Annotated in this window: 42 protein-coding genes (1 of these 42 running past the window's edge); 19 read left to right on the top strand and 23 right to left on the bottom strand. The window is 71.4% G+C overall.

Annotation, left to right across the window (positions count from 1 at the left end):
- The 5 genes from AUL35_RS05795 to AUL35_RS05775 all read right to left on the bottom strand — a co-directional run.
- On the bottom strand, nucleotides 1-685 hold a 685-nt coding region (locus AUL35_RS05795; protein WP_062012953.1), incomplete at its 3' end, for an ABC transporter ATP-binding protein.
- A complete protein-coding gene (locus AUL35_RS05790; protein WP_062012951.1) occupies nucleotides 682-1,674 on the bottom strand; it encodes a branched-chain amino acid ABC transporter permease in 993 nt (330 codons plus the stop codon). The genes AUL35_RS05795 and AUL35_RS05790, both read right to left, overlap by 4 nt.
- Complete coding sequence (locus AUL35_RS05785; protein ID WP_062012949.1) at nucleotides 1,671-2,534, bottom strand: branched-chain amino acid ABC transporter permease; 864 nt, start codon at nucleotides 2,532-2,534, stop codon at nucleotides 1,671-1,673. Before AUL35_RS05785 ends, AUL35_RS05790 begins: the two co-directional genes overlap by 4 nt.
- A 28-nt stretch (nucleotides 2,535-2,562) precedes the next feature.
- The gene (locus AUL35_RS05780; protein WP_374754478.1) at nucleotides 2,563-3,735 is read right to left on the bottom strand and encodes an ABC transporter substrate-binding protein; all 1,173 of its coding nucleotides are present in this window, start codon (nucleotides 3,733-3,735) and stop codon (nucleotides 2,563-2,565) included.
- Between the two features lie 142 nt (nucleotides 3,736-3,877).
- Nucleotides 3,878-4,816 carry a helix-turn-helix domain-containing protein gene (locus AUL35_RS05775; protein ID WP_192847048.1) on the bottom strand — a complete coding sequence of 313 codons (939 nt, stop codon included), beginning with the start codon at nucleotides 4,814-4,816 and terminating at the stop codon, nucleotides 3,878-3,880.
- Nucleotides 4,817-4,925: 109 nt separating this feature from the next.
- On the opposite strand from AUL35_RS05775, the gene pobA reads away from it, so the two are divergent.
- Nucleotides 4,926-6,098 carry a 4-hydroxybenzoate 3-monooxygenase gene (gene pobA / locus AUL35_RS05770; protein WP_062012945.1) on the top strand — a complete coding sequence of 391 codons (1,173 nt, stop codon included), beginning with the start codon at nucleotides 4,926-4,928 and terminating at the stop codon, nucleotides 6,096-6,098.
- Nucleotides 6,099-6,178: 80 nt separating this feature from the next.
- On the top strand, nucleotides 6,179-7,627 hold the full coding sequence (locus AUL35_RS05765; protein WP_062012943.1) for an aldehyde dehydrogenase: 1,449 nt from the start codon (nucleotides 6,179-6,181) through the stop codon (nucleotides 7,625-7,627).
- Nucleotides 7,628-7,637: 10 nt separating this feature from the next.
- Here the strand turns inward: AUL35_RS05765 and AUL35_RS05760 are convergent, their stop codons facing one another.
- From AUL35_RS05760 to AUL35_RS22015, 3 genes are all read right to left on the bottom strand, one after another.
- On the bottom strand, nucleotides 7,638-9,200 hold the full coding sequence (locus AUL35_RS05760; protein ID WP_156417854.1) for a hypothetical protein: 1,563 nt from the start codon (nucleotides 9,198-9,200) through the stop codon (nucleotides 7,638-7,640).
- Nucleotides 9,201-9,323: 123 nt separating this feature from the next.
- Nucleotides 9,324-10,373, bottom strand: coding sequence for a multiple monosaccharide ABC transporter substrate-binding protein (chvE, locus tag AUL35_RS05755; protein WP_244493672.1), 1,050 nt, complete (start codon nucleotides 10,371-10,373; stop codon nucleotides 9,324-9,326).
- Between the two features lie 134 nt (nucleotides 10,374-10,507).
- Nucleotides 10,508-10,672 (bottom strand): hypothetical protein, encoded by a 165-nt coding sequence (locus AUL35_RS22015; RefSeq protein WP_156417853.1) that lies wholly within the window; start codon nucleotides 10,670-10,672, stop codon nucleotides 10,508-10,510.
- Between the two features lie 170 nt (nucleotides 10,673-10,842).
- Here AUL35_RS22015 and AUL35_RS05750 point away from each other — a divergent pair, with 170 nt between their 5' ends.
- The 7 genes from AUL35_RS05750 to AUL35_RS05720 all read left to right on the top strand — a co-directional run bounded on the left by AUL35_RS05750 (nucleotide 10,843) and on the right by AUL35_RS05720 (nucleotide 17,781).
- Nucleotides 10,843-12,282: an Nramp family divalent metal transporter gene (locus tag AUL35_RS05750; protein ID WP_062012937.1), complete on the top strand. Its 1,440-nt coding sequence runs from the start codon at nucleotides 10,843-10,845 to the stop codon at nucleotides 12,280-12,282.
- A 196-nt stretch (nucleotides 12,283-12,478) separates the two neighbouring features.
- Entirely contained in the window at nucleotides 12,479-14,203 is a 1,725-nt protein-coding gene (poxB, locus tag AUL35_RS05745; RefSeq protein ID WP_062012935.1) for a ubiquinone-dependent pyruvate dehydrogenase, read from the top strand.
- Entirely contained in the window at nucleotides 14,190-14,783 is a 594-nt protein-coding gene (locus tag AUL35_RS05740; protein WP_062012933.1) for an AAA family ATPase, read from the top strand. Before poxB ends, AUL35_RS05740 begins: the two co-directional genes overlap by 14 nt.
- 131 nt (nucleotides 14,784-14,914) lie before the next feature.
- Nucleotides 14,915-15,502 (top strand): HupE/UreJ family protein, encoded by a 588-nt coding sequence (locus tag AUL35_RS05735; RefSeq protein WP_062012931.1) that lies wholly within the window; start codon nucleotides 14,915-14,917, stop codon nucleotides 15,500-15,502.
- 88 nt (nucleotides 15,503-15,590) lie between these two features.
- Nucleotides 15,591-15,833, top strand: coding sequence for a hypothetical protein (locus tag AUL35_RS05730; RefSeq protein ID WP_062012929.1), 243 nt, complete (start codon nucleotides 15,591-15,593; stop codon nucleotides 15,831-15,833).
- 79 nt (nucleotides 15,834-15,912) lie between these two features.
- A complete protein-coding gene (locus tag AUL35_RS05725) occupies nucleotides 15,913-16,398 on the top strand; it encodes a hypothetical protein (protein ID WP_062012927.1) in 486 nt (161 codons plus the stop codon).
- Nucleotides 16,399-16,554: 156 nt separating this feature from the next.
- Nucleotides 16,555-17,781: an EAL domain-containing protein gene (locus AUL35_RS05720; protein ID WP_062012921.1), complete on the top strand. Its 1,227-nt coding sequence runs from the start codon at nucleotides 16,555-16,557 to the stop codon at nucleotides 17,779-17,781.
- Nucleotides 17,782-17,855: 74 nt separating this feature from the next.
- Here AUL35_RS05720 and AUL35_RS05715 read toward each other — a convergent pair whose 3' ends face one another.
- Nucleotides 17,856-19,004, bottom strand: a complete 1,149-nt coding sequence (locus tag AUL35_RS05715) for an L-dopachrome tautomerase-related protein (RefSeq protein WP_062012919.1) — start codon at nucleotides 19,002-19,004, stop codon at nucleotides 17,856-17,858.
- A gap of 188 nt (nucleotides 19,005-19,192) precedes the next feature.
- On the opposite strand from AUL35_RS05715, the gene AUL35_RS05710 reads away from it, so the two are divergent.
- Both AUL35_RS05710 and galE read left to right on the top strand, forming a co-directional pair.
- Nucleotides 19,193-20,083 carry a S9 family peptidase gene (locus AUL35_RS05710; protein WP_062012917.1) on the top strand — a complete coding sequence of 297 codons (891 nt, stop codon included), beginning with the start codon at nucleotides 19,193-19,195 and terminating at the stop codon, nucleotides 20,081-20,083.
- 79 nt (nucleotides 20,084-20,162) lie between these two features.
- Nucleotides 20,163-21,152 carry a UDP-glucose 4-epimerase GalE gene (gene galE / locus AUL35_RS05705; RefSeq protein ID WP_062012915.1) on the top strand — a complete coding sequence of 330 codons (990 nt, stop codon included), beginning with the start codon at nucleotides 20,163-20,165 and terminating at the stop codon, nucleotides 21,150-21,152.
- Here the strand turns inward: galE and AUL35_RS05700 are convergent.
- The 6 genes from AUL35_RS05700 to AUL35_RS05675 form a co-directional block, all read right to left on the bottom strand.
- Nucleotides 21,149-22,009 (bottom strand): DUF6030 family protein, encoded by an 861-nt coding sequence (locus AUL35_RS05700; protein ID WP_062012913.1) that lies wholly within the window; start codon nucleotides 22,007-22,009, stop codon nucleotides 21,149-21,151. The genes galE and AUL35_RS05700 overlap by 4 nt on opposite strands.
- Before the next feature lie 16 nt (nucleotides 22,010-22,025).
- On the bottom strand, nucleotides 22,026-22,685 hold the full coding sequence (gene trmD, locus AUL35_RS05695) for a tRNA (guanosine(37)-N1)-methyltransferase TrmD (protein WP_062012911.1): 660 nt from the start codon (nucleotides 22,683-22,685) through the stop codon (nucleotides 22,026-22,028).
- Nucleotides 22,686-22,726: 41 nt separating this feature from the next.
- Complete coding sequence (locus AUL35_RS05690) at nucleotides 22,727-23,029, bottom strand: putative quinol monooxygenase (protein WP_062012908.1); 303 nt, start codon at nucleotides 23,027-23,029, stop codon at nucleotides 22,727-22,729.
- Between the two features lie 76 nt (nucleotides 23,030-23,105).
- Nucleotides 23,106-23,657: a ribosome maturation factor RimM gene (rimM, locus tag AUL35_RS05685; protein ID WP_062012906.1), complete on the bottom strand. Its 552-nt coding sequence runs from the start codon at nucleotides 23,655-23,657 to the stop codon at nucleotides 23,106-23,108.
- Between the two features lie 67 nt (nucleotides 23,658-23,724).
- The gene (locus AUL35_RS05680) at nucleotides 23,725-24,720 is read right to left on the bottom strand and encodes a TIGR03885 family FMN-dependent LLM class oxidoreductase (protein ID WP_062012904.1); all 996 of its coding nucleotides are present in this window, start codon (nucleotides 24,718-24,720) and stop codon (nucleotides 23,725-23,727) included.
- Between the two features lie 114 nt (nucleotides 24,721-24,834).
- Nucleotides 24,835-25,716 carry an aldo/keto reductase family oxidoreductase gene (locus AUL35_RS05675; RefSeq protein ID WP_062012902.1) on the bottom strand — a complete coding sequence of 294 codons (882 nt, stop codon included), beginning with the start codon at nucleotides 25,714-25,716 and terminating at the stop codon, nucleotides 24,835-24,837.
- 103 nt (nucleotides 25,717-25,819) lie between these two features.
- Here AUL35_RS05675 and AUL35_RS05670 point away from each other — a divergent pair, with 103 nt between their 5' ends.
- Nucleotides 25,820-26,728, top strand: a complete 909-nt coding sequence (locus AUL35_RS05670; RefSeq protein WP_062012900.1) for a LysR family transcriptional regulator — start codon at nucleotides 25,820-25,822, stop codon at nucleotides 26,726-26,728.
- Between the two features lie 61 nt (nucleotides 26,729-26,789).
- Here the strand turns inward: AUL35_RS05670 and rpsP are convergent, their stop codons facing one another.
- Nucleotides 26,790-27,173 (bottom strand): 30S ribosomal protein S16, encoded by a 384-nt coding sequence (rpsP, locus tag AUL35_RS05665; protein ID WP_062012898.1) that lies wholly within the window; start codon nucleotides 27,171-27,173, stop codon nucleotides 26,790-26,792.
- A gap of 84 nt (nucleotides 27,174-27,257) precedes the next feature.
- The gene (gene ffh, locus AUL35_RS05660; protein WP_062012896.1) at nucleotides 27,258-28,832 is read right to left on the bottom strand and encodes a signal recognition particle protein; all 1,575 of its coding nucleotides are present in this window, start codon (nucleotides 28,830-28,832) and stop codon (nucleotides 27,258-27,260) included.
- A gap of 323 nt (nucleotides 28,833-29,155) precedes the next feature.
- On the opposite strand from ffh, the gene AUL35_RS05655 reads away from it, so the two are divergent.
- The 4 genes from AUL35_RS05655 to AUL35_RS05640 all read left to right on the top strand — a co-directional run bounded on the left by AUL35_RS05655 (nucleotide 29,156) and on the right by AUL35_RS05640 (nucleotide 34,727).
- Nucleotides 29,156-29,371 carry a hypothetical protein gene (locus AUL35_RS05655; RefSeq protein WP_062012894.1) on the top strand — a complete coding sequence of 72 codons (216 nt, stop codon included), beginning with the start codon at nucleotides 29,156-29,158 and terminating at the stop codon, nucleotides 29,369-29,371.
- Nucleotides 29,372-29,470: 99 nt separating this feature from the next.
- Complete coding sequence (locus AUL35_RS05650) at nucleotides 29,471-30,094, top strand: TetR/AcrR family transcriptional regulator (RefSeq protein ID WP_062012892.1); 624 nt, start codon at nucleotides 29,471-29,473, stop codon at nucleotides 30,092-30,094.
- Nucleotides 30,091-31,284 carry an efflux RND transporter periplasmic adaptor subunit gene (locus AUL35_RS05645; RefSeq protein ID WP_062012890.1) on the top strand — a complete coding sequence of 398 codons (1,194 nt, stop codon included), beginning with the start codon at nucleotides 30,091-30,093 and terminating at the stop codon, nucleotides 31,282-31,284. Before AUL35_RS05650 ends, AUL35_RS05645 begins: the two co-directional genes overlap by 4 nt.
- On the top strand, nucleotides 31,281-34,727 hold the full coding sequence (locus tag AUL35_RS05640) for an efflux RND transporter permease subunit (protein ID WP_062012888.1): 3,447 nt from the start codon (nucleotides 31,281-31,283) through the stop codon (nucleotides 34,725-34,727). The genes AUL35_RS05645 and AUL35_RS05640 overlap by 4 nt, the downstream gene beginning before the upstream one ends.
- Before the next feature lie 7 nt (nucleotides 34,728-34,734).
- Here the strand turns inward: AUL35_RS05640 and AUL35_RS05635 are convergent, their stop codons facing one another.
- Nucleotides 34,735-35,682 (bottom strand): ROK family protein, encoded by a 948-nt coding sequence (locus AUL35_RS05635; RefSeq protein ID WP_244493671.1) that lies wholly within the window; start codon nucleotides 35,680-35,682, stop codon nucleotides 34,735-34,737.
- A 49-nt stretch (nucleotides 35,683-35,731) separates the two neighbouring features.
- Here AUL35_RS05635 and AUL35_RS05630 point away from each other — a divergent pair, with 49 nt between their 5' ends.
- Nucleotides 35,732-36,454, top strand: a complete 723-nt coding sequence (locus tag AUL35_RS05630) for a copper homeostasis protein CutC (protein WP_062012884.1) — start codon at nucleotides 35,732-35,734, stop codon at nucleotides 36,452-36,454.
- Here AUL35_RS05630 and AUL35_RS05625 read toward each other — a convergent pair.
- From AUL35_RS05625 to AUL35_RS05610, 4 genes are all read right to left on the bottom strand, one after another.
- The gene (locus tag AUL35_RS05625) at nucleotides 36,451-37,935 is read right to left on the bottom strand and encodes an MDR family MFS transporter (protein ID WP_062012882.1); all 1,485 of its coding nucleotides are present in this window, start codon (nucleotides 37,933-37,935) and stop codon (nucleotides 36,451-36,453) included. The genes AUL35_RS05630 and AUL35_RS05625 overlap by 4 nt on opposite strands.
- A 151-nt stretch (nucleotides 37,936-38,086) precedes the next feature.
- Complete coding sequence (locus AUL35_RS05620) at nucleotides 38,087-38,290, bottom strand: hypothetical protein (protein WP_062012880.1); 204 nt, start codon at nucleotides 38,288-38,290, stop codon at nucleotides 38,087-38,089.
- Nucleotides 38,291-38,402: 112 nt separating this feature from the next.
- Nucleotides 38,403-39,029: an alpha/beta hydrolase gene (locus AUL35_RS05615; protein WP_062012878.1), complete on the bottom strand. Its 627-nt coding sequence runs from the start codon at nucleotides 39,027-39,029 to the stop codon at nucleotides 38,403-38,405.
- A gap of 64 nt (nucleotides 39,030-39,093) precedes the next feature.
- Nucleotides 39,094-40,044 (bottom strand): ring-cleaving dioxygenase, encoded by a 951-nt coding sequence (locus AUL35_RS05610; protein WP_062012876.1) that lies wholly within the window; start codon nucleotides 40,042-40,044, stop codon nucleotides 39,094-39,096.
- Between the two features lie 141 nt (nucleotides 40,045-40,185).
- Here AUL35_RS05610 and AUL35_RS05605 point away from each other — a divergent pair, with 141 nt between their 5' ends.
- On the top strand, nucleotides 40,186-41,088 hold the full coding sequence (locus AUL35_RS05605) for a LysR family transcriptional regulator (RefSeq protein ID WP_062012874.1): 903 nt from the start codon (nucleotides 40,186-40,188) through the stop codon (nucleotides 41,086-41,088).
- 65 nt (nucleotides 41,089-41,153) lie between these two features.
- Here the strand turns inward: AUL35_RS05605 and AUL35_RS05600 are convergent, their stop codons facing one another.
- Nucleotides 41,154-42,497 carry a dicarboxylate/amino acid:cation symporter gene (locus tag AUL35_RS05600; protein WP_062012871.1) on the bottom strand — a complete coding sequence of 448 codons (1,344 nt, stop codon included), beginning with the start codon at nucleotides 42,495-42,497 and terminating at the stop codon, nucleotides 41,154-41,156.
- A 226-nt stretch (nucleotides 42,498-42,723) separates the two neighbouring features.
- Between AUL35_RS05600 and AUL35_RS05595 the strand changes: the two genes are divergently transcribed.
- Nucleotides 42,724-43,861, top strand: the 5' portion of a protein-coding gene (locus AUL35_RS05595; protein ID WP_082666136.1) for an ATP-binding protein. Its footprint extends 710 nt past the window's final position; 1,138 of the gene's 1,848 nt are visible here — the first part of the coding sequence; its start codon is at nucleotides 42,724-42,726; its stop codon lies beyond the right edge, outside the window.

The raw sequence follows: 43,861 nt of genomic DNA, 5'->3' as shown, positions 1-43,861 counted from the left end.
GTCCGGAGAAGATCACCCGTCCCGCCGCGAGCACGACGACCTCGCGGGCGAAGCGGAACACGAGGTCCATGTCGTGGTCGATCATCAGGACGGCGAGGTCGGCCGGCAGCTCCGCCAGCGCCTCCTCGATCAGGCGCGTCTCGCCCTGGGGCACGCCGGCGGCGGGCTCGTCGAGAAGCAGAACGCGCGGGCGCAGCGCCAGGGCGATCGCGAGCTCGACGAGACGCTGCTGCCCGTAGGCGATCTCGGCCACCGGGCGGCGGCCGATCTCGGCCAAGCGCAGGCCGGCGAGCAGCGCATCGATCTCCGTTGTCAGCGCGGAGTCGCGCTCGTAGTGGCCGAACATGCGACCCGAGCGGTTCTCGCGCTGCAGGATCGCGAGCGCCAGATGGTCGCGCGGGCTGAGATCGGGAAAGAGCCGCGTCACCTGGAAGGAGCGCACGAGGCCGGCGCGGACGCGCTCCACGGTCGGGGCGCGCGTCACGTCGCGCCCGCCCAGCGTCACGGTTCCCGCGTCGGGCCGGAGCTGCCCTGTCACGAGGTTGATCAAGGTGGTCTTGCCGGCCCCGTTCGGCCCGATCAGCGCCGTGCGCGCGCCCGGCTCCAAGGCAAGGTCGACGCCGTCCGTGACGGCAAGGCCACCGAAGCGCTTGCGCAGCCCCCGGATGTCGAGGAGCGGGCTCATGAGCGCCGCCCCCGCGCGACCAGCGATCCATAGAGCCCTTTCGGGGCGAAAAGCACGACCGCGATCAGGAGCGCGCCCACGAGGGTCAGCCAGTGGAACGGGTTGGCGGCCGAGACGACGTGCTCGAACCACAGGAAGACGAAGGTGCCGACCAGCGCACCCCAGATCGTGCCGACGCCGCCCAGCGCCAGCATGACCAGCGCCTCGGCCGAGCTCGTGAACGACAGGGAGTCGAGCCCGACGACCCGCGTCGAGACGGCGGCGATCGCTCCGCCCAGACCCGCCACGAGGCCCGAGATGCCGTAGAGGCGCAGGAGCACGGGATAGACGGGCGAGCCCATGGCCTTGACGCGCACCGGGTCCTGCCGGATCCCCCGCACGAGGAGACCGAAGGGCGAACGCACGAGACGGCGCAAGATGAAGACCGTCAGGACCAGGACGGCAAGCGCGAGCCAGAAGCCCGTGCGCCCGAAGAGGTCGAAGCGGTAGAGGCCGAAGAGCGGGCTCGGGCGGATGCCCGAGAGCCCGTCCGAGCCTCCGGTCCAGCCGCTCGCCTTGTTGGCGATCTCGACGGAAAGCTGCACCACGGCGATCGAGAGCACGAGTTGCGGCAGGCCGTGCGCGCGCAGGATCACCGCGCCCGAGACGAGACCGGCCAGCCCGCCCGCGACGGCCCCGACGAGAAGCAGGAGAAGCGGGTCGGCGAGACCGAAATGCACCGCCGCGATGCCCGCCCCGTAGGCGCCCGCTCCGAACAGCGCGGCATGGCCGAGCGTCGCCACCCCGCCGTAGCCCGTCACGAGGTCGAGCGAGAGCGCCAGGAGCGCCAGCGCCATCAGGCCGGTCAGGAACGACAGGCTGGTCGGAAACAGCCAATAGCAGGCCAGCCCCACGAGAAGCACGGCAAGTGTGCCCGCGCAGTCGGCGAGGAGGCCGGTTCGGGTTCCCGCATGACGGGCGGCGCGCAGGCGCGGCAGCGTCAGGCTCATGCCGAGCGCCCCATGAGGCCGCGCGGAAAGACGAGGATCACCCCGATCACGGCGAGATAGAAAAAGAACTCGCCGAAGTCCGGCATGAGATAGCGGCCGGTCGTGTCCACCGCGCCCAGGAGCAGGCTCGCCAGAAGCGCGCCGGGGATCGAGCCCGCTCCGCCGACGCAGACCACGACCAGGAACGTCACCATGTAGCGCAGGGCATAATACGGCTCGATCGGCAGGAGCTCGGCGCCGATCACGCCGCCCAGCGCGGCAAGGCCCGTGGCGAGCGCGAAGCTCACCGCATAGACGCGCTCGGTGCGCACGCCGAGGGCTGCGGCCATCGCGGCGTTGTCGACGCTGGCGCGCAGGCGCACGCCGAAGTTCGTCCGTTCCACCACGAGCCAGAGCGCAGCCGCGATCGCGAGGCCGGAGAGTATCGCGAAGATGCGGTGGGCCGAGACGGTGCGAAAGCCGAGGTCCACGGGCGCGCGAAGGGCGTCGGGAAGCGGGATCGTCTTCAGCGTCGGCCCGAGCAGCCAGTTGGCGACGCCGATGACCAGAAACGTGATGCCGATCGTCATCAGGACCTGCGTCAGCTCCGGTCGTCCGTAGATCGGGCGGTAGAGAAACCGCTCCAGCGGCAGGGCGAGCGCCACGGTGAAGAGAACGGCGCCCGCGAGCATCAGCGGAAAGGGCACGCCCATCGCCGTTCCGAGCCACGAGGCGGCATAGCCGCCGACCATGGCGAAGGCCCCGTGGGCAAGGTTCACGACCCGCATCAGCCCCATGGTCAGGGACAGGCCGATCGAGATCACGAAGAGCACCATGCCATAGGCCAGCGCATCGACCGCGATCGACAGGACGAGCTGCATATCCCCTCCCTGCGGGCTCCCGACGCCCTTACTTCTTCCAGCCGAGATCGGGCGTGTCGGGGAAGCTCTGGATCTCGCGGTTCACGAAGCCGTCGCCGGCCTTCGCCACCTCGCGAAGGTAGATGGTCTGGGTGGGCGAACGCGTCTCCGGGTCGATCGTGACGGGGCCGCGCGGGCTCTCGAAGCGTATTCCCTTCACCGCCTCGACGGCCGCCGCCGCGTCCTGCTCGCCGCCCGTCGCCTCGATCATCTTGGCGATGACACGCATGCCGTCGAAGGCGCCGACCGCCGGGAAAGTCAGGAGCTTGGGGTCGCCGATCGCCTTTCCGGCCGCCTCGACGAACGCCTTGTTCTCGGGGCCGTCGTGGGCGACCGAGTAGTGGAAGGTCGTGAGGAACCCTTCCACGCTCGTGCCCAGCGCCGGCAGGTCGGACTCCTGCGTCAGGTCGCCGGTGGACAGGAAGGTGACGCCCGCACCCTTCAGGCCGTTGTCGTTGTAGGCGCGGGCGAAGGCGAGCGTCGGCGGCCCCGAGGGCAGGAACGCGAAGAGCGCGTCGGCGCCGCTGGCGCGGATGCGCTGCATGATCGGCGAGAAGTCGTTGGTGGCGAGCGGCATGCGGATCTTCTCGACGATCTGTCCGCCCTTGGCCTCGAAGGCGGCCGAGAAGGCGCCCTCCGCGTCGGCGCCCGGCCCGTAGTCGCTGACCACGGTGACGACACGCTTCAGGCCACGCTCTGCCGCGACCGTCGCCATGGGCGCCGAGGTCTGCGGCAGCGTGAACGAGGTCCGCACGATCAGCGGCGACTGCTTGGTGATGGCCGAGGTCGCGGCGTTGAAGATGACGAGCGGGGTGTTGGCCTCTTCGAGGAGCGGGGCGATGGCCAGCGCGTCGGGCGTGAAATAGATGCCCGCGAGGTACTGGACGCCGTCCGAGACGACGAGTTCCTGGGCCAGCGTCCGCGCGCGCGCGGGATCCGCCGCCGGCAGGTCGCGGTAGACGACCTCGATCTCGTCATCGCCCACGGTCTTGCCGTTGAGCGCCATCCAGGCGTCGATTCCGGCCTGGAAGTTGCGGCCCTGGTTGGCGAAGGGGCCCGAGAATGGGCCGATCACGCCGACCTTGATCGTGTCGGCGAGCGCGCCCGTGGCGAGAAGCGCGAGGGCGGATGCGGCCAGGAGGCCGAGCGGCAGACGTGTCACGAAACGGTATCCTCCCAGAAACCACCGATGGCGTCCCGAATCGGCCCCCTTGCGTCCGCCTCGCGCCATCCTCGACTGTCAGGTAACCGCCGGCCAGCCGCGCCGTCTAATCACCTTCGCCGGCTCTAGCATAACCCTCGGGTCATGGGTGAGCGCCGAACGAGCCGTCGGCGAGCTGGCGGAAGGCGAGCGGCGCCGTGCCGACGCGGGCCCGGAAGAAGCGGCTGAAATAGGCCGCGTCCCGAAAGCCGAGCCGATAGGCGATTTGCGCGACCGGCAACGCGGTATAGGCGAGGAGGCGCTTGGCCTCGACCAGACGCCGGTCATGGATGAGGAGTCCGGGCGAGCGACCGGTGACGCGCCGGCAGGCCCGCGTCAGATGCGGCGCCGAGACGCCGACCTCGCGCGCGTAGCGGCTCAAGGGCCGCGTCTCGGCATAGCTCGCCTCGACGCGGGCGAGGAAGCGGCGCACGATCGGCACCAGCGGCTCGTCGCCGCCTCCCTCCCCCGCTTCCGACCGGCGCGCGACCCAGAGCGCGAGAAGGGCGGCGCGCGCCGAGAGGGCGGCCTCTCGCCCTGCCGCGAGGTCGCCGTAGTCGCGCAGGAGCGTGCCGGCGAGGAAGCGCGCCTCATCCCAGTCGCCCTCCGGCAGCGCGCCGCCCAGCGTCAGGAAGCCGCCGAGCCGCCCGAGAACGGCCGGGGCGAGAGAGAGCCCGCCCTCCAGGATCACGCTCGGCACGCTCACCACGATCCCGACCGTAGCCGGCGTGAAGTCGTAGGCATGGACCACGAGCGGCGGGACCCAGGCCAGCGCGGGCGCGGCAAGCTCGACGCGCTGCCCCTCGGCGCTGGCGCTCGCACGCCCTTCGAGGACGAGCAGCGCCTGATAAAGGTGCGAGTGGCGATGGGGCGCGATGCGCCAGTCGAGCCCGGACGAGCGGCTGGAGATCGTTTCCGCATGGACGCCCGCCGCGAGCCTCTGCCCCTCGGCCTCGCCGTAGAGCGCATAGACCGGAATCGGCAGGCGGGAGGGCGAAGCAGGGTTCATGGCGGGAGGCGGGCCGAGGATCGAATCGTCCAAGTCTTTGCGCGGAAGCGCGTGTACGACAAGGGCGGCCACGCCGCTAGAATCCGCCTTCGGAAGGGCGGCGCGGGAGATCGCCGCTCCGGCTTCGGGAGAGCGGTCGCCCTTGCGCAGACAGGTCGTCATCATCGGCAGCGGACCGGCCGGTCTGCTTCTCGGCCAGCTCCTGGGACGGGCCGGCATCGACACGCTGATCCTGGAGCGTTCCACGCGCGAACACGTCCTGTCGCGCATCCGGGCCGGCGTTCTGGAGCGCGGGACGGTGGCGCTTCTGGAGAAGGCGGGGGTCGCCGAACGACTCCACCGCGAGGGGCTCGTGCATTCCGGCGTCGAGCTCGCCTTCGACGGCGATCGCCTGCGCCTCGACCTCGCCGCCCTGACGGGCGGGGCCGGCGTCTCCGTCTACGGACAGACCGAGGTGACGCGCGACCTGATGGAAGCGCGCGAGGCGGCGGGAAGACCCACCGTCTTCGAGGCCGGGGATGTCGAGATCCGCGACATCGAGACCGCGTGCCCGTCCGTCTCCTTCACGGTGCATGGCGAACGACGGACCGTCGCCTGCGACTTCGTGGCCGCCTGCGACGGATTCCACGGCATCGGGCGCCGCTCGGTGCCTGAGGGCGCGCTGCGGACCTTCGAACGCGTCTATCCCTTCGGCTGGCTGGGACTCCTCACCGATGCGCCGCCGGTCACCGACGAGCTCGTCTACGCCAACCATCCGCGCGGCTTCGCGCTCCTGTCGATGCGCTCGCCCACGCGCTCGCGCTACTATGTTCAGGTCCCGCTGGAGACGCGCGCCGAGGACTGGAGCGACGAGCGCTTCTTCGACGAGCTGCGCCTTCGCCTGCCTGCCGGGATGGCGAGCCGTCTGCGGACCACGCCCTCCATCGAGAAGAGCGTGGCGCCGTTGCGCTCCTTCGTCGCCGAGCCGATGCGCTTCGGCTCGCTGTTCCTGGCGGGCGACGCCGCCCATATCGTGCCGCCCACCGGCGCCAAGGGACTGAACCTTGCGGCCGGCGACGTCCACTACCTTTCGTCCGGCCTGATCGAGCACTACCGAGAAGGAAGCGACGCCGGGCTCGATCGCTATTCGGAGCGTGCGCTCGGCCGCGTCTGGAAGGCGGAGCGCTTCTCCTGGTGGATGACGTCGATGCTCCACCGCTTCCCCGGCACCGACGCCTTTGCAGAGCGCATGCAGCGCGCGGAGTTCGACCATGTGGCCAGCGTGCGAAGCGCGGCGGCGAACGTGGCGGAGAACTACGTCGGCCTGCCGTTCTGACGAAGCGGGGCGATGGGCGGCTTTTCAGGGCGGCCGCCGCCGGGCAAAGCTCGGCGCCTGATCCGAACGGGAGGAACGGCATGGATATCGGCCTGATCATCGCGGGACGCGACGAGGCGGCAGCGGGCGGGGAAACGTTCGAGCGCGTGGACCCCGTGACGGGCGTGGTCGCGACGCGCGCGCCCTCCGCCCGCAAGGCCGATGTCGACAGGGCCGTCGAGGCGGCGGCCGCGGCCTTCCCGGCCTGGTCGCGCACCGGCCCGACCGAGCGGCGCACGATCCTGAACCGCGCCGCCGACATTCTGGAAGCCAAGACCGCGCGGTTCATCGAGGTCGCGCGCGCCGAGACGGGCGCGACCGGACCCTGGATCGGCTTCAACGTCATGCTGGGGGCCCGCATCCTGCGCGAGGCGGCCGCCATGACGACGCAGATCAAGGGCGAGGTCGTGCCCTCCGACAAGCCGGGGACGCTGAGCCTGGCGTTCCGCGAGCCGATCGGCGTCCTTGTCGGCATGGCGCCGTGGAACGCGCCGGTGATCCTCGCCGTGCGGGCGATCGCCATGCCGCTCGCCTGCGGCAACGCGGTGGTGCTCAAGGCCTCGGAGACCTGTCCCCATACGCACCGCATGATCGTCGAGACGCTGCACGAGGCGGGCCTGCCGGCGGGCGTCCTCAACCTCGTGACCCATTCCGCAGCCGATGCGCCCGAGGTCGTCGAGGCGCTGGTGGCGCACCCCCGCGTCAAGCGCGTCAACTTCACCGGATCGACGCGCGTCGGCCGCATCATCGCGATGGAGGCGGCCAAGCACCTGAAGCCCGTGCTGCTCGAGCTCGGCGGCAAGGCGCCGCTGGTCGTGCTCGACGACGCCGACCTCGAGGCGGCCGTGAACGCGGCCTCGTTCGGCGCCTTCCTCAACCAGGGCCAGATCTGCATGTCGACCGAGCGCGTCATCGTCGACGAGCGCGTGGCCGACCGCTTCGTCGAGCTCTTCGCCGCCAAGGCAGCCTCGCTGCCGCACGGCGACCCGCGCGAGCCCGTGGTACTCGGATCGGTGGTCTCGCACCGGGCGGCCGAGACGGTGGCTGAACTCGTGGAAGACGCCGTGCGGGCGGGCGGGCGCGTCGTGGCGGGCGGCAGCGCCGCCGCGACCACGATCATGCCGGCGACCGTGGTGGACGGCGTCACGCCGCAGATGCGCCTCTTTCGCGAGGAGAGCTTCGGTCCCGTGGTCTGCGTGGTGCGCGCGCGGGACGCCGACCACGCGGTGGAGCTGGCCAACGACACCGAATACGGCCTGTCGGCCGCCGTGTTCGGTCGCGACGTCTCGCGCGCGATGGAGGTCGCCCGGCGGATCGAGAGCGGCATCTGCCACATCAACGGCCCGACGGTGGGCGACGAGGCGCAGATGCCCTTCGGCGGCACCAAGGCGTCGGGCTACGGGCGCTTCGGGGGCACGGCCGCCATCGCCGAGTTCACCGAGCTGCGCTGGATCACGGTCGAGGACCCCGGCCAGCACTATCCGTTCTGACGGGCAGCGCTCAAAGGTCCGTGGCGCCGGCGGGCGCGTCCCCCGCGGGGTCGTCGTCGCCGGGAGGCGGCGCGACCGGGTCGGGGCCCTTCAGCATCGTACCGTTCACGCTCACCGAGCCGTCCGCCCCCGCTTCCACGATCCATTCGAGGCGCCCGTCGTCGCGCGGACGCCCGATCCCCTTGGCGAACTGCAGCATGCCCACCGTCTGGAAGAGGTCGGGCTGCGCGGCGGCCGCGCCCTGCAGGGTCGCGATCGCCCTGTCGAGGCCGCCCACATCCAACGCGATCCGGGCTTCGGGCTTGGCGTCCTTGACGGTGAGCGCGCCGCTGAAGGCGATGTCGTAGTCCCGGGCGCGGATCGAACCCGGCTTCAGGACGCTGCGCAGGTTTTCGAGATCGAAGGCGGCCGTGACGCGCGCCTGCGCGTCCGGCGACAGGGGTGGATCCTGCCGGAAGTCGACCTCGCGCAGCGCGATGTCGGCGGGCGCGGCGAGGTCGATGCCCGACATCGCGAAGCCGAGCTTCATCTCCTGCGGCAGAAGCGTCGCGGTCCAGGCCGGAAGAAGCGGGCTCGCGACGTCGATCCCGGACAGCGTCACGTCGAGGTCGAAGCCGGCATCGCCCTCGACGCCGGAAAAGCGCAGATCCTGCCGTGCTTCACCCACCGTGAGAATGCCGTAGGGGGAGGACAGGCGAAGGGCGTCGGCCGAGGCGGAAGCGGACAGGTTCGCCCAGACGGGCAGCACCTCGCGCAACGCGCTCTTGAGCTCGGCTCCGAACGGGCCGGCCAGCGCGAGGTGCGGATCCGCCTCGAGCGCCTCGGCGTTGCGAAGAACCAGCGCGTAGAGGTCGCGGATCGCGGGCGAGCGCACGCCCTCGATCTGTCCCTCTCCCTGTACGCCGGCCGCGTTCACCTCGAGGCCGATCGACTGGAACGGCGTTCCCGCGGCTTCGGGGACCTGGATCGTCGTGGTCTGCTTCAGACCTTCGTAGCGCTGCCGGAACTCGATATCCGCGCCGCCCGCCGCGTTCGGGCGGGCGCTCGTGGTGAAGGCGGTGGAATCGATCGTGGCGACCGAGCGGGACACGGCGTCGTTCTGCTCGTTGCGCGTGCCCGAGGCACGCAGCTCCCCTTCCAGGAAGGCGGCGAGCGAGGGCGAGAACACGCCCCGGAAGCTCTGGCTGTCCTGCCGGTAGAGAAAGGTCTGCGTCCGGCCCTGGGCGGCGGGGGCGGTCTCGATGTCGATCGCGTCGCTGCCCGCGACATCCCAGTTTCCGTCGGAACGCTCCGCGAGCACGAAACGCAGCGGGCGGAAGCGTACCGGCGAGCCGAGAAGATCGGTCAGGACCGGCGCGGGATCGATCGTCAGGCGCTGGCCGGCCGGATCGGTCTCGAGGCGCAGGAGGCCGCGCTCGAAGGGAACGGCGGTGAGATAGGCTTCCAGCGTTCGGCGCAGCGCCGCCACGCCCTCCGGCGGCTTGGCCGCGTCGGATCCCGCCGACGCGATGGGCGCCGGCGCCTGCGCCAGGGCGGGGGGCGCTGCGAGAAGCCCCAGAGCGAATGCCGACACGACACGACGCCGAACCATCGCGAAACTCCCGGTTGTCCTGAGCTCCGCCTTATACGGGAACGCGCGGCCCGACCCAAGCCCGTCCCGGCGGCAGGCGGTGCCGCCGGGACGCGATCGCTGCGCTCAGTTCAGCTGGCTCGGCGAGTAGTAGCCCGAGTCGATGACCACCTTCTGGAGGTTGTCCTTGGTCACCAGAACCGGCGTGAGGAGCTGCGAGGGCACGACCTTCGCGCCGTTGTCATAGGTCTTGGTGTCGTTGACGGGCGGCTCGCGGCCGTTGCCGATCGCGTCGATCATGTCGACCGTCGTCTTGGCGAGCTCGCGCGTGTCCTTGAAGACCGTCGAGGTCTGCTGGCCGGCGAGGATCGCCTTCACGGACGGCAGGTCCGCGTCCTGGCCCGAGATCACCGGCATCGGCTTGTCGCCCGAGCCGTAGCCGACCGCGGTCAGAGCCGAGATGATGCCGATGGCGAGGCTGTCGTTGGGCGAGAGGATCGCATCGACCTTCTTGTCGCCGTAGTAGGAGGACAGGAGGTTGTCCATGCGGGCCTGCGCCACCGCCGGGTCCCAGCGCAATGTGCCGATGCGCTCCATGCCCTTCTCGCCCGAGACGAGTACGAGCTTGCCCGAGTCGATGTAGGGCTGCAGCACGCTCATCGCGCCGTTGTAGAAGAAGGTCGCGTTGTTGTCGTCGGGCGAGCCGCCGAACAGCTCGATGTTGAAGGGACCCTTGCCGTCCTTGAGGCCGAGCTTGGTCTCGATCGAGCTGCCCTGCAGCACGCCGACCTTATAGTTGTCGAAGGTCGTGTAGTAGTCGACGTTCGGCGAGTTGCGGATCAGGCGATCGTAGGCGATCACCTTGATGCCCTTGTCGTGGGCCTGCTGGAGGACGTCCGTCAGCGTCGTGCCGTCGATCGAGGCGATGACGAGGACCTTGACGCCCGCCGACACCATGTTCTCGGCCTGGGAGAGCTGGGTCGGGATGTCGTCCTCGGCATACTGCAGGTCGGTGCGGTAGCCGCGCTCCTGCAGCGACTTCACCATGTTGTCGCCGTCCTGGATCCAGCGCTGCGACGACTTGGTGGGCATGAGCACGCCCACGGTGCCCTTGTCCTGGGCCTGGGCCTGCGACCCGGCCAGCATGAGGCCGAGGGCGGCGCCCGCGAGCAGCATGTGTCTGCGATTCATGTGATCCTCCCCGGCCCCCAACGGCCTACGGGTGAGATACGTACCTCAGGTTTCGCGGTTTGGACAAGGGGCGCCATCCCGGCGTGCACCGCCCCAACTCAGACGTGTTTCGGTCCGTATCATGGCTTGCCGAGCACCTTGCGGCGTGCGGCCGCCTTGCGGGTGTCGCGCTCGATGCGCGCGGTCTTGTCGCGCTCGGCCTGGAGGCGCGCGGCGCGCAGCCGCTCGGTCTTCTCGCGCGCGGTCTCGCCCGCCTGGCCTGCCGTGTCCCGCTTGTCGGTCATCGCCCCCTCGCTCCTTTGCCACGTGACCGAAGGCATCGCGCAAGGTCCGTGCCTTCGCAAGACCCTCCGCTCGCGCTCTTTTGACAGGCGGGATCGCCCGGGTCTTAAGGCCCGCTGATTGACGGGCCCCCTTGTCGCGCCACCTTCGGCGCAGACAGACAGGGGGACGAATGACCATCGACGCAAGCCCAAGGGGAGGCTCGGCCGCCGACCTCTTCCCCGCTCACATGTACGGCCGGCCCGAGGTGCGCGAACTGCCGCCGGCGCCCCTCGACACTCGCCGTCTGATCGGCCCGGGCATCGTGGCGGCGGGCGTCGGCCTCTCGTCGGGCGAGTTCATCCTCTACCCCTATATCGCGAGCCAGGTCGGGCTGGTCTTCGTCTGGGCGGCGCTGGTGGGCGTCGTCACGCAGTTCTTCCTCAATATGGAGATCGAGCGCTACACGCTCGCCACCGGCGAGACCGTGCTCACCGGCTTCAGCCGCTTCTGGCGCCACTGGGGCCTCGTCTTCGCGGTCCTCACCTATTTCGCCAACCTCTGGCCCGGCTGGGCGACCTCGTCGGCCACGCTCCTGTCCTACATCGTCGGCGGCGAGCCGCGCTGGATCGCCATCGGAATGCTGGTCGCCATCGGCCTCATCCTGACGCTCGCGCCCGTGGTCTACGTGATGCTGGAGCGGCTGCAGATGGTGAAGGTGGCCGCCGTCGGCCTTCTGATCCTGATCGCCGCCGTCTTCGTGATCACCGCCGAGGACTGGGCGGCGCTGCCGCAGATCGCGACCGGCGCGACGATCCCCGTCGACCTCGGCTTCGCGCTGCTTCTCGGCGCGCTGGCGTTCGCGGGCGCGGGCGGCGGGCAGAACCTGTGCCAGTCCAACTGGATCCGCGACAAGGGCTTCGGGATGGGCTCCTATGTGCCCCGGATCACCAGCCCGATCACCGGCGCGCCCGAGGCCATGCCCTCGACGGGCTACGTCTTCGAGCCGACGCCCGGCAACATGGAGCGCTGGCGGCGCTGGTGGCGCTTCGCCAACTGGGAGCAGGCGCTCACCTTCGTCCTGATCACCTTCGTCACCATCACCTTCACCTCGCTTCTGGCCTACTCCACCGTGTTCGGCGAGGAAGGGCTCGCCAACTCGGTCGCCTTCGTCCAGCGCGAGGGGCAGGTGCTGGGCGAGCGGGTCGGCCCGTGGTTCGGCGCCCTGTTCTGGTTCATCGGCGCTTTTTCCCTGTTCGGCGCGGCAACCGGCATCGTCGACTACACGAGCCGCCTCGCGGCCGACGTGCTGCGCACCTCCTACCTTCGCAACAGCAACGAGAGCCGCCTTTATTTCGGCCTCGTCTGGGGCCTCGTGGCGGTGGGCATCCTGGTGCTCCTCGGCGGCCTGACCCAGCCGCTCGTCCTTCTCGTGATCTCGGCCTGCACGGGCGGGCTCATGATGTTCCTGTATTCGGGCCTCCTGATCCGCCTCAACCGCCGCCTCCTCGTGCCCGCGATCCGGCCCGGCGGCTTCCGGGTGGCGACGCTGGTCTGGGCCTTCCTCCTGTTCGGCATCCTGTCGGTCCTGACGATCGGGCAGCAGCTGCCGAAGCTCTGGGGCGCCGGCTAGGGCGTCGGCGGCGCTCCCGGCGATCGAAGGCCGCAGCCACGCTGCGGCCTTCTTCGTTTCGCGCCGGGCGCATGGCTGCCCTTCGCGAGAGGGCAATGGAAAGCGCGGCGCCCCGCGCCACCCTTCGGGCCGTCGCGCGTTGCGGCACGAGACGTGCGGGGCGCGGGCGCCCCGCCCAGCCATCGAGGAGCCGGCCATGGCCATGACGATCGCAGACCTTCTGGTGGAAACGCTCGGCTCGGCCGGGGTGAAGCGCATCTGGGGGGTCACCGGCGACAGCCTCAACGCCATCAACGACAGCCTGCGGCGCCACGGCGGCATCGAGTGGATGCACGTTCGCCACGAGGAGGCCGGTGCGTTCGCCGCCGGCGCGGAAGCCGCGATGACGGGCGAGCTCGCCGTCTGCGCGGGCTCCTGCGGTCCCGGTAACGTCCACCTCATCAACGGCCTCTTCGACTGCCACCGCTCGCGCGTGCCGGTGCTCGCCATCGCCGCCCACATCCCCTCCTCCGAGATCGGCCTCACCTACTTCCAGGAGACCCATCCGACCGAGACCTTCCGCGAGTGCAGCCACTTCGTGGAGCTCGTCACCAACCCCGAGCAGATGCCCGAGGTCCTGACGCGCGCGATGCGGGCGGCCGTGGTCCAGCGGGGCGTCGCGGTGATCGTCCTGCCGGGCGATGTCGCGCTGAAGGAAGCGCCGAAGGGCGCCAAGGCCGCCTGGCCGAAGGTCTCGCCCCCCCGCCTCGTGCCGGCGCCCGGCGACATCGACCGCCTCGCCGCGCTCCTCAACGGTTCGGAGCGGGTGACGCTTCTGTGCGGGGCGGGCGTCGAGGGTGCCCACCGCGAGGTCGTGGCGCTCGCCGACGCGCTCCAGGCGCCGATCGTCCACGCCTATCGCGGCAAGGAGTGGATCGAATGGGACAACCCGTTCGACGTCGGCATGACCGGGCTCATCGGCTTCTCGTCGGGCTACCACGCGATGATGGAGTGCGACACGCTCCTCATGCTCGGCACCGACTTCCCCTATCGCAACTTCTATCCCGCCGACGCGCAGATCGCCCAGGTCGATCGCGACCCGCAGGCGCTCGGCCGTCGCGCCCCCATCGACATCGGCATCGTCGCCGACGTGCGCGAGGCGGCCGAAGCCCTCCTGCCGCGCATCGCGCCGGGGCGCGGCAGCCGATTTCTCGACAAGGCGCGCGAGCACTACCGCCGGGCGCGCGAGGGCCTCGACGACCTCGCCGCCGCGCGCGGTCCCGGCGAGCCGCTCCACCCCCAGTACGTCACGAAGCTCGTCGACGAGATGGCGGCCGGCGACGCGGTCTTCACGGCCGATGTCGGCACGCCCGCCGTCTGGGCGGCGCGCTACATACACACCAACGGGCGGCGCCGCCTCGTCGGCTCGTTCAACCACGGCTCCATGGCCAACGCGATGCCGCAGGCGCTCGGCATCCAGGCCGCCCTGCCGGGCCGGCAGGTCGTCTCGCTGTCGGGCGACGGCGGCTTCGCCATGCTGATGGGCGACCTTCTCACCACGCGCCAGCACGACCTGCCGATCAAGATCGTCGTCTTCAACAACGGCTCGCTCGGCTTCGTGGAGATGGAGATGAAGGCGGCGGGCTACGTCGACACCAACGTCGCGCTCACCAATCCCGACTTCGCCGCGCTGGCGCGCAGCGCCGGCCTCCTCGGCCTCAAGGTCACCCAGTCCGACGAGCTGCGCCCCGCGCTGGAGGAGGCCTTCCGCCATCCCGGCCCGGCGCTGGTCGACGTCCACGTCGCGCGCCAGGAGCTCAGCCTGCCGCCCAAGATCAAGGCCGAGCAGATGAAGGGCTTCAGCCTCTACATGCTGCGCGCGGTGATGAGCGGGCGCGGCGACGAGGTCCTGGAACTCGCCCGCACCAATGTGCTTCGGTAGCAGCGATCCGCGCGGGCGCTCCAGCCGCCACGTCGTCCTGTCGGGCTGTTCGGGCGGGGGCAAGTCGACGCTCCTGTCCGAGCTTCGGGCGCGCGGCCTGGCGACCGTTCCCGAACCGGGGCGCCGCGTGGTCGAGGAGGCCCTGCGGGGCGACGGCGCCGCCCTGCCCTGGCGCGACATGACGGCGTTTGCGCGCCGCGCCCTCGCGCTGGCGCGGGCGGACCGCGCGGCCCTGGCCGACGCGCGCGACCTCGTCTTCTTCGACCGAGGCCTCGTGGACGCGGCCGCAGCGCTTCGCCATGCGGCCGGCGTGCCCCTTGCCGACACGCTCCGCCGGGACGCGCCTTATCACGAGCGCGTCTTTCTCGCCCCGCCCTGGCCCGACATCTACCGGGGCGACGCGGAGCGTCGGCACGGCTTCCGGGAGGCCGCGGCGGAATACGAGCGGCTCGTCCTCGCCTATCGCGAGCTCGGCTACCGGGCGATCGTGCTGCCGAAGGCAACGGTATGCGAGCGGGCCGACTTCGTGCTCGCCGCGCTGGCGGCCGAAGGCGGGACGGCTTCCCGGCCCGCCGATTGAAGCGCTGCGACATCGCGAGGGGGATTGCGTGTTGTTGCGCCGGGGCAATCCGTGCACAACGGGTCCCAGGCGGAGCGCGCGTCGCTCCCGGCCCGTGATCTTCGAAGTCCCTACAGGAGCCTCCTTATCCCATGCGCAGAGCCCTTCTCGCCCTGTCGGCCACGTTCGTTCCTACGCTCGCCTTCGCCCATACCGGCGTCGGCGAGACCGGCGGCTTCCTCCACGGCTTCGCCCATCCGATCGGCGGCACGGACCACGTCCTCGCCATGGTGGCGGTGGGGGCGCTGGCCGCGGTGGTCGGCGGACGGGCTCTCTGGCTCGTGCCGCTCGCCTTCCTCGGCATGATGGTGGTGGGCTTCGGCCTGGGCGCGGGTCAGGTCGAGCTTCCGGCGGTGGAACTCCTGATCGCCCTGTCGAGCGTCGTGATCGGCGCGGCGGCCGCTTTCGGCCGCTCGATGCCGCTGGGTCTGGCCGCCGGCCTTGCGGGAGGCTTCGCGCTGTTCCACGGCCATGCGCACGGCGCCGAGATGCCGCTCGGCGAAAGCGGCGTCCTCTACGCCTCGGGCTTCGTCGCCGCGACCGCGCTTCTCCACGGCCTGGGTCTTGCCGGCACGCTCGGCCTCGCACAGCTCGCCGGCCGCCACGGTGCCCTGGCGGGCCGCGTGACGGGCGCGGCCTTCGCGGTCGGCGGCCTCGGCGTCCTCGCCGGCTGGCTGTAGGGCCCGGCTCGTCGGCCCTGCCCTTTGCGGGGGTTGGGAACCCCCGCTCGCCGTCCGGCGTCTTCCTTTCGAACCCAAGGAGGACGCCATGACCCCATCGCGCGACACCACCAACCCCATCCTCCCCAAACCGGTCGGCGAGGACGGCCTTATCCCGGACAACGGGGACAAGGCGCCGGCCCAGCGCCCGCAGCACGACCGGGACGACGACGTCTCGGCCGAGCAGGGGCGCGTCATGAGCGAGGACGAGCGCCTGGACGAGGCGCTCGAGGAGACCTTCCCGACCTCCGATCCGATCGCGCCGAGCCGCATCGACGGCCCCAGGAATTAGCGCGCGACCTTTCCTCGCCGGCGGCCCGTGGACGTCTCCGCGGGCCGCTCTATCCTCCCGTTAAACCGGGAGGATTTCCATGAGGCGCTGGATCTTGTTGGCACTGACGGCGACCGCGCTTTCGGGCTGCGTCACCGAGGATCCCGGCTACTACGATAGTCGCCCCTACCGGCCCGGTCCCGTGATCGTCGAGGACTACCGGTCCTACGACCGCTATCCCGGCCCCCCGGTCTATCGCGACTACCCGGATTATCGCCGCTACGACCGCCCCTATCGCCGCCCGCGCGCCGAGCGTTACGACCGCTACGACAATCCCGCGCTCTACGACCGCCGCGATCCGCGCCGCTACGACGACCGCCGTCCGTTCGACCGCCCCGTCGCCGTGCGCCCCCAGCCGGGTCGCCCGCCCGTGGTGGCCAACGTCCCGCTGCGGCCCGCGCCGACGGAGGACGTTCGAACCGACCTTCCCGACCAGCCGCGCTATCGCCAGTTGCGCGAACGCCAGGCGCTGGAACAGCAGGGCGCCGGGCCGCGGCCCTATATCCCGCCCGTGCCGGTCGATTGACGCGTCCGTAGCCAAGGCGACTGTTTACAATCATGGATTGCATATCGCCTCCCTTGCGTTGGTGGTCTGAGCCGGCGGCCCTCGTATAGGTTCTGACCTCGCGAGCCGAGCGCTGTCTCGGCCGCGTCGTCATGCTCGTCCGATGCGGGGAATGTCTTGGAACTGGTCCGCCTGCTCGACCCGTTTTCGCGCGGCGACGGCTTTCACCTTTCTCCCGATATCGGCAGGGTCCTGCGTGCGGTCCGCACCCACCTGAGGATGGACGTGTCCTTCATCTCGCGCTTCGAGGGGAGCGAGCGGGTGATCGGACACGTCGACGCCGGCGAGCCCACGCCGGTCGCGCCCGGAGACCGGCGCCACGAGAGCGAGACCTATTGCGGGCACATCGTGAGCGGCCGCCTGCCCGAGCTCATCCGCGACACGGCCGAGGTGGCCGAGACCGCGCGCCTCTCCGCCACCCGCGAACTCGACATCGGCGCCCATGTCGGCGTCCCGCTTCTTCTTTCGGACGGCAGCGTCTACGGCACGTTCTGCTGCTTCCGCCATGCGCCCGACCCGACGCTCGGCGAGCGCGACCTCGACACGATGCGCGCCTTCGCCGACATCATCTCCCACCGCATCGAGCAGGAGGAGGCGGAACGGCGCGAGAGCGAGGCGAAGCGCCGCCGCGTCGAGGCGGTTCTGGCCGCCGGTGGCCCGGCCATCGTCTACCAGCCGATCGTCATGCTGGACGATCTTCGCGTGGTGGGCGTCGAGGCCCTGTCGCGGTTCGCGCAGGAGCCGCGCCGCACCCCGGACCGCTGGTTCACCGAGGCCGCCGAGGTCGGGCTCGGCACGGCGCTGGAACTCGCCGCGATCCGCAACGCCATCGAGGGGTTTCGCCCCTTCTGGCGCGAGTGGCCCTTTCAGCTGAGCATCAACTGCAGCGCCAAGGTCGTGATCGAAGGGGGGCTCGAGGCGATCCTGCGCGAGGCGCCGGGCGAGCGCATCGTCCTGGAACTGACCGAGCACGACGAGGTGGACGACTACTGGCTCCTGAACGAGGCGCTCGACCCCTTGCGCGCGCTGGGCGTGCGCGTCGCGGTGGACGACGCGGGCTCGGGCTATGCCAGCATGCGCCACATCCTCACCACGCGGCCCCACATCATCAAGCTCGACATCAGCCTCACCAAGGAGATCGACCGCGACCCCATGCGCCGCGCGCTGATCGGGGCGCTGATCACCTTCGCGAGCGGCTTCGACGGCCGCCTCGTGGCGGAAGGGGTGGAAACTGAGCGCGAGCTCCAGACCCTGCGCGAACTCAAGGTCCAGGCCGCGCAGGGCTACCATATCGGCCGCCCGATGACGGCCGAGGACTTCCGCCTCTTTCTAGCAGAGCGCTAGCGCCATCGTCCCGGCGCCTCGTCCGAGGCGGGAGCGGGCTCGCGCCGGCTGGAAAGGCCTGGCGCTTCGCTCAGCTACCTCGAGGCGGCCCGCTCGATGCGCCAGAGCTCGGTGGGAAGGCTCGCCGGGGCGGCCGGCTTGAAGAAGCTCATGTCCTGAATGTGCGAGGTCGTCACGTAGAGCGTGCCGTCCGGCCCTTCCGACATCGTGTCGGGCCAGCGCAGGCGCGGGTCCTGGACGAGGATCTCGGGCCGCGACCCCGCGCCCACCTCCACGTCGCGGACCTTCACCGCGTCGTCCTGCGGGGCGGTGACGTACATGCGCCCGCTCTCGCGGCCGATCCACAGGCCATCGGCCACCCCGTTCTCGCCAAAGGCCTCGACCGCTCCCGACACGTCCTTGCCGGCGAAGCCGTCGCCGAGCAGCGTCTTCGTGGCGATGCGATGGAGCTTCGTGCCCTTGATCGCCTGCCAGTAGAGGTACTGCCCGTCCTTGGACAGGGCGATGCCGTCGGCGGAGAACTCGACGCCGCGTCCGTCGGGCCGGCGCAGGGGCTTTCCGTCGGCCTCCACCACGAGGCCCTTCTCCACCTGCGTCGAGGGATCGCCGTCGAGAACGCGCGTCGCCTTGCCGCTTTCGAGGTCCACCACGAGCAGCGCGCCCTTGGCGCCCGAGTCCGTGATGAAGGCATGGCGCCCGTCGGCGGTGAAGCGCACGTCGTTGAGATAGGAGCCCTGCGGGGCGGCCGTCTCGTCGAAGCGGATCGTCTTGACGACCTTGTTGGTGGCAAGGTCGATGCCGACGAGCTTCGCCCCGCCCGGCACGAGCAAGGCCTGGGCCGGCGCGGCCGCATCGAGCACCCAGAGCCGGTCCTGCCCGTCCGCCACCACGCTCTGGACGCAGACGAAATGCTCGCCCGCCGACAGCTCGTCCTTGCGCGCGTTGCGCCAGCTGTTCCACGCGTCGTCCGGATAGGCCTTGATCGAGCCGTCCTTTCCGACCTCGGCGACCGAGACCGGGGAATCCTCGGTCCAGCGGGGAAAGTTCACGAAGATGCGGTTGCCCGACGAGACCGTGACGCCCGTCACCTGATGGGGGAAGTCCGCGACCTTCACGACCGAGGCCGGGGGCTTGGCGTCCGCTCCGTCCTGGGCGAGCGCCCAGCCGCTCGAGGCGAGAAGGGCGGCGCCCGCGAGAAGGGCGGCGAGGCGGCGGTCGGACATGGGGAGCCTGCTCGTTGAAGGTTGTCGCGCGACCAACATCGCGGACGACCCGTTGGTTTCCGCGCCGGCGCGGCGCGGGGGCGCCGAAATCGTAGGCGACCAAATGTCCGCCGTGCCGCGCCCGCCACGAAACCGCCGCGAGCCGAGCGCGCGATGGGGTGCCGTCATGTCCGGGAAGGGTTTTTCCGATGCTCCTCAGCCGCCGCGCCGCCCTGGCCGGTCTTGCGCTCGCGCCGCTCCTGCCCCGCATGGCGCTCGCCCAGACGCCCGCCCCGCTTCCCGAGCCCCCCGATCTCGGCGGCGACTATCGCGCGGCTCGGGCGGCCTTCCGCACGAACCTCCTGCGCCGCGGACCGGCACCCGACGAGGGCGACCCGTTGAGCGCGCCCGAGGGTGCGCAGGCCCTCACCTACCGTTCGGCGGGGCGCGAGCTCGTCGCTTGGGCGAGCCCGGCGGGCGACCCGGCGAGCCCTCGTCCCGCCGTTCTCGTGCTTCACGGCGGCAACGCCATCTGGCACGGCCACTGGGCCGACCTCGCCGCCCCCTTCGTCGCGGCGGGCTACCATGCCCTGATGCCCACCATGCGCGGCGAGAACGGCCAGCCGGGCGACTTCTCGGCCTTCTACGACGAGACCGACGACGTCCTGGCGGCGGCGGACGCGCTGCGGGCCCGGCCGGGCGTCGATCCGGCGCGCGTGTTCGTGAGCGGCCACTCGGTCGGAGGCACGCTGACGCTGCTCTCGGCGCTTGCCGGCGACTTCCGGGGCGCCGCAGCCCTGTCGCCCTCGCCCGACACGCGCCTCTTCTTCCAGCGCTTCGCCGAGGACATTCCCTTCGACGCGTCCGATCCGAGGGAGGTCGAGATGCGCTCGGCCGTGTGCTTCGCCTCGGGCTTCCGCTGCCCCGTGCTCATGTCCCATGGCGACCGCGAGGCGCGCTCCAGCCGGTCGATCGACCTGACGGTGGCCCGCGCCCGCGCCGCCGGCACCCGGGCCGAACACCGCGTCGTCGAGGGCGATCACATGGGCTCGATCCCCGGCAGCGTCGCCGAAGGGCTCCGCTTCTTCACCTCGCTCTGAGCCCCGGCGGCTTGCACCCCGGTCCTTTTGCGGTGCACAAGTCGCGCGCAGGGGCGACAAGGGCTATCGGAGCGACGGCATGACGGTTCTGGTGACGGGCGGCGCGGGCTATATCGGCAGTCACATGGTCTGGGAGCTCCTCGACGCCGGCGAGGAGGTCGTCGTCCTCGACCGCCTGTCGTCGGGCTTCGAGTGGGCGGTGGCGCCGGAGGCCAGACTCGTCGTGGGGGACGTCGGCGACGGCGAGCTGACGTCGCGCGTCATCGCCGAGCACGGCGTCACCGAGATCATCCACTTCGCCGGTTCGATCGTCGTGCCGGAGTCGGTCTCCGACCCCCTCGGCTACTACCTCAACAACACGGTCGCCTCGCGCTCCCTGATCGAGAGCGCGGTGAAGGGCGGCGTGAAACACTTCATCTTCTCGTCCACCGCCGCCGTCTACGGCTCGCCCAAGACGATGCCCGTGACCGAGGACCAGACGCCTGCGCCCGAGTCGCCCTACGGCACGTCGAAGTGGATGACAGAGCTGATGCTGCGCGACACCGCAGCCGCCCATCCGCTCACCTTCGCGGTTCTTCGCTACTTCAACGTGGCGGGCGCCGACCCCAAGGGCCGCGCCGGCCAGTCCACCAAGGGCGCGACCCATCTCATCAAGGTCGCCAGCGAGACCGCGCTCGGCAAGCGCCCCTATCTCGAGGTGTTCGGCACCGACTACGACACGCCGGACGGCACGTGCGTGCGCGACTACATCCATGTCAGCGACCTCGCCAAGGCCCATGCCAAGGCGCTCGGCTACCTCCGGGCGGGCGGCAGCTCGATCGTCGCCAATTGCGGCTACGGCCACGGCTACTCGGTGCTGGAGGTGCTCGACACGGTGCGCCGCGTGGTGGGCACCGACTTCGAGGTGCGGCGCTCGGGCCGGCGCGCGGGCGATGCCACCGCGATCGTGGCCGATGCGACCGCCGCCCGCACGCGCTTCGGCTGGGAGCCGGAGCACGACGATCTGGAGGAGATCGTCGGCCACGCGCTCGCCTGGGAACGGAGCCTGGCTACGCGCAACGCGCGCTAGTTCGGCGGCGGCTTGCCGCTGCCGAAGAGGTCGGCAAGGCTCGGCGGCGCCCGGCGCGTCGCCTCGGATGGGGCGAAGCGGTCCGCCGGCCCCGGCGCGTCGGGCATGGCGAGGCTGAGATTGAAGCGTGCGACCTTTCCGGGTTCGCGCCAGAAGCGCAGCTTCGTGCCCGCCAGATCCAGCGCGATGTCGCGCCGCGCGGCGACGGCATCCGAAACCTCGGGCGGCAAGGTCCAGCGCAGGCGGTCGAACAGCGTCCGCAACAGGTCGCCGGCCGCCCGCGCGGCGTCCTCGGCCTTGGTGGGATCCAGGACGTTGAGCCGCAGCCGCACCTCGCGCAGATCGCCCTTCGCCGAGCCGCGCAGGATCAGGAAGGCGCCGCCTTCCGCCTTGCTGGAACCGAAGGCGCGCTCGCCGATGCATTCCTCGCGGTTCGGGTCGATCTCGCCCGCCGCCCAGCCGCTCATCGCCCAGCCCTCCTCGGCGATCGCCGAGCAGAGTTCCCGGGGCGGCACGCCGTCGGGATATCGCACGAGCGAGGGTGCCGTCGCGCCGAGCGGACGCGTCCAGGAACGTGACGGCGTGGCGGTCGCGACCGGCTCGGGCGGAGGCGGGGCGACCGGCAGGAGCACGGGCGCGGCGACCTGCGCGGGACGCGGGACGCTCGCCTCCTCGTCGCCGCGCGGCTGCACGATAACGAGCAGTCCGACGACGGCGCCGCCGAGAACGACGAGCGGCACGAGGCCGCGCAGACCCATGCTCAGGGCGGCCCGCAGGCCGGGGTCGCGCGGATAGGCCATCAGCGGAAGCGGAACGGGAAGCGCATCGAGCGACGAAGCATCGCCAATCGTGTCCAAAGCATGAAGTCGCGGCTCAACGTCGGCGCGAGGCGCGCTCCCAAAGGTCGGGCCGGCGCTCGCGCGTCAGGCGCTCGGCTTCGGCGCGTCGCCAGCGCTCCACCGCGCCATGGTCACCCGAGGTGAGAACGGGCGGGATCGCCAGCCCCTCCCAGACCGCCGGACGCGTGTAGTGGGGATGTTCCAGAAGGTCGCTCTCGAAGCTCTCGGTCTCGCCCGACGATGCGTTGCCCATGACGCCCGGCAGGAGGCGCACCACCGCGTCGAGGAGCACGAGCGCCGCGATCTCGCCGCCCGACAGGACGACGTCGCCGATCGACACCTCGCGAAGGGACCGGCGCTCGATGACGCGCTCGTCCACCCCCTCGAAGCGGCCGCAGACCAGCACCACGCCCGGCCCCGCGCTCAGCTCGCGAACGAGGGGCTGGCGCAGCGGCTCGCCGCGCGGGCTGAGGAGGATGCGCGGGCGCTCGTCGCCCGGCGGGCTCGCGTGGTCGATGGCGCGCGCGAGCACATCGGCGCGCAGAACCATGCCGGGCGACCCGCCGGCGGGCGTGTCGTCCACGAGGCGGTGGCGGCCCTCGCCGAACTCTCGGATCGGAACCGTCTCCAGCGACCAGGCGCCGCGCTCGAGCGCGCGGCCCGCGAGCGACGCGCCCATGGGTCCCGGGAACATGTCGGGGTAGAGCGTCAGGACCGACGCGCGAAAGGCCGTGCTCAGCTGAACGGCTCCTCGGAGGCGACCTCGACGAGCTTCAGGCGCTGCTCGACGACGGTGACGCCCTTCAGCGTCTCGCGCCAGCGGGCGATGTGCGCCGTCTGGCCGTGGGCGGCCAGCGTCTCGCGGCTGTCCCACTCCTCGTAGATGCGCACGAGCCCGGGCTCGGTCAGGTCCTCGGCGAAGGCGTAGATGTGGCAGCCCTCCTCGGCGCGCGTGGCGGCGATCGTGGCGCGCGCGGCCTCGCGCACCGTGTCGAGATCGGCGGGCGACAGGCGCAGGATGCCCGAGACGATGATCATGAAGGACGCTCCGGATGCAGAGGAAATCAGCCTTCGGGGTTAGGCGAGGCCGCGCGCGCTGTCCAGCGGCGCTTCGTCAGTCCTCGTCGCCCTCGCGCGCCTCCACGGCGTCGCGCAGGCCGGCCGCCACCGGCTCGACCAGGACGAAGCCGAGGTCGAGGTCGACCTCCGGCACGGCGGCCTCGGTGAAGGGGATCATGACGCTGGGTTTCTCGCCGTCGCCGATCTCCAGGATGTCGCCGCCGCCGAAGTCGTGGAAGGCGAGGATCTCGCCGATCACCTCGCCGGTGGTCAGGCGCACGTCGAGGCCCACGAGGTCGGCCTGGTAGAACTCGTCCTCGCCCTCCTCCGGCAGGACCGAGCGGTCCACGAAGAGTTCGCGCCCGTTGAGAAGCTCGGCGGCGTTGCGGTCTGCGACCTCGCGGAAGCGCACAACCACGACGTTCTTCTGCGCGCGCGCCGAGACCACGGTGAAGCGGTTCCCCTTGGCATCGGTCAGCGGCCCATAGGCGCCGACATCCTCCGGGTCGGCCGTGAAGGATCGCACGCGCACTTCGCCGCGCACGCCGTGCGCCCCGCCGACGGTGGCGAGAAGCACGGGATCCTGGAGCGGGGAAGCGTTGGTCACGGCGGCGACAGACCTTGGCAGGAAGGGAAGGACGGTTCGGCCTTGTGCGGCGTCCCGCCCCCGCTCGTCAACCGACCGCCGCCAGCCTTTCGCGCGGGCGGGCCTCGCCGAGCTGCGGCAGGACATGCCGACCGAACGCCTCGATGAAGCGCTCCTGCTCGCGGCCGACCTGATGCACGATGATCTCCGCGAACCCCATCGCGGCCAGATCCTGAAGCCAGGCCGCCTGCCGCCCGAGATCGGAGGAAACGCGCACGCAGGCGCCGACGTCGTCGGCCCGCACGAAGCGCGAGGCGGTGTCGAACTCCTTGGGCGAGCGCAGGTCCCAGTTGACGTCGCCCTCCAGCATGTTGGCGGCCCACTGGTCGTGAGCGTCGGCCAGCGCCGCCGCCTCGTCGCGGTTCCAGCAGACCTTGGTCTGGAGAAAGACCGGCTTGCCCTCCCCGCCGCCCTCGCGGAAGGCCTCCACCACCGGACGCAGCTTCTCGGGCTCGATGCCGACCGTCACCAGGCCGTCGGCCCAGGCGGCGACCCGCCGCGCCGTGTCGGCCGTCACCGCGCCGCCGACGAGGAGCGGCGCGCGCTCGGGGCGCGACCAGAGCTTCGCCTCCACCACCGTGACGAGGCCGCGATGGGTCACCGTCTCCCCCGCAAACAGCGCGCGAATCACGCCGGCGCATTCGGCGAGACGCTGCGTGCGCGTCGCCTTGTCGGGCCAGGGCAGGCCGGTGATGCCCTCGTTGAGGAGCTGGCCCGAGCCGAGCGCCAGCCAGAGACGCTCGGGAAACATCTCGGACAGCGTCGCGGCCGACTGCGCCAGCACCGCCGGATGATGGCGGTAGCCCGGTGCGGTGATGATGCCGAAGGGCAGATCGGTCGAGGCCAGCGCCGCGCCGAGCCAGGACCAGGCATGGCCGCTCTGGCCCTGGCGCTCGCTCCAGGGCTGGAAGTGCTCCGACGACATGGCGCAGTCGAATCCCGCCGCCTCGGCCTGCCGGACGTAGCCGAGCAGCGCGGACGGGGCGAACTGCTCGTGGGAGACGTGGTAGCCGAAACGGGTCATGCCGGGTCCTTGGGTGCGCTGATGGGGCGCCGCCGAAAGACCAGAGGCGGCTATGGGTTCCCCCGATGCGTCGACCTGCGGCCATACGCGCGGGGGACGCCCCCCGCCTCCCCTCTAGTGCGCGGCGCCGCGCGGTGCGATCGCATCGAGCCGGGCGACCGCCTCGGGCGGCAGCTGCAGAGCGCCCGCCGCGAGGTTCTCGCGAAGATGCGCCACCGACGACGTGCCGGGGATGAGCAGGATGTTGGGCGCGCGCTGGAGAAGCCAGGCGAGCGCGACCTGCATGGGCGTCGCATGGAGCGAGGCCGCGACCGCGTTCAGTTCCCCCGACTGGAGCGGCGAGAAGCCGCCGAGCGGGAAGAAGGGCACATAGGCGATGCCGTCCCGCGCCAGATCGTCGATCAGCGCGTCGTCGCCTCGATGGACGAGGTTGTACTGGTTCTGCACACAGGCGATCGGCACGATCTCGCGCGCCTGGGCAACCTGCGCGGCCGAGACGTTGCTGACGCCGACATGGCGCACCAATCCCTCGCGCTTCAGGTCGGCCATGACCCGCATCTCGCGCTCGACCGAGCTGTCGTCCGGGTTATGGCCGTCGCCGAAGAAGCGCATGTTGACGACCTCCAGCGCGTCGAGGCCTAGGTTGCGCAGGTTGTCCTCCACCGCCCGGCGCAGCTCGCTCTCCGAGGTGGCCGGAAGCCAGGAGGCGTCCTCGCCGCGCTTTGCCCCGATCTTGGTGACGATCACGAGATCGCCGCCGTAGGGCGACAGCGCCTCGCGGATCAGTTGGTTGGTGACGTGCGGCCCGTAGAAATCGCTCGTGTCGATGTGGTCGACGCCGGCCTCGACCGCCGCGCGCAGGACAGCGAGCGCCGCCTCGCGGTCCTTGGGCGGCCCGAAGACACCGGGACCGGCGAGCTGCATGGCGCCGTAGCCCAGACGGCGGACCGGGCGGTCAGCGAGCGGAAAGGTGTCGTTCGAAACGGTGGTAGACATGGGAGCGTCGCGTCCTTGGCTTGCGGTGTGGGCAACAGATACGCGAGAGATGCGCGTTCGATTAGCCGGCCCGATCCGCACGGGCCGTGCGCGGAGACGCACAATGCCGGGCGAACTCGCCGATCTCGACATCTTCGTGGCCGTGGCCCGCGCCAAGGGGTTTCGCGAGGCCGCGCGCCTTCGTGGATCGAGCGCATCCGCTCTCAGCGAGGCTGTGCGCCGGCTGGAAAGCTCCCTGGGCGTGCGCCTTCTCCATCGCACGACGCGCAGCGTCGCGCCGACCGAGGCGGGCGCGCGGCTCCTGGCGCAGCTGGAGCCCGCGCTGCGCGAGGTCGGCGCGGCGCTGGACGGCGTCCATGCGCTGCGCGACCGGCCGGCGGGCACGCTTCGCCTCAACGTACCGGTGGTGGCGGCGCGCATCGTCCTGCCCCGGATCGTGGCACCCTTTCTCCAGCGCTATCCCGAGATCCGGCTCGAGATCACCGCCGAGGACACGTTCGTGGACCTTCCGGCCGCCGGTTGCGACGCGGGCATCCGCTACGGCGAGCGGCTCGACGGGGACATGATCGCCGTGCCGATCGGCCCGCGCCAGCAGCGCACGGCGACGGGGGCCGCGCCCGGCTACCTCGCGCGGTGCGGGACCCCGCGACACCCGCGCGACCTCCTCGACCACGCCTGCCTGACGGGGCGCTTCCGCAGCGGCGTGCTGGCGCCCTGGGAATTCACCAAGGACGGCGAGACGATCGCCATCGAGCCGCGCGGTCCGCTCGTGGTCAGCACCGGCACCGCCATGGACCTCGCGATCGCGTCCGCCGTCGCGGGGCTCGGCGTCGTGCATCTCTTCGAGGCGTGGCTCGAGCCGCTGTTCGACCGGGGCGAGCTCGTGCCGATCCTCGAAGACTGGTGGGACGAGTTCCCCGGCCCCTTCCTCTACTATCCCGGACGACGGCTGGTGCCGGCGCCCTTGCGCGCCTTTCTCGACTTCGTGCGCGAGACGAGCGACCGGACCTGAAACGCAAAGGGGCCGGGCGCCCATCGGCACCCGGCCCCGACCGTCTGAAAGACGGTTCGACTTACTCGGCGTCGGCGCCGGCCGCTGCCTTCTCGGCCGCCGCGCGGGCGTCCTCCTCGCGCTGCTTGCGCTCGGCCTCGCGCTCCTGGGCCTTCTTGCCCGGCAGGCCCTTGGTCGGGTTCTGCTTGGCGTCGCGCTTGGCGAGGCCCGCCTGGTCGAGGAAGCGCAGGACGCGGTCGGTCGGCTGCGCGCCCTGGGCGAGCCAGTGCGTGATGCGCTCGTTCTTGAGCGTCACGCGCTCGGCGTCCTTGGGCAGCATCGGGTTCCAGGCGCCAACCGTCTCGACGAAGCGGCCGTCGCGGGGCGAGCGGGCGTCGGCGACGACGATGTGGTAGTAGGGGCGCTTCTTGGAGCCGGCACGGGCAAGGCGCATCTTCAGGGGCATCTTAGGTCTTCCTTCTCGTGTTGTTGTCCCGGCACCTTCTGGGCGTGCCGTGGGTCTTGAAGTGCGGGGCCTCTAGGCCCCCGGTTATTTCTTCTTGCCCGACAGGCCGGGAAGTCCTGGAAAGCCGCCGCCGGGAAGGCCGGGCAATCCCTTGGCAAGGCCCGGGGGCAAGCCGGGGGGAAGCCCGCCGCCGCCGAGGCCGCCGAGACCGCCCTTGCCCATGGCCTTGGCCATCTCTTCCAGCTGCTTGGGGTCCATCTTGGAGAGGTCGGGCATGCCGCCCATGCCCCCGCCGGGCAGGCCCATCTTGGCGCCGAGCCCCCCCATCAGCTTGCCCATGAGGCCGGCGCCCTTGCCGCCCTTGCCGCCCATGGCCTTCATCATGTCGGCCATCTGGCGATGCATCTTGAGGAGCTTGTTGATGTCGGCGGAATCGGTGCCGGAGCCCGCCGCGATGCGCTTCTTGCGCGAGTGCTTGAGCGCGTCGGGGTTGGAGCGCTCCCACTTGGTCATCGACGAGATGATCGCGAGCTGGCGGCCGAGCAGCTTGTCGTCGAGACCGGCCGCCGAGATCTGGTCCTTCATCTTGGCCATGCCGGGCATCATGCCCATCAGGCCGCCCATGCCGCCCATGCGCTGCATCTGGCGCAGCTGGTCGGCGAGGTCGTCGAGGTCGAACTTCCCCGACTGCATCTTCTTGGCCATCGCCGCCGCCTTTTCGGCGTCGATGGTCTCGGCGGCGCGCTCCACGAGGCTGACGATGTCGCCCATGCCGAGGATGCGGTCGGCGATGCGGCTGGGATGGAACTCCTCCAGCGCGTCCATCTTCTCGCCGACGCCCAGAAGCTTGATCGGCTTGCCGGTGACCGCGCGCATCGAGAGCGCGGCGCCCCCGCGCCCGTCGCCGTCGACGCGGGTGAGGACGATGCCGGTGATGCCGACGCGCTCGTCGAAGGAGCGGGCGAGGTTCACCGCGTCCTGGCCGGTCAGCGAGTCGGCGACGAGCAGGATCTCGTGCGGGGCCGAGCGCTGCTTGATCTCGGCCATCTCGGCCATCAGCGGCTCGTCGATATGCGTGCGGCCGGCGGTGTCGAGGATCAGGACGTCGTAGCCGCCGAGCTTGGCGGCCTGGGCGGCGCGGCTCGCGATCTCGACCGGGCCCTGCCCCGCGATGATCGGCAGCGTCTGGACGCCGGTCTGCTCGCCCAGCACCCGCAGCTGCTCCTGCGCGGCCGGGCGTCGCGTGTCGAGCGAGGCCATGAGGACGCGCTTCTTCTGGCGCTCCGTCAGCCGCTTGGCGAGCTTGCCGGTGGTGGTCGTCTTGCCCGAGCCCTGGAGGCCGACCATCATGATGGTCACGGGCGCGGGCGCGTTGAGGTCGACCGCCACCCCTTCCGAGCCGAGCGTCTCGACCAGCTCGTCGTGGACGATCTTGACGACCATCTGGCCGGGCTTGATCGATTTCACGATCTGCGCGCCGACCGCCTTCTCGCGCACGCGGTCCGTGAAGGAGCGCACGACCTCCAGCGCGACGTCCGCCTCCAGGAGTGCCCGGCGGACCTCGCGCAGCGCCGAGGCGACGTCGGCGTCCGACAGCGCGCCGCGGCCCGTGAGGCCGTTCAGGATGGACCCGAGGCGGTCCTGAAGGGATTCGAACATCGGCTTCCTTTCCATTCTCGAAGCACATCCGAGAATGGTGGCGGGTCGCGGCCATTCCAAGCACGAACCAACGGATCATCGCATCCGCGGGCGAAACTCGCTGGCGGATGGGGACCTCCACGCGGCTTCCGGAGGAAGGGACGTGGTCGGTGGCTCGCGGACGGAACGGACGCAAGAATGCGGGCATGAAGACGAGATTGTGGAAAAAGTCAACCGCGCCCCGCATGACATTCCGGAAAGGTGGGGTTTCTTAAGGTCGGCGCGCTACATCCGATGACATGGCCCACCGGCCGTGTCCGCAACCGCCTCCCGGCTCCCGATCAATGACCGTCATCACCTTCCCACCCGAGCGCCGCAGCGCCCGCGCCGACCGCGAGGCGCGGACGGCTCCGGCTGCGCGCGGCACCGGGCGAAGCGAGGGCGCCTGGTGCGACGAGCGGGCACGCCTGCGCCTTCTGGCCGCTCTCCAGCGCTCGCTGGTGGAGGGGCTGCTTCGCGAAAGCCCGGCGGCGGGTTCGGTCCTGAGCGCGCTGCGCTGATCCTCCCATCCCGCTTGCCGATCAACACATCGCACAGCTTGCGCAATCTTGCCGTCGTGGTATGAGAACGATCGTTCGCTCTCACGTCAGGCTTCGCCCTTGTCCTCGCTGCCCGTCACTCCCGAAGCGGACGCCCCTCACGGGACGGAATCGAAGCGCCAGCAGATTCTGAACGCGGCGCGCGTCTGCTTCAGCCGCTGGGGCTTCCATGGCGCGTCCATGGGCCAGATCTGCGCCGAGGCGCGCATGAGCCCCGGCGCCCTCTACCGCTACTTTCCGTCCAAGGACGCGATCATCGAGGCGATCGCCAACGACGAGCGCGTCGGCGCTCAGGCCTGCATGGCCGAACTCGAGGGCGAAGGTCCCCTGGCGGACCGGATCGTGCGCACCTGCATCAGCTACCTGGAGGCGGCCTGCGACCCGGAGACCGGCGGCCTGATGGTCGAGATCTGCTCGGAGTCGCTGCGCAACACCGCCGTCGGCCAGCGCTTCGCCGAGATCGAGGCGACGGTACGCCGGGCGATCCGCACGGCGCTCGAGGCCGGCATCGAAGCCGGCGAGGTCGATCGCGCGATCGATCTCGACAAGGTCGTCACCATCCTCTTCGGCATCGGCGACGGCCTCCTGATGCGCCTCCAGATGGACCGGCACGTCCGGCCCGCCGAACTCCAGCCGTATCTTCTCCGCATCATGAACGTTCTTCTCAAGGAGCCCGCGCGATGACGCCCGCCTCCCTTCGCAGCCGCGCCGTGCTGCTCGCGCTCTTTCTGTCCGCCGCCGCACCCGCGCTCGCGGAGGCGCCGGCGGCCCCTCCCCCGCCGGATGCGCCCAGCATCTCGGTCGTGAAGGCGCGCACCGGCGAACTCGTCGCGCGCACCGTGGTCACCGGCACGCTGACGCCGCGCGAGACCGTGACGGTCGGTGCCGACGTGGACGGCCTGCGCATCGAGGAACTCTTCGCCGACGAAGGAGACCGCGTCGAGCAGGGCCAGGTCCTCGCGCGGCTCGCCACCGACATCGTGGACGTCGACATCGCCCAGGCCGAGGCCAAGCTCGCCCGCGCGGAAGCCGCGATCACGCAGTCGCGGGCACTCGTCGACGAGGCGCAGTCCGCCGACACGGAGGCCTCGGCCTCGCTCGCCCGCACCCGCGCCCTGTCGGGCAAGGGCATCGTCGGACAGGACGTGCTCGACACGCGCGTCTCGGCCGCGGCGTCGGCCGCCGCCCGCCTCGCGTCCGCCCGCCAGGGCGTCGCGCTCGCCGAGGCCGACCGCGCCAGCGCCGAGGCCGATCGGCGCCTTCTCCTGCTGCGCCGCTCCAAGGCCGAGATCAAGGCGCCGACCGACGGGCTGGTGCTCCAGCGACAGGCGAGACTCGGCGCGGTCGTGTCGAGCGCGGGTGGCGCCCTGTTCGAACTGGCGCGCGGGGGCGAGATCGAGCTCGACGCGGCCGTCAGCGAGACCGCGCTCGGCCGCCTCCAGCCGGGCCAGCCCGCCACCGTATCGCTCGGCGGCTCAGCCGAGGTTTCGGGCCGCGTGCGCCTCGTCTCGCCGCGCGTCGACCGCGCGACGCGCCTCGGCTCCGTGCGCGTCACGCTCGACGCCTCGCCGCTGCTGCGCTCGGGCGCCTTCGCCCGGGCCTCGATCGAGACCGCGCGCGCCCAAGGCCTCGTCGTGCCGCGCAGCGCCGTGGTGACGAGCGGCTCGCGCGACACGATCCAGGTCGTGCGCGAGGGCCGGATCGAAACGCGCGAGGTGAAGCTCGGCGTCCAGTCGGGCGGCGACGTCGAGGTGACCGAGGGCCTTGCTCCCGGCGACGAGGTGGTCGCCACCGCCGGCACCTTCGTGCGCGACGGCGACGCCGTGCGCCCGATCCCGGCCGATCCAACGCAGACCGCGGAGGCCGCGCGATGAACTTCAACATCTCGGGCTGGGCGATCCGCAACCCGGTTCCCTCGATCCTCCTGTTCGTCGTCCTGGTGGTGCTGGGGCTCGTCTCCTTCGCGAGCCTGCCCATCACGCGCTTTCCCAACATCGACGTGCCGATCATCTCGGTCACCGTCACCGAGAGCGGCGCGGCCCCGGCCGAGCTGGAGACGCAGGTCACCAAGCGCGTCGAGGACGCGGTGGCCGGCGTCTCGGGCCTCAAGCACGTGACCTCCACGATCACCGACGGCCAGTCGGTGACGGCGGCCGAGTTCCGCCTCGAGATCAACACCGACCGCGCGCTCAACGACGTCAAGGACGCGATCGCCAAGATCCGCGCCGACCTGCCGCGCACGATCGACGAGCCGATCGTCCAGCGCATCGAGGTCGAGAACCAGTCGATCGTCACCTATGCGGCGAGCGCGCCGGCCATGACGCCCGAGCAGCTCTCCTGGTATGTCGATGACACGGTGATCCGGGCGCTTCAGGGCCTGCGCGGCGTCGGCCGCGTCGAGCGCATGGGCGGCGTCGACCGCGAGATCCAGGTGCGCCTCGCCCCCGACCGCCTCGCCGCGCTCGGCATCACGGCGGCCACCGTCAACGCGCAGCTCCGCCTCACCAACGTCGACCGCTCGGGCGGGCGCGGCGAGTTCGGCGGCCAGGAGCAGGCGATCCGCACGCTGTCCTCGGCCGGAACCGTCCGCGCGCTCGCCGAAACGCGAATCGCCCTGCCGGGCGGCCGCCAGGTGCGTCTCGACGAGCTCGGCACCGTCGAGGACACGGTGGAGGAGCCGCGCTCGTTCGCCCGTCTCGACGGCCAGCCCGTGGTCGCCGTCTCGGTCTACCGCGCCAAGGGCTTCAGCGACACGAGCGTCGCCGACCTCGTGTCGGCGCGCGTCGACGAGCTCGTCAAGGCGCGGCCCGACGTGCGCCTGTCGCGCATCGACGACAGCGTGACCTACACCTACGGCAACTACGAGTCGGCCATGGAGACGCTCGCCGAGGGCGCCTTCCTGGCGGTCGTGGTCGTGCTTCTCTTCCTGCGCGACTGGCGCGCGACGGCGGTGGCCGCGATCACGCTGCCGCTCGCCGCCATCCCGGCCTTCTGGGCCATGTCGATGCTCGGCTTCTCGCTGAACCTCGTCTCGCTTCTCGCCATCACCCTCGTCACCGGCATCCTGGTGGACGACGCGATCGTCGAGATCGAGAACATCGAGCGCCACATGGGCATGGGCAAGCCGCCCTACCGCGCCTCGGTCGAGGCGGCCGACGAGATCGGCCTCGCCGTGATCGCGATCACCATGACGATCATCGCGGTCTTCGCGCCGGTCTCCTTCATGGGCGGCATTCCCGGCCAGTACTTCAAGCAGTTCGGCCTGACGGTCGCGGTGGCGGTGTTCTTCTCGCTGCTCGTGGCGCGCCTCATCACGCCGATGCTGGCGGCCTACTTCTTCCGGCCGCACCGCCACCACGGCCCGGGCTTCCGGCGCTTGGCCTGGCGCTACCTCCTCGTGCTCGGACCGCTCGCCGGCCTCGCCTGCGGCGCGCTCTTCGCGCTCGCCCTCCTGCCGGGCTCGCCCGGGGCGCCGGGCCCCTTGCGCGAGCTGGCCTCGCGCCTGCCGCCGGTGGACCTCCAAACCGCGGCCGAATGGTCGCGCGCCGTTCTCGTCGGCGCCGGCGTCCTCGTCGTGCTGCTGGCCTATCTCAACAAGCCGCACGCGGCCGAGCGGCGCGACGGTCCGCTGATGCGCGCCTACACGCGCTTCCTGGCGGGCACCGTGCGCTTCCGCTGGCTGACGCTGGCGGCGGGCGTCGGGCTCTTCGTGCTGTCGCTCCAGGCGATCCCGCTTCTGCCGACCGGCTTCATCCCGAAGGAGGACGCCTCGCGCATCGTGGCGTCGGTGGAACTGCCACCGGGCTCGACGCTGGAGACGACGCGCCGCATCACCGACGAGGCCGCGCGCAGCATCCGCGAGTTGCCCGAGGTCCGCTCGGTCCTGGTGATCGGCGGCTCCTCGCCCACGGGCACGCTGGAGGTGCGACGCGCAGCCCTTACCATCAACCTGACGCGCAAGTTCGATCGCGAGCGCTCGCAGCAGGACCTGGAGCCGGTGATCACCGCCAGGCTCGCGGCGATCCCGGACCTGCGCTCCTACTTCGTCAACGACCGCGGCGAGCGCGACCTGTCGGTCGGGCTTCTCGGCCAGGACGGCGACAAGGTGTCGGACGCCGCCTCGCGCCTCGAGTCCGAGATGCGGCGCGACGCGATCTTCTCGAATCCGACCGCCATGGCCTCGTTCGCCCGGCCCGAGATCCGCATCGTGCCGCGTCTCGACGAGGCGGCCGACCTCGGCATCGCGCCGGACGCCATCTCCGAGACGGTGCGCGTGGCGACCATCGGCGACGTCGGGGCGAACCTCGCCAAGTTCAACGTCGGCACGCGTCAGGTCCCGATCCGCGTGCAGATCGAGGAGAACGCGCGGCGGGATCTCGCCAGCGTTCGCGACCTCCGCGTGTCGACGGCCACCGGCGGTTCCGTGCCGCTGGAGACCGTGGCCGCCATCGACTTCGGCCAGGGGCCCTCGACGATCGAGCGCTACGACCGCGAGCGCCTCGTGAAGGTCGGCACCGCCATGGCGCCGGGCCACGAGATCGGCGAGGGCACGGCGCGCATCATGGCGGGCGAGACGGTGCGCGACCTGCCCGCCGGCGTGCGCATCCAGCCGGTCGGCGACGCCGAGATCCAGGGCGAGATCTTCACCGGCTTCGCCATGGCGATGGGCGCGGGCATCATGATGGTGCTGGTGGTGCTGATCCTCCTGTTCGGCTCGGTCTTCCTGCCGATCACCATCCTCGCCTCGCTGCCGCTCTCGGTCGGCGGCGTGGTGGGCGCGCTGCTCCTCACCCAGAACGCGGTCTCCATGCCGGTCGTGATCGGCATCCTGATGCTGATGGGCATCGTCACCAAGAACGCCATCATGCTGGTGGACTTCGCGGTGGAGCAGGAGCGCCACGGCATGCCGCAGCGCGAGGCCGTGGTGGATGCAGGCCGCAAGCGTGCCCGGCCCATCATCATGACGACGCTCGCCATGGCCGCCGGCATGGTGCCTGCCGCCATGGCCACCGGCGAGGGCGGCGAGTTCCGCGCGCCCATGGCGATCGCGGTGATCGGCGGCCTCCTCGTCTCGACCGTCCTGTCGCTCGTCTTCATTCCGAGCCTCTACACGATCATGGACGACCTCGGGCATCTGGTGGGACGCCTGTTCCATCGCTTCGTGAAGCCGAACCGGGCCGACGGCACGGTGGACGAGGCGCCGGCCCCCGCGCACGCGGCCTGGACGCCCGACCCGTCCGTATCGTGGAAGCGGGTCACCGAGTTCGGCCCCCACGCCAACGACGGCGGCGGCATGGTGCGGCCGGCGGCCGAATAGGGCCGTCTCAGAGCAGCGAGGCGCCGATCAGGCCGGCATCGGCGCCGAGCACCGAGCGCACGACCAGGGGTTCGGCGGTTCGGCGCAGGATGCGGGCCCGCACCGCCGCGTCGAGCGCCGCGACCAGCCGCTCCGAGTTGGACAGGCCGCCGGCCACCGGCACGGCGCTGGCGCCGGTCAGGTTCACCACCATCGCGAGCGGTCCCGACACGAGGTCGAGGTAGAGCTCGACCGCCTCGCCCGCCCCGCGTTCGCCCTCGTTCCAGGCGTCCACGATCGCAAGGCTCGTGCGCGGTGCGCCATTCAGGAAAGCGTCGAGCCGCTCGAGGCCGCGCGCGCTTCCCACCGCGTCGAGGCACCCCGCCTGCCCGCAGCCGCACGCGAAGGGCTCCAGCGCGCGCGTGCCGACGAGCCGGCGGCCCATGACCGGCCCGTGGCCCCATTCGCCCGAGACGCCGCCCGCCCCTTCCACGATGCGCCCGTCCACCACCAGCCCGCCACCGACGCCGCTGCCGAGGATGATGCCGAAGACGATGCGCGCCCCTTGCGCGGCGCCCCGCTGCGCCTCGGCGAGCACGAAGCAGTCCGCGTCGTTGGCGACCCGAACGGGCCGCCCGAGCGCCGCCGAAAGCTCGGTCCCCAGGCGTCGGCCCGAGACGCAGGGAATGTTGGCCACCGTCGCGATCCCGCTCTCGGGATCGGCGACGCCGGCGATCGAGAGGCAGAGCGGCACGCTGGCCGGCGCCGCGCCGCACAGCTCGGCAAGGCTCGCCGCGAAGGCCGGCCAGTCGCCGGTGGCGGTGGCCACGCGCCGCTCGTCGCGCAGCGCCCCCGCCTCGTCGACCGCGGCGAACTTGATGAAGGAGCCGCCGATATCGGCGCAGAGGCGGCGGGGGGAAGCGGGTTGCGTCATGGCGGGGCTTCGGGCAAGGGCGGCGGATCGGGTGAGGCTCAAGCCTCGTCCTAGCGGGAAGCGCCCGCTCGTGCCATCCGCGAGAACCTCGATGAGCCGTCCCCTTCTGGAAATCTGCGTCGACACGCCGGAGGGCCTCGGCGCCGCGCTGCGCGGCGGGGCGGACCGGATCGAGCTCTGCTCGAGCCTGGCGCTGGGCGGCCTGACGCCGACGCCCGGGCTGATCGCGCTGGCCGCGCGCGCGCCCGTGCCGGTCTACGCCATGATCCGGCCGCGCTCGGGGCCGTTCCGCTATTCCCGCGCGGAGCTGGACGCGATGCGGCTGGAGATCGAGGCCGTGCGCCGGGCCGGGCTCGCGGGCGTCGTCTTCGGGGCGAACCGCGCGGACGGACGGCTCGACGCCGAACCGCTGGCCGAGCTCATGGCCGCCTCGGAGGGAATGGGCCGGACGCTCCACCGCGCCTTCGACCTCGCGCCCGATCTTGGCGAGGCGCTGGAGGCGGCCGTCTCGCTCGGCTTCGAGCGCGTCCTCACCTCGGGCGGGGCCTTGCGCGCGCCAGATGCCGTGCCGACGCTGACGCAGCTCGTGCAGCAGGCGGAGGGACGCATCGCCGTCATGCCGGGCAGCGGCGTTCGCGCCGGCAACGCGGCGGCCCTCCTGCGCGACACCGGCGCGCGCGAGATCCACGCCTCGGGCCGCCGGCCCCTTCGCCCCAATCCCGAGATGGCGCGCTGGGGCTTCGACGTCGCGGAGCCGGCCGACACGTCGGAAGACGAGGTGCGGCGGCTTCGCGCGGCGGTCGACGCGGCCTAGACCTCGACCGGCAGCGCTTCGACCGGTGCGTCCGTCTTGGCGGGCGCGGGCCGTGGCACGAGAAGCGCAAGGCCGAGCGTCGCGAGCGCGATCAGGAACACGCCGAGGAAGGTGAGGTGCAGCGAGGCGCCGAGCGCCAGCCGCGCCGCGCCGTCCGCTGCCAGCGTTCCCGTCTGTTCCAGAAGGCGGCGGATCTCCTCGAAGCCGCCCGCCGGCCCGCCTCCGGTCGCGAGCGACAGGCTGAACACGGCGCCGAGCGCGCTTGCCCCCAGCGTCGAGCCGAGGTTTCGCGCGAAGACGTTGGAGGCGGTGGCCGCGCCCCGCTCGCTCCAGCCCACACTCCCCTGGATCATCACGATGGCGGTGGTGTTGAGGAAGCCCATTCCGAGGCCCATCACCACCGAGCCGAGAGCGGGCACGAGCGGCGACATGCCGGGACTGAGGACCAGGAAGGCGATCGCGCCAACCGGCAGCAGAACGGCGCCGAAGACCAGCGTCGGCCGCAGGCCGAAGCGCTTGAAGTTGCGAGCGGCGATCGTCGCGCCCACCGGCCAGCCCAGCACCATCGCGGTCAGCGTGAAGCCCGCCACCAGCGCCGACTGGCCGAGCACGCCCTGCACGTACATCGGCAGGAAGGTGGTGAGGCCGATCACCGACATGCCGCTGAAGAGGGTCGCGGCGTTGACGGTGAGGATCGAGCGACGCGACCAGAGGCGCATGTCCATCATCGGGTCGGCGGCGCGCCGCTCCTGCGCGAAGAACAGCGCGAGCGCCGCAACGAAGACGACGGCCGAGACGGCGGCGACGGCCCAGTCCTGCGTTCCCGCTTCCGTCAGCGCCACCATGAGCGCGGCGACACTGAGGGCGAAGAGCCCGGCGCCGAGCCCGTCGACGCGCCGGCGCTCGTGCACCATGTCCTCGCGCAGAAACAGGAAGAAGCCCGCCGCCGCCAGAAGGCCGATCGGCAGGTTGATCCAGAAGACCCAGGCCCAGCTGAGGTTGGCGACGATCAGCCCGCCCGCGAACGGCCCGACCACCGAGGACACGCCCCAGACGCTGGCGAGGAACCCCTGGATCTTGGCGCGCTCCTCCATCGTGTAGAGGTCGCCGATGACGGTCAGGGCGACCGGCTGGATCGCGCCCGCCCCAAGACCCTGGATGAACCGGAAGGCGATGAGGCTCGTCATCGACCAGGCGAAGCCGCACAGGATGGAGCCGATCAGGAACACGGCGATCCCGAAGAGGAGCACCGGCTTGCGGCCGAACGTGTCGGCGAGCTTGCCGAACACCACCGTGGTGGCGGTCTGGGTCAGGAGGAAGGACGAGAAGACCCAGGCGTAGAGCTGGAGGTCGCCGAGCTGGCCGGCGATCTGCGGCATGGCGGTCGAGACGATGGTCGCCTCGATGGCGATCATGGCCATGGAGGCCATCACGGCGGCCAGGATCAGGGGCCGGCGGCGGACGGTGGATTCGGCATTCATGAGGGCGGAACCGATCGATCGGGCCGCGGAAGATCGCGGCGCGCGGCAAAGGCGTCGCCATCGCCGGCCGCGTGCCGGACGACGGGGATCGTCAGGGGCGCAAACTAATGCGCTTCCGCGTCGGGGAAAAGGGCCGAAGAGCGGCCCTGCGTCAGCGCGTCAGCGCCGCGTCCGCCAGAAGCGCGGGCGGGGCCTCGCGGTGGGTCGCGGGCAGCGTGCCGAAGACGAAGGCCGCGACGAGGCCGAAGGCGGCGAGCGTCAGCGCGCCGTCGCGCCAGCGGCGCAGCGTCTCGCGGCGCGAGCCGGGCACGCGGCGGCGCGAATCCGTGGCGGAGGCGGGGTCGATCGACGTCATGAACGCGATCCTAAGGCCACGGCCCCGCGCCCGCCAGAAACGGGATGCCCGGCCCCGCGGCCCCGCGCGCAACGGATGTCGCGCGCAGGGCCCTGTTCGGAGCAAACTCGTCTCAGGCCGCCGCGGGCTGCGGCAGCGCGGCGAGGAAGTCGCGCGCCGCCGAGACGTCGATCTGCGTCAGGCCGTGGCCGGCGGGAACCGTGCGATGCTCTACGCGTGCGCCCGCCACCTCCAGCTGGCGTGCTAGGCGCTCGCCCTCGCCAGCCGGCATGATCGGGTCCATCGCGCCGGACAGGACGAGAACCGGCAGATCCCGCAGATCGGCTGCGGGCGGCTCGCGCAACGGCACCATCGGGCGGATCAGCACCGCGCCCGAAAGCACGCCGGGATGGAGGAGCAGGAGGGCCGCCGCGATGTTGGCGCCGTTCGAGAAGCCGAGTGCGACCGGCGCCGCCAGCTCGTAGGCCTGGCGCGCCTCGCCCACGAAGGCGGCAAGCTCTCCTGCGCGCCGGCGCACGTCCGCCTCGTCGAAGACGCCCTCCGCCAGACGGCGGAAGAAGCGCGGCATGCCGTTCTCCAGCACCTGCCCGCGCGGCGACAGGAGGCTCGCGCCCGGCGCGACCATCTCGCCGAGCCCGAGAAGATCGGTCTCGTCGCCGCCCGTCCCGTGTAGCAGCAGAAGCGGCGCGCGCGGCACGGCGCCGGCGCGGAAGCGGTGGATGTGGGAGAGCTCGGTCATGGGTTTCGTCCGTCTCGAAAAGGCGAACCGGACGGGCGGACCCGTCCGGTGATGTCATCGCATCCTATGCGGCGCGGCGCTCGCCCAGCCCGAGGTCCGGCAGCACCGCCTCGATGGCGGCGCGGTGCGCCTCGTAGGGCGCGGGAAGCTTCAAGCTGGTCCCGAGGCTTTCCAGCGGTTCGTCCACCGCGAAGCCGGGGATGTCGGTCGCGATCTCGAACAGGACGTGGCCGGGCTCGCGGAAGTAGACCGAGCGGAAGTAGTTGCGGTCCTTCTGCTCGGTGGTGGTCAAGCCGTGGTTCTCGGCAAGGCGCTGCACCATCGCGGCTTCCGCCGCGTCGTCGGCGGCGCGGAAGGCGATGTGGTGGACGCTGCCCGCGCCCGGGCGAGGCTTCAGGAAGCCGCCGACGGCGCGAATGTCGACCACCCCGCCGACGCCGAGGTCCGGCACGGCGAAGCGGGTCGTCGAGCCCTCGCGGCCGATCTCGCGGAAGCCGAAGACGTCGGTGAGGATCGCCCCCGTCGCCCCGACTTCCTCCAGGAGGAGGCTGACGGAGTGGAAGCCGCGGATCGCGTGCTCGGGCGGAACCGCGCCGTCGCTCCAGCCGGTCTCCCGTTCGGCGCCCGGCACCGCCACCAGCGCCATGCGCATCCCGTCGCCGTCCTGGAACGAGAGAACGGTCTCTCCGAAGCGGCGCACGATCGCTTGGTGCTCGACGCCCTTCTCCAGGAAGCGGTGCGTCCAGTAGCCGATCGAGCCCTCCGGCACGCGGAACACGGTCTCCTGCGTCTCGCCGACGCCGAGCCGGCCGGGGGCGGCGTTCTCCCATGGGAAGAAGGTCAGCACCGTGCCCGGCGCGCCGGCGCCGTCGCCGTAGTAGAGGTGGTGCGTGGACGGGTCGTCGAAGTTCACCGTGCGCTTGACGAGCCGCAGCCCAAGAACGCGCGTGTAGAAGTCGACGTTGCGCGCCGCCGAGCGGGCGATCGCGGTGACATGGTGCAGGCCCTTGGACATGGCGCTTCTCCCTGGTCGTGCGAGGCTCGGTGGCGTCGCCTGACCCGAAAGCTATGCGCAATGATCGACCTTGTGAATGAGGGTAGGAATTGCGTTTTTGCAATGGCATGATTGCCGGGCGACGCAGCCGGAAGGGGTGACATGTCCAGTCCGATCGACAGCCTGTCCTGGGACGATCTGCGCCTGATCCGGGCGGTCGCGACGCAGGGCACGCTGCCGGGCGCGGGGCGCGCGCTGCGGCTCGACCATTCCACCGTGTTCCGGCGGCTGCGGCAGGCCGAGACGGCGACCGGCCTCACCTTCTTCGAGCGCGACCGGCAGCGCCTCGTCCCGACCGCGGCGGGCGCGCAGATCACCGCGCTGGCGCTGCGGCTCGGCGAGGAGATCGACGCGGCCTCCCTGCGCATGGCGGGTGCCGAGCCGGGGCTCGAGGGCGAGATCCGCGTCACCACCAACGACTCCCTGCTGCTTCACCTCCTGACGCCAGCCTTCGCGGGCTTTCGCCGGCGCCATCCGCGCATCCGCCTCGACGTCCTGATCGCCAACCAGGCGCTGAACCTGTCGCGGCGCGACGCGGACGTGGCGGTGCGCGCGACCGACCGGCCCCCCGACACGCTGGTGGGGCGCAAGGCGGCGCGCATCGCCTGGGCGCTCTACGGCGCGCGGGGTGGCGATGGCGGCACTGAGGGCGACTGGGTGGCGCTCGGCGAGACGATGGGCGCGCTGAAGGTGGTGCGCCAGGCGGTGGAGCGGGTGCCGGAAGCGCAGCTCGTCTACCGCGTCGACTCGGTGCTGGCGCTGGCGGCGGCGGTGGAGGCGGGGCTCGGCGTCGGCCACCTTCCCTGCTTCGTCGCCGACGCGCGGCCGGGTCTCAGGCGCCTCGGCGCGCCGGAGCCCGATTTTGCGACCGACCTCTGGCTCCTGACCCATGCGGACCTGCGCCGCGCGCCGCGCGTGCGCGCGCTTCTCGACGACCTGGCAGCCGCGATGGCCGAGCGCCGCGCGCTGATCGAGGGCGAGGAGCCGCAGCCAGACGGGCCTTGAGCGGACACGAAAAGGCCGGGCACCGAGGCCCGGCCTTTCCTGTCCTGTCCTGTCGAGGGGCGGCCCTACTCGGCCGGAACGGGACGCACCGCGTGCGCCTCGTATTCCGGCGCCGGGCCGTGGCCGTTCAGGGCCGCGTGCAGGCGGTCGGTATCGAGTTCGCCCTCCCAGCGCGCCACCACCAGCGTCGCCACCGCGTTGCCGACGAGGTTGGTCAGCGCGCGGCACTCCGACATGAAACGGTCGACGCCCAGAATCAGCGCCATGCCGGCGACCGGCACCGTCGGCACCACCGAGAGCGTCGCGGCCAGCGTGATGAATCCCGCGCCCGTGATGCCCGCCGCGCCCTTGGACGAGAGCATGGCGACGAGCAGGAGCAGGATCTGCTGGCCCCAGGTGAGGTCGGTGTTGGTGGCCTGCGCGATGAACAGCGCGGCCAGCGTCATGTAGATGTTGGTGCCGTCGAGGTTGAACGAGTAGCCGGTCGGGATCACGAGGCCGACCACCGACTTCTTGGCGCCGGCGCGCTCCATCTTCTCCATCAGCGTCGGCAGGGCGGCCTCCGACGACGAGGTGCCGAGCACCAGGAGGAGTTCCTCCTTGATGTAGCGGATGAGGGCGAAGATCGAGAAGCCGTTGTAGCGGCAGACCGCGCCGAGCACGACCACCACGAAAAGCAGCGAGGTCAGGTAGAAGGTGCCGACCAGCATGGCGAGGTTGGCGATCGAGCCGACGCCGTACTTGCCGATCGTGAAGGCCATGGCGCCGAAGGCGCCGACCGGGGCCGCCTTCATGAGGATGGCGACGAGGCGGAACATCGGCGCCGACAGCGCCTGCAGGAAGGAGAGGACCGGCTGGCCCCGCTCGCCCACCATGCCGAGCGCGATGCCGAAGAGCACCGAGAAGAACAGGACCTGGAGGATGTCGCCGGACGCGAAGGCGCTGACGATCGTGGTCGGGATGATGTTCTGGAGGAAGCCGACCAGCGTCTGGTCGTGCGCCTTGGCCGCGTAGTCGGCGACCGCCTTGGTATCGAGCGTGGCGGGGTCGATGTTGAGGCCGGAGCCCGGATGCACGACGTTGGCCACCACGAGGCCGATGATCAGCGCCAGCGTCGAGAAGGTCAGGAAGTAGATCATCGCCTTGCCCGCGACGCGACCGACCTTCTTCAGGTCGCTCATGCCGGCGATGCCGGTGACGATGGTCAGGAAGATGACCGGGGCGATGATCATCTTGACGAGCTTGATGAAGGCGTCGCCGAGCGGCTTCATCGCCTCGCCATAGGCGGGGTAGTAGTGGCCGAGCGCGACGCCGATGGCGATCGCGACGAGAACCTGAACGTAGAGCTGGGCGTAGAGCGGCTTGCGCCGGGGCGGCTCGGCGGCGTGGACGGGCATGCTGGCGGCCATGGTCTTCCTCCCTTTGCGGTTTTTGGGGCCGGCAGGCCGGCGGGAGCCGTCCGGCGAGGCGGACAAAGGCTCCGGTGATCATCTTGCAAGCCGCGTGCCAGTTGGTTCCCGCAGGGCAGATATGCCGGAACGCCGGGGCTCGGGACGGGGTTGTGCCGCTTTCGCGCCCCGGCGCGTGCGGCGATCCGCTCGACAGGCTCCGACCTTGTGCGATAATCCACACAGGATGAACCGTCCCGTCCCGCCGCCGGCGCCCGCTTCCCGGCCCTGGCCCTCGCCCCAGCGGATCGCGGCGCTAGCGATCCTCCTCGCGCTCGGAGGCCTTCTGACCGAGGGCGCGGGGCGCCTGGCCGAGCGCCGCGCCGTGGCGGCGGTGGCCGCGGAGGGCCAGGCCGCTTGGCCGCTCGCCTCCGCCGCGCTGCTCGCCGAGATCGACCGCCAGCGCACCGTGCCGGTCGTGCTCGCGCAGGAAGGCAGCATTCGTGCCAGTCTGCGCCTGCCGCTCGCCGCCAACCTCTCGGCCGTGAACGAGAAGCTGCGGCTTCTCGCCGGGCAGACGCGGGCGCAGGTCATCTACCTCCTGGACAAGGACGGCCGGGCGGTGGCCGCCAGCAACTACCGCGAGCCCGACAGCTTCGTGGGATCGGACTACCGCTTCCGCCGCTACTACGCGCAGGCGATGGCCGGCGGCTCGGCCCAGCAATACGCGCTCGGCACGGTCAGCGGGCGGCCGGGCATCTACCTGTCGCAACGCGTCGACGAGGGCGGCGCGCCGCTCGGCGTGGTGGTGGCGAAGGTCGAGCTCGGCGCCGTGGAGCGGGCTTGGGCCGGCACGGGACGCCCGACCTTCGTGACCGACGCGCAAGGGGTGGTCCTGGCGACGGGCGTGCCGGACTGGCGCTTCCACGCGGTCGCCCCCCTCTCGGTCGGCGACATCGCCAAGGCCCGCCTCGACCTGCAGTCGCCCGACGCCGACCTCACCCCCCTTCCCGGCGCGCGGCAGCTGGAGGACGGCCAATGGCGCCTTTCCAGCGGCCGCGAGGCCGGGCGGTTCGTCGAGACCGTCGCCCCGCTCGCCGACGGGCCGGAGGGCTGGCGCCTGCACATCCTCTCGCCGGTCGACGGGGCACGGCGCGCGGCGGGCATTCCCGCGCGTCTCGTCGCCGCGCTGACGCTGCTCCTCCTGGCGCTCGCCGCCTTTCTCCTCGCCCGGCGCCGGCGACGCGAGCAGGAGAAGCGCGACGCGCTCGCCCGCACCGCGCAGGCGCTGGAGGAGGCGGTCGCCGAGCGCACCGTCGAGCTGACCCGCGCCAACGGACGGCTGGAGCGCGAGATGGCCGAGCGCGCCGAGGCGCAGAACCGCA

It is taken from the genome of Aureimonas sp. AU4 (genome assembly GCF_001463765.1).
Lineage (GTDB): Bacteria > Pseudomonadota > Alphaproteobacteria > Rhizobiales > Rhizobiaceae > Aureimonas.
This window is presented reverse-complemented; position numbering and strand designations above follow the sequence as displayed.

Excerpts from the sequence above, each read along its gene's own strand:
- AUL35_RS05640 (WP_062012888.1), top strand. The coding sequence starts at position 31,281 with ATGAACTTCAACATCTCGGGCTGGGCGATCCGCAACCCGGTTCCCTCG.
- AUL35_RS05710 (WP_062012917.1), top strand. The coding sequence starts at position 19,193 with ATGCTCCTCAGCCGCCGCGCCGCCCTGGCCGGTCTTGCGCTCGCGCCG.
- ffh (WP_062012896.1), bottom strand. The coding sequence starts at position 28,832 with ATGTTCGAATCCCTTCAGGACCGCCTCGGGTCCATCCTGAACGGCCTC.
- AUL35_RS05625 (WP_062012882.1), bottom strand. The coding sequence starts at position 37,935 with ATGAATGCCGAATCCACCGTCCGCCGCCGGCCCCTGATCCTGGCCGCC.
- AUL35_RS05790 (WP_062012951.1), bottom strand. The coding sequence starts at position 1,674 with ATGAGCCTGACGCTGCCGCGCCTGCGCGCCGCCCGTCATGCGGGAACC.
- AUL35_RS05620 (WP_062012880.1), bottom strand. The coding sequence starts at position 38,290 with ATGACGTCGATCGACCCCGCCTCCGCCACGGATTCGCGCCGCCGCGTG.
- AUL35_RS05670 (WP_062012900.1), top strand. The coding sequence starts at position 25,820 with ATGCCGGGCGAACTCGCCGATCTCGACATCTTCGTGGCCGTGGCCCGC.
- AUL35_RS05680 (WP_062012904.1), bottom strand. The coding sequence starts at position 24,720 with ATGACCCGTTTCGGCTACCACGTCTCCCACGAGCAGTTCGCCCCGTCC.
- AUL35_RS05655 (WP_062012894.1), top strand. The coding sequence starts at position 29,156 with ATGACCGTCATCACCTTCCCACCCGAGCGCCGCAGCGCCCGCGCCGAC.
- galE (WP_062012915.1), top strand. The coding sequence starts at position 20,163 with ATGACGGTTCTGGTGACGGGCGGCGCGGGCTATATCGGCAGTCACATG.
- rpsP (WP_062012898.1), bottom strand. The coding sequence starts at position 27,173 with ATGCCCCTGAAGATGCGCCTTGCCCGTGCCGGCTCCAAGAAGCGCCCC.
- AUL35_RS05690 (WP_062012908.1), bottom strand. The coding sequence starts at position 23,029 with ATGATCATCGTCTCGGGCATCCTGCGCCTGTCGCCCGCCGATCTCGAC.
- chvE (WP_244493672.1), bottom strand. The coding sequence starts at position 10,373 with ATGCTGCTCGCGGGCGCCGCCCTCGGCCTCATGCTGGCCGGGTCGCAG.
- AUL35_RS05715 (WP_062012919.1), bottom strand. The coding sequence starts at position 19,004 with ATGTCCGACCGCCGCCTCGCCGCCCTTCTCGCGGGCGCCGCCCTTCTC.
- AUL35_RS05750 (WP_062012937.1), top strand. The coding sequence starts at position 10,843 with ATGACCATCGACGCAAGCCCAAGGGGAGGCTCGGCCGCCGACCTCTTC.
- trmD (WP_062012911.1), bottom strand. The coding sequence starts at position 22,685 with ATGTTCCCGGGACCCATGGGCGCGTCGCTCGCGGGCCGCGCGCTCGAG.
- AUL35_RS05725 (WP_062012927.1), top strand. The coding sequence starts at position 15,913 with ATGAGGCGCTGGATCTTGTTGGCACTGACGGCGACCGCGCTTTCGGGC.
- AUL35_RS05735 (WP_062012931.1), top strand. The coding sequence starts at position 14,915 with ATGCGCAGAGCCCTTCTCGCCCTGTCGGCCACGTTCGTTCCTACGCTC.
- AUL35_RS05605 (WP_062012874.1), top strand. The coding sequence starts at position 40,186 with ATGTCCAGTCCGATCGACAGCCTGTCCTGGGACGATCTGCGCCTGATC.
- AUL35_RS22015 (WP_156417853.1), bottom strand. The coding sequence starts at position 10,672 with ATGACCGACAAGCGGGACACGGCAGGCCAGGCGGGCGAGACCGCGCGC.
- AUL35_RS05765 (WP_062012943.1), top strand. The coding sequence starts at position 6,179 with ATGGATATCGGCCTGATCATCGCGGGACGCGACGAGGCGGCAGCGGGC.
- AUL35_RS05740 (WP_062012933.1), top strand. The coding sequence starts at position 14,190 with ATGTGCTTCGGTAGCAGCGATCCGCGCGGGCGCTCCAGCCGCCACGTC.
- AUL35_RS05675 (WP_062012902.1), bottom strand. The coding sequence starts at position 25,716 with ATGTCTACCACCGTTTCGAACGACACCTTTCCGCTCGCTGACCGCCCG.
- AUL35_RS05785 (WP_062012949.1), bottom strand. The coding sequence starts at position 2,534 with ATGCAGCTCGTCCTGTCGATCGCGGTCGATGCGCTGGCCTATGGCATG.
- AUL35_RS05630 (WP_062012884.1), top strand. The coding sequence starts at position 35,732 with ATGAGCCGTCCCCTTCTGGAAATCTGCGTCGACACGCCGGAGGGCCTC.
- poxB (WP_062012935.1), top strand. The coding sequence starts at position 12,479 with ATGGCCATGACGATCGCAGACCTTCTGGTGGAAACGCTCGGCTCGGCC.
- AUL35_RS05610 (WP_062012876.1), bottom strand. The coding sequence starts at position 40,044 with ATGTCCAAGGGCCTGCACCATGTCACCGCGATCGCCCGCTCGGCGGCG.
- AUL35_RS05730 (WP_062012929.1), top strand. The coding sequence starts at position 15,591 with ATGACCCCATCGCGCGACACCACCAACCCCATCCTCCCCAAACCGGTC.
- AUL35_RS05645 (WP_062012890.1), top strand. The coding sequence starts at position 30,091 with ATGACGCCCGCCTCCCTTCGCAGCCGCGCCGTGCTGCTCGCGCTCTTT.
- AUL35_RS05600 (WP_062012871.1), bottom strand. The coding sequence starts at position 42,497 with ATGGCCGCCAGCATGCCCGTCCACGCCGCCGAGCCGCCCCGGCGCAAG.
- AUL35_RS05615 (WP_062012878.1), bottom strand. The coding sequence starts at position 39,029 with ATGACCGAGCTCTCCCACATCCACCGCTTCCGCGCCGGCGCCGTGCCG.